This is a genomic window from Alteromonas halophila (assembly GCF_014651815.1).
In the GTDB taxonomy this organism is placed as follows: Bacteria; Pseudomonadota; Gammaproteobacteria; order Enterobacterales; family Alteromonadaceae; genus Alteromonas; species Alteromonas halophila.
Window position 1 is genome coordinate 685,180 of the sequence record NZ_BMXP01000001.1, and the last position, 57,671, is coordinate 742,850.

The 57,671-nt window shown below is 51.5% G+C and carries 54 protein-coding genes and 1 pseudogene (1 of these 55 running past the window's edge); 33 read left to right on the forward strand and 22 right to left on the reverse strand.

Annotated features, from left to right (window positions below; translation table 11 throughout):
* Positions 1-219: 219 nt before the first annotated feature.
* From IE054_RS03155 to IE054_RS03200, 10 genes and pseudogenes are all read left to right on the forward strand, one after another.
* Positions 220-1,212, forward strand: a complete 993-nt coding sequence (locus tag IE054_RS03155) for a hypothetical protein (RefSeq protein WP_189403605.1) — start codon at positions 220-222, stop codon at positions 1,210-1,212.
* 139 nt (positions 1,213-1,351) lie between these two features.
* Positions 1,352-1,501, forward strand: a complete 150-nt coding sequence (locus IE054_RS03160; RefSeq protein WP_189403606.1) for a DUF4160 domain-containing protein — start codon at positions 1,352-1,354, stop codon at positions 1,499-1,501.
* 64 nt (positions 1,502-1,565) lie between these two features.
* A pseudogene (locus tag IE054_RS17930) lies at positions 1,566-1,820 on the forward strand (DUF2442 domain-containing protein).
* 165 nt (positions 1,821-1,985) lie between these two features.
* Positions 1,986-2,219, forward strand: a complete 234-nt coding sequence (locus IE054_RS03170) for an RH3 domain-containing protein (RefSeq protein WP_189403607.1) — start codon at positions 1,986-1,988, stop codon at positions 2,217-2,219.
* Complete coding sequence (locus IE054_RS03175) at positions 2,206-2,469, forward strand: type II toxin-antitoxin system RelE family toxin (protein ID WP_189403608.1); 264 nt, start codon at positions 2,206-2,208, stop codon at positions 2,467-2,469. The genes IE054_RS03170 and IE054_RS03175 overlap by 14 nt, the downstream gene beginning before the upstream one ends.
* Positions 2,470-3,045: 576 nt before the next feature.
* Positions 3,046-3,714: a hypothetical protein gene (locus IE054_RS03180; RefSeq protein ID WP_189403609.1), complete on the forward strand. Its 669-nt coding sequence runs from the start codon at positions 3,046-3,048 to the stop codon at positions 3,712-3,714.
* A gap of 136 nt (positions 3,715-3,850) precedes the next feature.
* Positions 3,851-4,240: a Rid family hydrolase gene (locus tag IE054_RS03185; RefSeq protein WP_189403610.1), complete on the forward strand. Its 390-nt coding sequence runs from the start codon at positions 3,851-3,853 to the stop codon at positions 4,238-4,240.
* Positions 4,241-4,997: 757 nt separating this feature from the next.
* Positions 4,998-6,512 carry a hypothetical protein gene (locus IE054_RS03190; RefSeq protein WP_189403611.1) on the forward strand — a complete coding sequence of 505 codons (1,515 nt, stop codon included), beginning with the start codon at positions 4,998-5,000 and terminating at the stop codon, positions 6,510-6,512.
* A 64-nt stretch (positions 6,513-6,576) separates the two neighbouring features.
* Complete coding sequence (locus IE054_RS03195) at positions 6,577-7,026, forward strand: hypothetical protein (protein ID WP_189403612.1); 450 nt, start codon at positions 6,577-6,579, stop codon at positions 7,024-7,026.
* 19 nt (positions 7,027-7,045) lie between these two features.
* On the forward strand, positions 7,046-7,423 hold the full coding sequence (locus IE054_RS03200) for a DUF1801 domain-containing protein (protein ID WP_189403613.1): 378 nt from the start codon (positions 7,046-7,048) through the stop codon (positions 7,421-7,423).
* Between the two features lie 55 nt (positions 7,424-7,478).
* Here IE054_RS03200 and IE054_RS03205 read toward each other — a convergent pair whose 3' ends face one another.
* Positions 7,479-8,855 (reverse strand): NAD-dependent succinate-semialdehyde dehydrogenase, encoded by a 1,377-nt coding sequence (locus IE054_RS03205; RefSeq protein WP_189403614.1) that lies wholly within the window; start codon positions 8,853-8,855, stop codon positions 7,479-7,481.
* Positions 8,856-9,107: 252 nt separating this feature from the next.
* Here IE054_RS03205 and IE054_RS03210 point away from each other — a divergent pair, with 252 nt between their 5' ends.
* The 9 genes from IE054_RS03210 to IE054_RS03250 all read left to right on the forward strand — a co-directional run bounded on the left by IE054_RS03210 (position 9,108) and on the right by IE054_RS03250 (position 20,468).
* Positions 9,108-9,632 carry a hypothetical protein gene (locus tag IE054_RS03210; RefSeq protein ID WP_189403615.1) on the forward strand — a complete coding sequence of 175 codons (525 nt, stop codon included), beginning with the start codon at positions 9,108-9,110 and terminating at the stop codon, positions 9,630-9,632.
* A gap of 386 nt (positions 9,633-10,018) precedes the next feature.
* Positions 10,019-11,278: an efflux RND transporter periplasmic adaptor subunit gene (locus tag IE054_RS03215; protein ID WP_189403616.1), complete on the forward strand. Its 1,260-nt coding sequence runs from the start codon at positions 10,019-10,021 to the stop codon at positions 11,276-11,278.
* The gene (locus tag IE054_RS03220; RefSeq protein ID WP_189403617.1) at positions 11,278-14,409 is read left to right on the forward strand and encodes an efflux RND transporter permease subunit; all 3,132 of its coding nucleotides are present in this window, start codon (positions 11,278-11,280) and stop codon (positions 14,407-14,409) included. The genes IE054_RS03215 and IE054_RS03220 overlap by 1 nt, the downstream gene beginning before the upstream one ends.
* Positions 14,410-14,509: 100 nt before the next feature.
* Positions 14,510-15,040, forward strand: a complete 531-nt coding sequence (locus IE054_RS03225) for a hypothetical protein (RefSeq protein ID WP_189403618.1) — start codon at positions 14,510-14,512, stop codon at positions 15,038-15,040.
* A gap of 2 nt (positions 15,041-15,042) precedes the next feature.
* Positions 15,043-15,597 carry an isochorismatase family protein gene (locus IE054_RS03230; protein WP_189403619.1) on the forward strand — a complete coding sequence of 185 codons (555 nt, stop codon included), beginning with the start codon at positions 15,043-15,045 and terminating at the stop codon, positions 15,595-15,597.
* 173 nt (positions 15,598-15,770) lie between these two features.
* Positions 15,771-16,751 (forward strand): phenylalanine--tRNA ligase subunit alpha, encoded by a 981-nt coding sequence (gene pheS / locus IE054_RS03235; RefSeq protein ID WP_189403620.1) that lies wholly within the window; start codon positions 15,771-15,773, stop codon positions 16,749-16,751.
* A 12-nt stretch (positions 16,752-16,763) separates the two neighbouring features.
* Entirely contained in the window at positions 16,764-19,151 is a 2,388-nt protein-coding gene (gene pheT / locus IE054_RS03240; protein WP_189403621.1) for a phenylalanine--tRNA ligase subunit beta, read from the forward strand.
* Between the two features lie 3 nt (positions 19,152-19,154).
* Positions 19,155-19,451, forward strand: coding sequence for an integration host factor subunit alpha (ihfA, locus tag IE054_RS03245; RefSeq protein ID WP_189403622.1), 297 nt, complete (start codon positions 19,155-19,157; stop codon positions 19,449-19,451).
* A gap of 444 nt (positions 19,452-19,895) precedes the next feature.
* Positions 19,896-20,468, forward strand: a complete 573-nt coding sequence (locus tag IE054_RS03250; RefSeq protein WP_189403623.1) for a hypothetical protein — start codon at positions 19,896-19,898, stop codon at positions 20,466-20,468.
* 16 nt (positions 20,469-20,484) lie between these two features.
* On the opposite strand, the gene IE054_RS03255 is transcribed toward IE054_RS03250, so the two are convergent.
* The gene (locus IE054_RS03255; protein ID WP_189403624.1) at positions 20,485-22,779 is read right to left on the reverse strand and encodes a penicillin acylase family protein; all 2,295 of its coding nucleotides are present in this window, start codon (positions 22,777-22,779) and stop codon (positions 20,485-20,487) included.
* Between the two features lie 88 nt (positions 22,780-22,867).
* Between IE054_RS03255 and nagZ the strand changes: the two genes are divergently transcribed.
* Complete coding sequence (nagZ, locus tag IE054_RS03260) at positions 22,868-23,875, forward strand: beta-N-acetylhexosaminidase (protein ID WP_189403625.1); 1,008 nt, start codon at positions 22,868-22,870, stop codon at positions 23,873-23,875.
* A gap of 24 nt (positions 23,876-23,899) precedes the next feature.
* Here nagZ and IE054_RS03265 read toward each other — a convergent pair whose 3' ends face one another.
* Complete coding sequence (locus IE054_RS03265; RefSeq protein WP_189403626.1) at positions 23,900-24,292, reverse strand: winged helix-turn-helix domain-containing protein; 393 nt, start codon at positions 24,290-24,292, stop codon at positions 23,900-23,902.
* 366 nt (positions 24,293-24,658) lie between these two features.
* Between IE054_RS03265 and IE054_RS03270 the strand changes: the two genes are divergently transcribed.
* Complete coding sequence (locus IE054_RS03270; protein ID WP_189403627.1) at positions 24,659-25,060, forward strand: DUF3718 domain-containing protein; 402 nt, start codon at positions 24,659-24,661, stop codon at positions 25,058-25,060.
* Between the two features lie 17 nt (positions 25,061-25,077).
* On the opposite strand, the gene IE054_RS03275 is transcribed toward IE054_RS03270, so the two are convergent.
* The 4 genes from IE054_RS03275 to IE054_RS03290 are packed head-to-tail and all read right to left on the reverse strand — an operon-like array spanning position 25,078 to position 31,163.
* Entirely contained in the window at positions 25,078-25,593 is a 516-nt protein-coding gene (locus IE054_RS03275) for a cob(I)yrinic acid a,c-diamide adenosyltransferase (protein WP_189403628.1), read from the reverse strand.
* Positions 25,594-27,024, reverse strand: coding sequence for a CsiV family protein (locus IE054_RS03280; RefSeq protein ID WP_189403629.1), 1,431 nt, complete (start codon positions 27,022-27,024; stop codon positions 25,594-25,596).
* On the reverse strand, positions 27,025-30,516 hold the full coding sequence (gene mfd, locus IE054_RS03285) for a transcription-repair coupling factor (RefSeq protein WP_189403630.1): 3,492 nt from the start codon (positions 30,514-30,516) through the stop codon (positions 27,025-27,027).
* A 41-nt stretch (positions 30,517-30,557) separates the two neighbouring features.
* A complete protein-coding gene (locus IE054_RS03290) occupies positions 30,558-31,163 on the reverse strand; it encodes a PilZ domain-containing protein (RefSeq protein WP_189403631.1) in 606 nt (201 codons plus the stop codon).
* 142 nt (positions 31,164-31,305) lie between these two features.
* On the opposite strand from IE054_RS03290, the gene IE054_RS03295 reads away from it, so the two are divergent.
* Positions 31,306-32,505 carry a lipoprotein-releasing ABC transporter permease subunit gene (locus tag IE054_RS03295; RefSeq protein ID WP_189403632.1) on the forward strand — a complete coding sequence of 400 codons (1,200 nt, stop codon included), beginning with the start codon at positions 31,306-31,308 and terminating at the stop codon, positions 32,503-32,505.
* Positions 32,506-32,621: 116 nt separating this feature from the next.
* Complete coding sequence (locus IE054_RS03300; RefSeq protein WP_189403633.1) at positions 32,622-33,191, forward strand: phosphoribosyltransferase; 570 nt, start codon at positions 32,622-32,624, stop codon at positions 33,189-33,191.
* A gap of 71 nt (positions 33,192-33,262) precedes the next feature.
* Here IE054_RS03300 and IE054_RS03305 read toward each other — a convergent pair whose 3' ends face one another.
* The 5 genes from IE054_RS03305 to IE054_RS03325 all read right to left on the reverse strand — a co-directional run bounded on the left by IE054_RS03305 (position 33,263) and on the right by IE054_RS03325 (position 36,581).
* A complete protein-coding gene (locus tag IE054_RS03305; protein ID WP_189403634.1) occupies positions 33,263-33,985 on the reverse strand; it encodes an aspartate/glutamate racemase family protein in 723 nt (240 codons plus the stop codon).
* A complete protein-coding gene (locus IE054_RS03310; RefSeq protein ID WP_189403635.1) occupies positions 33,975-34,352 on the reverse strand; it encodes a VOC family protein in 378 nt (125 codons plus the stop codon). The genes IE054_RS03305 and IE054_RS03310 overlap by 11 nt, the downstream gene beginning before the upstream one ends.
* A gap of 81 nt (positions 34,353-34,433) precedes the next feature.
* Complete coding sequence (locus tag IE054_RS03315) at positions 34,434-35,078, reverse strand: energy-coupling factor ABC transporter permease (RefSeq protein ID WP_189403636.1); 645 nt, start codon at positions 35,076-35,078, stop codon at positions 34,434-34,436.
* Positions 35,079-35,084: 6 nt separating this feature from the next.
* Entirely contained in the window at positions 35,085-35,900 is an 816-nt protein-coding gene (gene xthA / locus IE054_RS03320; RefSeq protein ID WP_189403637.1) for an exodeoxyribonuclease III, read from the reverse strand.
* Positions 35,901-35,981: 81 nt separating this feature from the next.
* The gene (locus IE054_RS03325; protein ID WP_189403638.1) at positions 35,982-36,581 is read right to left on the reverse strand and encodes a biliverdin-producing heme oxygenase; all 600 of its coding nucleotides are present in this window, start codon (positions 36,579-36,581) and stop codon (positions 35,982-35,984) included.
* A 322-nt stretch (positions 36,582-36,903) separates the two neighbouring features.
* Between IE054_RS03325 and IE054_RS03330 the strand changes: the two genes are divergently transcribed.
* A complete protein-coding gene (locus IE054_RS03330; protein ID WP_189403639.1) occupies positions 36,904-37,320 on the forward strand; it encodes a DUF2750 domain-containing protein in 417 nt (138 codons plus the stop codon).
* A complete protein-coding gene (locus tag IE054_RS03335; protein WP_189403640.1) occupies positions 37,313-37,699 on the forward strand; it encodes a SufE family protein in 387 nt (128 codons plus the stop codon). The genes IE054_RS03330 and IE054_RS03335 overlap by 8 nt, the downstream gene beginning before the upstream one ends.
* Here the strand turns inward: IE054_RS03335 and IE054_RS03340 are convergent.
* On the reverse strand, positions 37,677-38,927 hold the full coding sequence (locus IE054_RS03340) for a glycosyltransferase (protein WP_189403641.1): 1,251 nt from the start codon (positions 38,925-38,927) through the stop codon (positions 37,677-37,679). The two genes, IE054_RS03335 and IE054_RS03340, sit on opposite strands and share 23 nt — an antisense overlap.
* A gap of 70 nt (positions 38,928-38,997) precedes the next feature.
* Here IE054_RS03340 and IE054_RS03345 point away from each other — a divergent pair, with 70 nt between their 5' ends.
* Together IE054_RS03345 and IE054_RS03350 are read left to right on the forward strand one after the other, a co-directional pair.
* Complete coding sequence (locus tag IE054_RS03345; RefSeq protein WP_189403642.1) at positions 38,998-40,011, forward strand: 2-dehydropantoate 2-reductase; 1,014 nt, start codon at positions 38,998-39,000, stop codon at positions 40,009-40,011.
* 326 nt (positions 40,012-40,337) lie between these two features.
* On the forward strand, positions 40,338-41,183 hold the full coding sequence (locus tag IE054_RS03350) for an HDOD domain-containing protein (RefSeq protein ID WP_189403643.1): 846 nt from the start codon (positions 40,338-40,340) through the stop codon (positions 41,181-41,183).
* A gap of 68 nt (positions 41,184-41,251) precedes the next feature.
* Here IE054_RS03350 and IE054_RS03355 read toward each other — a convergent pair whose 3' ends face one another.
* The gene (locus tag IE054_RS03355; RefSeq protein WP_189403644.1) at positions 41,252-42,067 is read right to left on the reverse strand and encodes an acyl-CoA thioesterase; all 816 of its coding nucleotides are present in this window, start codon (positions 42,065-42,067) and stop codon (positions 41,252-41,254) included.
* Positions 42,068-42,232: 165 nt separating this feature from the next.
* On the opposite strand from IE054_RS03355, the gene IE054_RS03360 reads away from it, so the two are divergent.
* Positions 42,233-43,555: a spinster family MFS transporter gene (locus IE054_RS03360; protein WP_189403645.1), complete on the forward strand. Its 1,323-nt coding sequence runs from the start codon at positions 42,233-42,235 to the stop codon at positions 43,553-43,555.
* Between the two features lie 47 nt (positions 43,556-43,602).
* Here the strand turns inward: IE054_RS03360 and IE054_RS03365 are convergent, their stop codons facing one another.
* Positions 43,603-43,782: a hypothetical protein gene (locus tag IE054_RS03365; protein WP_189403646.1), complete on the reverse strand. Its 180-nt coding sequence runs from the start codon at positions 43,780-43,782 to the stop codon at positions 43,603-43,605.
* Here IE054_RS03365 and IE054_RS03370 point away from each other — a divergent pair, their 5' ends adjacent.
* Entirely contained in the window at positions 43,783-44,598 is an 816-nt protein-coding gene (locus IE054_RS03370; protein ID WP_229804981.1) for an alpha/beta fold hydrolase, read from the forward strand. It begins immediately after the preceding gene.
* A gap of 8 nt (positions 44,599-44,606) precedes the next feature.
* Here the strand turns inward: IE054_RS03370 and glgC are convergent, their stop codons facing one another.
* On the reverse strand, positions 44,607-45,878 hold the full coding sequence (glgC, locus tag IE054_RS03375; RefSeq protein ID WP_189403647.1) for a glucose-1-phosphate adenylyltransferase: 1,272 nt from the start codon (positions 45,876-45,878) through the stop codon (positions 44,607-44,609).
* A gap of 407 nt (positions 45,879-46,285) precedes the next feature.
* On the opposite strand from glgC, the gene IE054_RS03380 reads away from it, so the two are divergent.
* Together IE054_RS03380 and IE054_RS03385 are read left to right on the forward strand one after the other, a co-directional pair.
* A complete protein-coding gene (locus IE054_RS03380) occupies positions 46,286-46,819 on the forward strand; it encodes an SRPBCC family protein (protein WP_189403648.1) in 534 nt (177 codons plus the stop codon).
* A gap of 111 nt (positions 46,820-46,930) precedes the next feature.
* Positions 46,931-48,103, forward strand: coding sequence for an MFS transporter (locus tag IE054_RS03385; RefSeq protein WP_229804982.1), 1,173 nt, complete (start codon positions 46,931-46,933; stop codon positions 48,101-48,103).
* A gap of 662 nt (positions 48,104-48,765) precedes the next feature.
* Here the strand turns inward: IE054_RS03385 and IE054_RS03390 are convergent.
* The 6 genes from IE054_RS03390 to IE054_RS03415 all read right to left on the reverse strand — a co-directional run bounded on the left by IE054_RS03390 (position 48,766) and on the right by IE054_RS03415 (position 55,726).
* Positions 48,766-49,674: a hydroxymethylglutaryl-CoA lyase gene (locus IE054_RS03390; RefSeq protein ID WP_189403649.1), complete on the reverse strand. Its 909-nt coding sequence runs from the start codon at positions 49,672-49,674 to the stop codon at positions 48,766-48,768.
* Complete coding sequence (locus tag IE054_RS03395; RefSeq protein WP_189403650.1) at positions 49,667-51,658, reverse strand: acetyl/propionyl/methylcrotonyl-CoA carboxylase subunit alpha; 1,992 nt, start codon at positions 51,656-51,658, stop codon at positions 49,667-49,669. Before IE054_RS03395 ends, IE054_RS03390 begins: the two co-directional genes overlap by 8 nt.
* Complete coding sequence (locus IE054_RS03400; RefSeq protein WP_189403651.1) at positions 51,651-52,451, reverse strand: enoyl-CoA hydratase/isomerase family protein; 801 nt, start codon at positions 52,449-52,451, stop codon at positions 51,651-51,653. Before IE054_RS03400 ends, IE054_RS03395 begins: the two co-directional genes overlap by 8 nt.
* A 21-nt stretch (positions 52,452-52,472) precedes the next feature.
* On the reverse strand, positions 52,473-54,080 hold the full coding sequence (locus IE054_RS03405; RefSeq protein WP_189403652.1) for a carboxyl transferase domain-containing protein: 1,608 nt from the start codon (positions 54,078-54,080) through the stop codon (positions 52,473-52,475).
* A gap of 72 nt (positions 54,081-54,152) precedes the next feature.
* A complete protein-coding gene (locus IE054_RS03410; RefSeq protein ID WP_189403653.1) occupies positions 54,153-55,322 on the reverse strand; it encodes an isovaleryl-CoA dehydrogenase in 1,170 nt (389 codons plus the stop codon).
* Positions 55,319-55,726, reverse strand: coding sequence for a MerR family transcriptional regulator (locus tag IE054_RS03415; protein ID WP_189403654.1), 408 nt, complete (start codon positions 55,724-55,726; stop codon positions 55,319-55,321). Before IE054_RS03415 ends, IE054_RS03410 begins: the two co-directional genes overlap by 4 nt.
* 299 nt (positions 55,727-56,025) lie before the next feature.
* Between IE054_RS03415 and IE054_RS03420 the strand changes: the two genes are divergently transcribed.
* Complete coding sequence (locus IE054_RS03420) at positions 56,026-57,201, forward strand: thiolase family protein (RefSeq protein WP_189403655.1); 1,176 nt, start codon at positions 56,026-56,028, stop codon at positions 57,199-57,201.
* Positions 57,202-57,275: 74 nt separating this feature from the next.
* A protein-coding gene (locus IE054_RS03425; protein ID WP_189403656.1) for an alpha/beta hydrolase crosses the window boundary here: on the forward strand, positions 57,276-57,671 show its 5' end (the start). The gene runs 432 nt beyond the window's last position; only the first 396 of its 828 coding nucleotides appear in the window; it begins with the start codon at positions 57,276-57,278; the stop codon falls past the right edge of the window.

Genomic DNA, 57,671 nt, shown 5'->3' on the forward strand with positions numbered 1-57,671 from the left:
CAAAGAAAGATGACAGTGTATTGCTTTAACTGCAGGATATAGCCAAATAGTTCACTACATCGGTGTACTTACATTTTTCCTGGCGCGCGGAAAACCCTGCCAAAACTGTACGTTAGTAAATGAAGAGGGTAAGGTAAAAGTAATACTACCCCATTTTTGGGGCGTTATTTTGCCCCATTGTGGGATATATAAGGACTGTTATGCCGCTCAAAGGATGTTATGAAGCCGAGTATTAAAAGCAAAATCCCACTAGCGTTTTTAACCATCATATCGATTTGGTGGTGGTATTTTTATGCGTCGTCGAACGCGCTCAACGATTATGGAAACGCTAAACATGAGTGGCTGTTTATGCTCGACGCACTCTTGGCACTTCCAATTTTGTGCTTTCTTTGCGAGTCAGATAAACAACAAGCTTTTTTGAAAGCAGCCATTTTATGTTGTACCTCCGTGTTCATAGGGAGCCTTATAATTCCCGAACAAAACAAAGTTGTTTTCAATTTTCTCGAAAGTGGTCGTTATTTTGTCTTAGGTATCATTCTTGTTTTGGAACTTTCAGCATTAGTTACGGTATGTTTAGCCGTTCGCGCTTCGCTTGCAAACAAAGAAGATCCAGATTTAGCGGTATCTAATCCTATCGAAAAAATATTTGGCCCTTCGTTGTTCAGCTCAATTCTGTCACTAGAAGGTCGCGTCTGGAGCTTTGCACTTTTTGCATCCCAAATAACAAGTAGCGCTTATCGTGGCAATCAGCATTTTTACTACGATACAAAGGATGGCGCTCAAAGTAACCTATTTGGCTTTATGCTCCTTATTATTATCGAAATCCCGCTTGTCCACTTACTCCTTCATTTTTTGTGGTCAAGCACCGCTGCAAATATAACAACGGGACTTACGTTGTTCGGGCTCATATTTTTCTTTGCGGAATACAAAGCTGTTGGTAAGCGTCCCATATCAATTCATGAGAATAACTTAATTATTCGTTACGGACTTTATGCGCCTTTCACAATCCCTCTGGACAACGTATCAGAAATACGCCCAAACAATTTGTTTGTGAAACGCTCACGTAACGTCAAACGATTCAACTACTCTGGTGTTCCGAATGTCGCTATAAACCTCTGTTCACCTATAAGTGGAAAAACAGAAGTATATTTGGGTGTAAACTCACCAGAAACTTTTATCAATAACATTAAACATGCAAAAAACGCGGCATAACAAAACGCTTAACTCGCTCACTGCGTTCGCTGGGACGCATACACGGGGCCGCTTCGCGACTATAGCCCCGTGCCTGCGCCCCAAAGCCTAAAGTTACCTTCCGATTGGCATCCTCGTTCTTCTAGGATAATCTTCAACCATGCCAACAGTATTAAGGTTAGGGCCTTATCGTTTCTTCTATAGTAACGAAAACGATGAACCCGTCCACATACATATTCAGCGCGAGAAGATGCTCGCCAAATTCTGGTTAACTCCAGTTGTACTCGCAGCTCTACTCGGTTTCCACTAAAAGAGTTTAGAAAACTTGAGCAATTGGTGGTCGAAAATAAAGACACGTTTTTTGGGGGCTTGGAATGGCTACTTTAGCAGTTGCGCATCATCCTCGTGCTCATTCAGTAAGTTTCGATACTGATTCACTTATTGTCGGCCTTATCGACGGACGCACTCTATCAATTCCTTTGGTTTGGTTTCCAACGCTGTCATCTGCGACAGCTAGTTAACTCCAAGATTGGGAAATACTTGGAGATGGGGAGGGCATTCACTGGCCTCAACTCGACGAAGCTTTAAGTGTAAATGGACTTTTATTGGGCAACCAAGGAAGAAGATAATAAAGCGCTTAACACGTTCACCGGGAAAGTAACGCGGCGGTGCTTCGCGATTATAGCGCTGTACTTTTTCTCCATATTTGGAAGTTAGGTACTTTTGAGTAAAATTAGCCCAGCTGACACTTTAACGCTATAATGTTTTGATGTTACCTAAGAGGGGACTTATTTATGAGTACTTTATCAAAACGATCAACCGTCTACTTCGAACCAGCGATTCATAATGCTTTGAAACTGCGGGCAGCATCATCAGATACCTCAATATCAGAACTGATTGATGAGGCTGTGAGACTTCTTATGAAAGAAGATCAAGAAGATTTGGCTGCGGTAAGGCAAAGGGTCAAAGAACCCGAAATTTCCTATGAGGACTTGCTGAACAGTTTGGAAGCTGATGGGAAAATATAGCGTCACTTTCAAGAAATCAGTAACAAAAGATTTTAGGCTAATTCCCAAGCCGGACGTTAAAAAGATCCTCGCCAAAATTGACTTATTAGCTGAAAATCCGCGAAGAGATGGAGCAATTAAGCTAAATGGACTTGACTTGTATCGTATCCGGCAAGGCCTTTATAGAATAATATATGAAGTCCGAGAAACCGAACTTGTAGTACAGGTGATAAAAGTCGGGCACCGCTCTAATGTTTATAAACGTACCTAACAACTAAGCAGGAGACTCACTACGTTCGCTGGGACGCAAACGTGGGCTCGCTTCGCGATTATGGTCTCGCGCCTGCGCCCGTTACCTTTAAGTTATGCGGCTCGCTCGTAATGAGCTTAATTAAAAAGGACTTTTATGAAACTCTACCCTTATTCAAAAGTCAGAACTGAAAATTTATCCACTTTATTATTGACGGCAAGAGCCATAGGGTTTATTGGCTACCTGTCTGCTTTTCTCACCATTTTGCTTTGGATTTCCAGCTTTTTTCTCGGCCCCAAAAACCATTCCTGGCGACCCTGACGGCCCCATCATCTCAATGACATGGAACGGAGCAAGGGACATGGCTTGGCTCATGAGCTTCGGTACAATATCGTCCGCGCTTCTCTTCTTTGTGATTGGCGGCCTGTGCGCTGCAGTGGTATCGTTCGAGTACTAATACACCCAAAGCTAGATCGCCGCACAACAAAGCTAGTCAGCGGGACACTAACAAGTAGGCTCCCGTCACTTCGTTCCTTACTCTCTGGCCCATATGTAATTGTCCCGTCCTGGGGTGTTGTTCGTTCAAGGAGGATCTGCATGAATTATCTGAAGCTATTATTGTTAAGTATGTGTATTTCCCTTAGTTATTACGCATTGACTGTAACTGCAATAGGAATCGCTGCCGCTGGTAATATTTTTTGGTGGTACCAACCAACTGAACACTTTCATTTTTACCATGTTGCGCAAAATTTCGTTGGGATTGGCATAGCAGCATTGATTCCTGCTTATCTGGTTCATTGTTACGAATTTCAAAAAAGGTGGATAAGTATTTCGGTAGTTATTTTAGGTTCAATGCTAATTCAGGGTAATATAAATTATATGCCATTAGATCCCGCTGGGCTTCTCCGGTTTTTCAAACAAACTCTTGTTTACGGAGACCTTGGCTCTGTTGGCATTTTTCTGGAAATTGTAGTTTTACCTTTGTTATGGTTACTAGGGAAGATGCGAATAAGTCTATCGCCACTCAGGCTTACAGCCAGGTGCCTGGTCAAGGCGGTCTTTTGCAGGCCTAACGGGTTAAGTCAAAAAAGACCAGAGCAGGTGCTTGGCTGTAAGCCCCGAAGGGCGGGCCCTGAAGCACGCATTCGCTGCGTTAGCTTTCTTACCAAGGGCGATTGCCATTGCTTGCGAAACCTGCCTTGCGACTACGCACTTCAGGACTCGCTGAGTGATGATAGACTTATTCGCATCTTCCCTAGTACTTGAACGAATGACAAAGCGCTAAAGGTGCAACTCGCCGCACGGGTCTCTGGGCAAAAACACGGCTCCACTTCGTGACTATAGCCCTGTAACTTTGCCTTTTAGCTATCAGTTATTCGCATCCTTAAAGGAAGCTTCAACAATGACGATTAGGAAAAAAACCTATCGAAGTGGTCCCTTCAAAGACTTTATTGCACAAGGTACGCAAGTTGGAAACGTACTTTATATGGCGGGACAGGTGGGGATAACTGATAGCGGAAATGTCCCCGCTTCTCTTGAAGAGCAGACAGCTGTTGCTTACTCAAATTTGAAGCATGTTTTATCTCAGTTCGGGGCGGATATGGGAAATATTGTCGATGAAACGTTTTTTGTTACAGACATGAACGAACTGATGGAGAATGTAGAAACAGTTTACAGCCAGAGAGAATCTGCATACGGAGGCAAGCCCGAAGTAAGTCAAACAGTGGTTCAGGTAGCCGCCCTTGTTCAGCCGGAACTTAAAATTGAAATTAAATGCATCGCTCATTTGTAGAAAAGGCAGCCAACAACGCACTTAGCACGCCACCTTAAGTCACGGGGACAGATACGCAGCGACGCGTTGCTGATGTGTCGCTACCTTGTTGCCCGTTAGTTTAAATTTAGCTGCCAAAACTCGTGAAGGAGGAATTATTCAAATTATCCTGATCACTGGAATCCCAGTAATTGCTATTTTTCTAATCGTGTTATCTTTGAGGCCAAACGCTTTATTCAGCTACTTGATAATCGCAGGTTTAGGGATAGCGTCTTCATTCGTTGTAAATTATGTTTTTTGCTCTGTACTAAAAACACAGTGCGAATCCGACCCTTTAAATTCGATGGGACTCTTGTTTCATTCACTCTTAGTAATTGTAATCAGCGCGGTAATTTACGCTTTAATGCCTCGCAGGTTTAAAAATTTAACTAAGTGAGCGTGTCAGCTAGCAAACTATGTAGAGCATCTTGGCGCTCTAAAGAGAAAGTAAAGGCCGCTTTTCGATTGCAGTCCTCTGCCTGTGCCCCAAAAGCAAGACAAAAGATGTCGAAGCGTGACACATAATCAGTCTTTGCTTTGACGCAGGCCTGTTCGCCGAGCGCTGTGCGATATACATCAGCATACCGTTATCACGCCCCGGAAAAAAACTTCATGCAGGCGGAATGTCCGTCTATGATTATGTAACGTGAACGCACATCACCAAAAAAACCATCGCGATTTAGTGAATGGCATGGCGTGATGTATTTCTTCAGGGCTCGCAACGGAGTGCCACTCAATTATGAAACCGCCTGCCATTATTCGTTTAATGTCGCTAATTCTGGTGACGCTGTTTTTATGTATCCCTCACAGCCTGGCAATGGCAAACCCACTGCTTGCGCGAAATCTGCCGGCTGGCGAACTAATCTATACTGACGGGAATAATGCCTACTATGGCGTGTATTTGACTGAACAGTATACATCGCCAGGCGAGCGGGGCGGCAGTGCGAAAGGTGTCACTTTCAGAGTGGTCGCGATCCGTCAGGCCGAACCCGATGGCACACTGGTGCACTTCGAGCCCACAACAATAAAAGACTACAGAGGTAACCCAGTAAGCGGAAAGCGATACGCTGAAAAAGAGATTGCTCTGGTCAACCAGCACATTATCGGCGAGGTTGATAAAAAATTTCCCGACCGCCGAAATAAACATTATCTAAGAATACTGGTGTACGCGAAAGGTCAGTATTATTCGGGAACGCCGGTCAGAACGACATCAGACAACCCCGATCGCGATGCGCCTGAGTCGTGGGTTACTGTGCTGAATTTTGAACGACAAGGCGAGGGGGCGCCAATGCGGCCGGCCTACGAAGCTCGGGGCAACACGGGGCTGCCGCAGTCACGCTTTGCACGCGGTACACAGGATATTAAGCGGCGGCAATTACCCGACACCATTGCAGGTTTAAGACTTCAGCATGCGGCAGAGCGGGTGCAGGCGCCAGCGGCAGCTGAAACAAAGAGCGGGCAGCAGGTCGTTAAAGACCAGGAGTTCTGGGACCGCTTGCAGTTCAGTGGCTCGGTAAGAGATGTGTTTGAAGGCGACTTTTCAAGTGCACCAGGTACACTTTTTAAAATATACTTTTCTGCGCTGCAATGGGCTTACTCAGACAGTTGCCAGCGTTACCTTCCGGATGATGCCCGAAAACGAGGGTATGTATCGCAAAATGTTTATGCTGACGGCTACCGCGACGCACCTGTTGAACGAAGTGCATTGATTGCGCCCAGGTACCTTAAATTTTACGATGCGTACGCGGACGATGTATCCAATGCTATGCGAAAAAGAAAAAGTAGCCTGCAAAGTCAGGCAAATACCTCGCTGTCACGTGGGGGCAGTGTACTTGGCATAATGCAGGAGATAGCAAGCAATGAGCCTATTGCTCAGCTGACGCGCTTTATCGCTGCCTCGGGCGGCTGTGAAACGACAGCCGTTTTTCAGTTAAGAGAGAATTATTACCGGGCCGCGTCTGGTATGCCATCACTGCAGGAGGCGGGCATTGTGCTTAAGAATGCCGCAGAAGAAAGTAACAAACCGCCACCGTCGTTATATGGAGCATGTATGGACGCCAGTAGTGCGGGTAAACGATTTTGTTTGTGTTTTGAAAAAGAAGCGCAAAGCGTGCTTACAGAAAAAGAAAAACAGTTGTTTGCATCGGACTTTGAAGAGTATTACAAAGTGGTAAGAAAAATTAATACCAGACCCAGGCCGCCGGCAACGGACAGAGCATGGGCTCTTGTTCAGATCCGCTCGGCATGTAACTAATTCTCTAACGCTTGCTGAAGCAACTGAACCCTGTTTTCAGGCCAAACGATAAGCATTGTTGGCAATGGGGGGGCAGCCCTCAGCAACCGGGCACATCAGCGGAGCGATTACCATCGAATTTAATAGCCTTTTTCAATGGACGGCAATAATTATAGAGCTGATAGGCTTAGTGTTGGTTTCAGTTGAACTGTACTTTCCTAAGGTATCCGAATTTCTAAAAGCTACGTTTGAAGAAACCAAACCTAAGTTTATGAAAAATAAACTCGCATGGCTTGGCTGCTTTATCGTTATCTGGATAGTTGCAGTGTTCGTTTTATCTGCCTGGAACACGTCGATGCTTCTTATTTCAAATCTGTTTTTTAGCGCGATTACTGCGATAGTGCTAATCATATTCACCATCAGTAAACTACTTGTACGGCTGGGCGTTGTGCTTGGCCGTGGCAATTCTGTTGGGGGCGTTGGGTTGGTACTAGCATTAATTGGCTTTTCGTTAGAACTTATCCAGTTAGCGTAGGAATGAGAGGAGCTGAATAATGCAATATGATGTGAGCACCCCTGCTGACTATATTAAGGCGCTGGATGGTGACTGGCGAAAAGAAAAGTTACTGCTGTTAAGGCAGCTTATCCTGCATCAGGACTCGGCTATCGATGAGTCTATTAACTATAAAATGCTGTGTTATACCCTTCATCAAAAAGGGCTTTTTCACTTAAATGCTCAAAAAGGCTATGTCAGTCTTTACTGTGGCAATACGGAGAAAGTCGATCCGCAGGGCGCGCTGCTTGCCGGCCTGAAAACAGGTAAAGGGTGTATCCGGTTTACTAAACGCACAGATATTGCCGCCACGCAAATTGAAGCATTTATCGCGCGGGCCACAGCAAGGGTAAAAGAAGGAAAAGATGTAGGCTGTTAATGACGCTTACAGGAGTACACCACACCTGACATTGCCGTCAGGTGTGGCCTTCGGCTTATTCCGCCACAAAAATCGTTTTAATATTCACAAACTCACGAATACCAAAACCACCGTGTTCCCGGCCATAGCCACTTTCTTTCACACCACCAAAGGGCAGGTTGGGCTGGGCCAGCGAGTAACCATTAATGTTGACCATGCCGGTATCAAACTCGGTGCGGGCTAATTCAATGGCGCGCTCTTCATTGGATGAGAAAATACCACCACCCAGGCCATAGCGCGAATCATTGGCAATGCGCATCGCATCTTCATCGTCTTTGGCGCGGATGATCGAAGCAACCGGTCCGAACAGCTCATCATCGTAGGCGGGCATACCCGGCGTGACGTTTTCAAGGATGGTGCCCGGGTAATAGTAACCAGGGCCAGATGCCGGTTCGCCACCCAGTGTGCATAGTGCACCTTTGTCGATGGATTCAGTAACCTGATCATGCAGTTTGTCCATAAGATCTTTGCGCGCCATCGGCCCGATGTCGGTGTCATCGGAGCGAGGGTCGCCAAGCGTCAGGCCTTCAAATGCCTCGCGGAAAGCACCGACGAACTTATCATAGATGGCATCGGGCACAATAAAGCGCTTGGCCGATACACAGGTTTCGCCGTTGTTAATAACCCGGCCCTGCACACAGGCTTCAACAGCTGTGTCCAGATCGGCATCTTCCAGCACCACAAAGGCATCATTACTGCCCAGTTCCAGCACGGTTTTCTTAGACTGACTGCCAGCGTTTTCTGCAACTTTTTTACCCACGGCATCCGATCCGGTAAAGGTAACACCGCGAACGTTGTCGTGCTGAATCAGGCTGCTGGCGGTCTTGCCGCTAATCATCAGTGACTGATATACATTTTTTGGGAACCCGGCCTGCTCAAACAGCTCCTGAATAAGCTTCGCCATGCCAAACACATTGTCAGCGTGCTTTAGTACCGTGGTATTGCCGGCCATAATGTTTGGTACGCTGTAGCGGATCACCTGATAGAGCGGGAAGTTCCAGGGCTGAATACCCAGGATCACACCAATTGGCTGATAGGAAACGATAGCGTTTCCTCCGTCATAAGGGCGTTTCTCATCTTCCAGCTGTTCAGGTCCGTTGTCCGCCGTGTACCGACAGATTGCCGCGCAAAGTTCAACTTCCTGATGACCCTGCGCTTTAATTTTGCCCATTTCATCAATCATCAGTTCAACAATATCGTCTGCACGCGATTCAATGGTATCGGCCAGCTTGTGAAGCAGTGCGCTGCGTTCTTTTAATGACGTTTTACGCCAGGATGTGAACGCCTGGTGCGCGTCGTCTACGGCTTGTTGTGCCTGGTTTTCATCTAGCAAACGGTAGGTTTGCAGTGTTTTCTCGGTAGCGGGGTTAATTGTTTCAACAGAATCAGACATACAGTGCCTCCATAATAGAAAAGATATGAGAGACGCTGCAATTACAAAGCCAGAACAAGTGATTCATGATATTTTTAATTAAAACAATTATTTAGTGAATTTTATGTTGCTGAGGTCAGATTCAGAAAAAGCATCAGGAAGTAGTTATTTCAGAGTCAAAGGTGAAAATTTCATTGCCTGTAAAATAAATACGGCAGTTCGCCAGACAACCCACTACACTATATTTGCGTTTAATTTTTTAGGACAAGGACTATGCGTACTACAAAAATAATTCCCTTTTTACTGTGTATTGGCGTGGCTTTTTCACTTACTGCCTGCAGCGAAGCAGATAAGGAAAAAGCGGAGGAGGCCAGCAAAGAGATGGCTGAGAAAACCAAAGGTGCCATGGATGATGCCAAAGAGGCTGGCGAGGATATGGCTGATGATGCTGAAGATGCAATGTCTGATGCGAAGGAAGCTGGCGAAAAGTGGGCCGATGATGCGAAAGAAACCAGCGAAGAATGGGCCGATGACGCCAGTGACAAAGCCGATGAAATGGGCGATGCCATGAAAGAGAAAGGCGAAGCCATTAAAGAAAAAAGTAAGGAAATGTACGAAGAGGGGAAACAGGCGATTGCTGACAAAGCCAAAGAGTACGCTACCTTCGGAGCTTGTTTTGAGAAAGCCGGGTGTAACGAGGATGACAAAACGGCCAGCAGTGTCACTGAATCTCAGTGCGACGCCTCAGGCGGTAAAAGCTGGTATGACAGCGATGCTGACGAGTGTGTTAATTTATAGGTAGTCAGCTAGTCTGGTCGTCTTCGTGGCGTCAATAGTAGCCTGTGTCCGGGTAACCGAAGGTGTTGCCCGGATATACGGCATTGCCTGTCAAACGACGACAATGCTATTTCTTGCCTGCACGTATTTCACGCGCCGTCATCCGGCAAAAATGCATTACGTTATTTTAAGAAAAGCAGATACTGACGCTTGCGCATGTCTGAAGCAGCAGACGTTTTTTGATGTGTCGGCCTGTGGTGCCCAGCAACAAAGACTCTGACGGCCTGACGCCAGAATAGGTAGGCGCCACAGTTCCCCTATCTGCCGGTTCAAGAATCCCGGTTGCGGTAGTCTGATTTTGCTGACGTCCCGTAGCAAGTTAACAAGGTTCGACAGATTCCCCTGGTATGTCTAGATCTCTGAAATTCGCGCCATTTATTATTGGTCTTATTGCTATTGCGTTAACCGTAATAGCGGTTACTCTCATCTACTCCAGTGAGCCCGTTGCCCAGAAAGACGGTGCCACGAAACGTAATGCCATGCCGGTATCGGTGGTGTCTGCCAGTGTTAGTCAGTATGCGCCGGTCGTCAAAGCCATGGGGCAGGTGGTACCGGCCAGACAGGTATCGTTGCGTCCAAGGGTAACAGGCACGGTTGAGGCGGTGTCTGACAAATTCGTGCCAGGCAGTCTGATACAAAAAGGGCAGTGGCTGGTGAAGCTTGACAGTGAAGACTACCAGCTGGCGCTTCAGCGCGCGAAGGCAGAGCTTGCCCGCGCACAGTCCCGTTATGATATCGAGATGGGTGAGCAGGAGGTGGCGCGCGATGATTTTGCAGCGCTTAAGCGTGATGTCGCGCCCATGAACCGTTCATTGATATTACGCAAGCCGCAGTTACAGCAGGTCGAGGCTGACCTGCAAACTGCTAAAGTCGCCGTCCGTGAAGCTGAACTGGCCCTCGAGCGAACCACTATTCGCATGCCGTTTGATGGCCAGGTGATGAGTCAGGATGTCAACCTCGGCTCGCAGCTTTCATCGTCAGATATTATCGCAACAGTAGTCGGTACTGCCCGCTACTGGGTGGAAGTAGCACTGCCGTTAAGCCAGTTACAGTGGCTGGAATCGGCAGAGGGCGATCGCATCAGTGATCATGGGGCAGAGGCCACCATCTTTAATAAAACAGCCTGGCCGCAGGGGGCTGTCCGAAAAGGCATAGTCAGAGAGGTGATTGCTGCGCTTGACCCGCAAACACGAATGGCAACTGTGCTGGTTGAGGTGAATGATCCCCTGGGTATTACCGCTGGTTCGCGCGATTCAGCAACATCTGCTGGTCAGGCACCGTTACTGGCGGGCAGCTACGTGGAGGTTTCACTACCGGCTCGCACACTGACCAACGTTGTGCGGGTCCCGATTAATTATTTGCGCAAGAACAACACCGTCTGGGTGGCCGATGAACAGACGCTTGCAGTCAAAGAGGTCTCGGTAGCATACCGTGATGAGCAGTATGCTTATGTGAACAAAGGCCTGAATAGTGGCGATCAGATTATCACCACTAACCTGGCGACAGTCACTGATGGCACCGCTGTTCAGATAAAAGAAGAAACCGTTAGTACCTCATCATCTGAAAACCGGCCTCACGCGCCGGCAACGGCGAAGGTGGCGCGCTAATGGGAAAGCAACAGTACAGTCAGCAACGTAGTGGTTTCAGTCCTATCGCCTGGATGGCGAGTAATTCGATCGCCGCCAACCTGTTTATGATCCTGCTGCTTGGCGGCGGCATTATCACAGCGTTTACTATGCAAAAGGAAGTCTACCCTGAATTTGAACTGGGTATAGTCGAGGTAAGCGTGGTGTATCCGGGCGCCTCACCAGCCGAAGTGGAAAAAGGCATCCTGCAGCCGGTAGAAGAGGCCGTACGCGGAGTGCAGGGGATCAAGGAAATGACCTCCACAGCGCGGGAAGGCAGTGGCAACGTTACGCTGGAACTGGTCTCAGGGCTGGACCGGATGAAAGCCTTTCAGGACATTGATCAGGCCGTGAACCGGATTCGCACCTTTCCGGTCGATGCCGAAGAACCGGAAGTGACCATGCAGGCCCGACAGCGTGATGTCATGGAGCTTGGTCTGTATGGCGATGTTGACATCTGGACACTGCGTAAGCTGGCCGAGCAGGTCCGCGACCGGCTGGTCAGCGAACCGAGCATATCGCAGGTAGAAATTGGTGGCGTACCCAGTTACGTCACCCATATTGAAATTTCCCAGAATATGCTCAGGCAGTACGGTATTACGCTTTCTGATGTCGCGGCGACGATAGAGCAGGCGTCGCAGGATGTTCCAGCCGGTGAGATAAAAACCAACGAAGGCGAAATTCTGGTGCGGCTCAAAGAGCGTAAACAGTGGGCAGAGGAATATGCCCGAATCCCAGTGGTGACCAGTGAGTCCGGTGGCATTGTTACTTTAGGTGATATCGCTACTATTTATGACGGGTTTGAAGAGGCGGGTTTTCACTCGCTGTTTAACCGCCAGCCCAGTGTGGAAATTGAAATCTTCAGGGTGGGGGAGCAGTCGCCGCTGGAGATCGCTCAGACGGTCGAGCGTATATTCACTGAGCTTGATACTTCACTGCCTGAAGGCGTGAAATACCGAATCGACAGTAACCGCGCGGAAGACTTTAACGACCGGCTGTTCCTGTTACTGGATAATGGCTGGATGGCCATTGTGATTGTCGTCATTATTCTGGGGTTGTTTTTAGAATATAAGCTGGCCTTCTGGATCATGATGGGTATGACCATTTCGTTTGTTGGCGGGCTCCTGTTCCTGCCCATGATCGGTGTCAGCATCAACATGATTTCTATGTTTGCGTTTCTGGTAGTGCTGGGCATTGTGGTCGATGATGCCATTGTGGTGGGTGAAAATATCTACGAATACCGACAGCAGGGTATGGACGGACTCAGTGCCGCCATTAAAGGCGCGCAGGACATTGCAGCGCCGGTAACCTTTACCATCCTGACTACCATTGTGGCGTTCTTGCCGGTGATGTTTATGCCCGGTACCACAGGGCTCTTTTGGTGGCCGCTGCCCGCTGTGGTGATTACAGTGCTGCTGATTTCACTGATAGAGGCACTGTTTATTCTGCCCGCGCACCTGGCTCACAGTAAGCCTGAACAACAGCGTGACGGTCTGATCTCCCGTATAAAATCGAAATTCGTCGACGGCCTGGAGCATTTTATTCAGCGCCGCTACAAGCCTTTTCTGACGCGCTGTCTTAAGCACCGCTATCTGACTCTGGTTTGTGCATTATGCATGCTTACCATCACCGGCGCGTTTGCCACCAGTGATCACCTTGGCATTATTATGATGCCACGCGAAGCTGCCAATGAAATTGAAGCGGGGGTGCGCCTGCCGGTCGGGACCACCGATGCCAAAGCTGCGGCTGTGGCTGAAGCGATTACTAACGCAACTTACGAGATGTTTGAACGGGAAAACCTGTTTGAGGTGGCTGAAGGCATTAAAACCAATGTGCGTGGCGAGAGCTTTATTGATGTAGAAATTGTGATGTTGCCACCGGACGAACGGGACACCAGTGCCATTGAGGTGATTGAACTGTGGCGCGAGCAGATTGGCGATATTGATGGTATCAATCAGATCACCTTTGAGGCTGAACGCGGTCCGGGTGGCTGGCGCGATGACATCAGTGTGGATCTAAGCCATAACGATCTGGAAATGCTGGGGGCGGCCAGCCAGCGTTTTGTCTCAATGATGGAAGACTTCTCCCAGACCCGCGATGTAAATGACAGCTATCGCCCAGGAAAGATGCAGTTTGACTTTACCCTGCTGCCGGCTGGCGAAGCATTAGGACTAACCCCTGATTATGTGGGACGTCAGGTCCGTGATGCGTTTTATGGCGCCGTGGCACTTCGCCAGTTGCGCGGCACCAACGAAGTGGAAGTGCGGGTCAAGCTGCCACGCGCAGAGCGTGAGCAGCAAAGTACTCTGGATAACTTTATCCTGATGACGCCCGACGGGCAGGAAGTGCCGTTACTCGATGTCGTTAGTCTCTCACAGGGCGAGTCGTACAGCTCACTGGACAGGCGGGATGGCCGGCGGGTGATCACCGTCGGTATGGATGTCGAGCCGGCAGGTGCAGTCAACCAGGTACTTGATGCCATCAACAGGCAGGTGCTGCCGGAGCTGGCCAGTGAATTTCCCGGCCTGACCTGGACTTTCCGCGGTTCGCAGGCTGAAATGCGCGAGTCTACCTCATCACTGTGGATTGGTTTTTCGGTTGCCATGTTTGTTATTTACAGCTTGCTAGCCATCGCCTTTCGCAGCTACTCGCAGCCCTTTATTGTGATGCTGGCCATTCCCTTTGGCGCCATAGGGGCTGTGGCCGGGCATATTATCTTTGGTTATGATCTGTCCATCGTTAGCCTGATGGGACTGGTGGCCTTGTCTGGCGTGGTGGTGAATGGGGCGCTTATTATGGTCGACTACGCGAACCGCAAAGCGCAAAGTGTGCCGGTGTATGACGCCATTCTGGATGCCGGTGTCAGGCGCTTCAGACCCATCGCACTGACCACCATGACCACCTTTGGCGGGCTGACGCCAATCATTCTGGAACAGTCGCGCCAGGCCTATCAGCTTATCCCCATGGCCATTTCACTGGGCTTTGGGATTATTTTTGCGACCGCCATTATGTCGATAATTGTACCGTGTTTTTATCTGACACTGCATGATGTGAAAACCGCGTTAGGTGTAACAGACCGTCGCCATCAGGATAGCGCTTTTACTACAGACTAGGTGCGATTCTGAGCTAGTGAGATTAAGGAAAAGTGAGGGGCACTTGACGCACGCGTAGAATTGGTTATAAAAATGAGTTAACCCAGTCACGGATTAACTCATGGAAAAGCAGGTCTGGTATAGAAACCCGGAAATGCTGGTGGCGCTCAGTGCGATAGTCACCAGTGTCGTCGCGGTGGTGGTATCCATTTATTCTGCCTATGTCGACAGAAGCTATGCCAGAGCCTCGGTCTGGCCAAGCATTATGATCGCACAGTCGCATTTGGGCAGTCACCTGAAATATGTGGTTATCAACCAGGGTACCGGGCCTGCGCTGATCAAATATGCGCGGATCGGTACCAGCAGCAACTATTATCCGACCTGGCGTGCTCTTATCACAGACGCAGGGTTTGCAAATGCATCCTATACCCAGGCGCATATCAGCAGTGGGGTAGTGCGGGCGTCCCAGGAAATCGTCGCCTTTGAAACCCGTAACGAAGATCTCATTACCGCGCTGGATAATGTGTTAGTCAACGCTGAAATTTGTTATTGCTCCATCTATGAGGAGTGCTGGATCAGTACTGGCGGCATGGTAACCCGCAGTGTGGAAGCATGTACATTACCCCCAGCGACAGAAAGATTTAAACAGTAATTATGCCGACACGTTATTTACTTACCGAAGCAAATTGCGCGCTCATGGTCGTTGATGTTCAGGGAAAGCTGGCGTCCATGGTCGCTGACGCAGAAGCGGTCACCGAGCGCATTGTTTGTCTGATTAAAGCCGCTCGAATACTCAACATACCGATACTGTGGGTGGAACATTGCCCCGCACGGATTGGGGCAACCATTTTGCCGGTGGCGCAGGCTCTGGAAGATACCCCCTGTTATGAAAAAGCGTCGTTTAATGCGCTTGCTACACCGTCAGTGGCCAGTGCAGTGAGTCAGATTAACCGTCAGCATATGCTGGTGTGTGGCATTGAATCACACGTGTGTGTATACCAGAGCGTGGCGGGCCTGCTGGCGGCTGGGATGCAGGTGAGTGTACTGGAGGATTGTGTGTCATCGCGCAAGGAAACCGACAAAGCAGCAGGTATACGCCGGATGGCATCAATGGGCACCAGTGTCAGAACGCTGGAGATGGCGTTATTTGAGATCCTTGGCGATGCCCGTCACAGCCGGTTCAGGGAAATTCTATCGCTGATAAAGTGACGAAGTCGGACCGGCCGACTGTGAAAAGCGGTGTTCTGTTGTTACTTTCCTCTTACGCATGTGATTTTTGTGACTTTTTCTTACCTATTGTGGCTCCGCAGGCTGGCGTTGCCGAACAACCCTTGTGTACAATGTAGCGCTTTAAAAATGATTAATGCCGTACTGGGGACATTATGGAGCTTGAATCTATCGTCGATGAGGCCAAGGGGCGAATTGACGCGGCAGATGATGCTGCCACCCTCGATGCTGTCCGCGTCGAGTTTATGGGGAAGAAAGGTAAACTGACTGAGCTGCTCAAAGGGCTGGGCAAGCTGTCGGCGGAAGAGCGCCCGCTGGCCGGACAAAAGATCAATCAGGCAAAGCAGCACATTCAGCAGGCCATCGGTGCAAAGGGTGATGCCCTGCGCATGGAAGAGATGAACCGCAAGCTGGCGGAAGAAGCCGTTGATGTGACGCTGCCGGGACGCACCCTGCAGCCAGGTAATGTCCATCCGGTCAGCCGCACCATTTCACGCATCGAGTCGTTCTTTGGTGAACTTGGCTTTGCGGTAAAGACCGGCCCTGAAGTTGAAGACGGCTTTCACAATTTTGATGCGCTGAATATTCCGGCCAATCACCCGGCCCGCGCCGATCACGATACGTTTTATTTTAATCCGGACCTGATGCTGCGCACCCAGACGTCTGGCGTTCAAATCCGTACCATGGAAGCCGAGCAACCACCGCTGCGGATCATTTCGCCAGGGCGGGTATACCGCAACGACTACGATCAGACCCATACTCCGATGTTTCATCAGGTCGAAGGACTGATGGTAGACAAAAATGTCAGTTTCACCGAGCTTAAAGGCATTTTGCACGATTTTCTGCATCACTTCTTTGAAGAATCTCTGGAAGTGCGTTTCCGCCCGTCTTATTTCCCGTTTACGGAGCCTTCCGCTGAAGTGGACGTTATGGGGAAAAACGGCGAATGGCTGGAAGTATTAGGCTGCGGCATGGTTCACCCCAATGTCCTTAAAGCCGTGGATATTGATCCGGAAGAGTACACTGGGTTTGCGTTTGGCATGGGTGTTGAGCGTCTGACCATGCTGCGCTACGGCGTCACCGATCTCCGCGCATTTTTCGAAAATGACCTTCGATTCCTCAAGCAGTTTAGTTAAGGCAACGCAGTTATGAAAATCAGTGAAAATTGGCTAAGAGAGTGGGTCAACCCTGCATTATCAACAAACGAACTGTCTGAGCAATTAAGCATGGCCGGTCTGGAAGTCGACGGGGTTGAACCTGTTGCCGCAGAATTTACCGGCGTTGTTGTAGGCCGCGTCGTCAGTTGTGGCCAGCATCCAAATGCTGACAAGCTTCAGGTGACAAAAGTGAACGTCGGCGGTGATGAGTTGCTGGACATCGTCTGTGGCGCGCCAAACTGTCGTCAGGGTTTGAAAGTGGCGGTGGCCACTGTGGGTGCAGTGTTACCAGGTGACTTTAAAATTAAAAAGGCCAAGCTGCGTGGCGAGCCGTCGATGGGCATGCTGTGCAGCTATTCGGAGCTGGGCATCAGCGAGGATCATGACGGGATCATTGAGCTGCCGCAGGATGCAGCAGTGGGCCTGGATATCCGGGAATACCTGAATCTCAATGACAGCAGCATAGAAATTGATTTAACCCCGAATCGTGCAGACTGCCTGGGCGTCCGCGGGATTGCCCGTGAAGTGGGCGTGCTGAACAATCTGGATGTCTGTGAACCTGAGGTTGAGGCCGTAGCCCCGACCATTGACGATAGCATCTCCATTCGGCTGGACGCCCCCGACGCCTGCCCGCGTTATCTGGGCAGGGTGATCAAAGGGGTCGACGTGAGCGCTGAATCGCCGCTGTGGCTCAAAGAGAAACTGCGTCGCAGTGGCATTCGCAGCATCGATCCTATCGTTGATGTGACGAATTTTGTGCTGCTGGAGCTGGGGCAGCCTATGCATGCCTTTAATTTTAATGCCATCGACGGTGGCATTACGGTACGTATGGCCACACAGGGAGAGTCGCTGACGTTACTGGATGAAAATGTGGCTGAACTTAACAGCGATACGCTGGTCATTGCTGATGACAGCAAGCCGCTGGCGATGGCCGGGATCTTTGGTGGCCTCGACTCCGGTGTGAACACCGAGACCAGAGACATTTTGCTGGAAAGTGCTTTCTTCAGCCGTGATGCGATATTGGGCCGTGCACGCCAGTACGGACTGCATACTGATGCGTCACACCGCTATGAGCGTGGCGTTGATCCCGAACTGCAGCAAAAGGCCATGGAGCGCGCCACCGGTCTTATTCTGTCAATTTGTGGCGGTCAGGCCGGACCCATTGAAGAAGCCGTTGATACCTCCTCATTGCCAGAGCGCGCCAGCATTTTGCTGCGCAGAGAACGTCTGGATCGGGTGCTTGGCGTGCATATTGACGATGAGCAGGTCACAGAAATGCTCAACCGGCTGGGGCTAAACGTGTCGGTGACAGAAGCAGGCTGGCAGGCACAGGCGCCGGGTTACCGGTTTGATATTGCGATTGAAGAAGATCTCATCGAGGAGGTGGCACGCGTGTACGGCTATAACAATATTCCAAATGTGTCGCCCACGGCGACACTGAATATGTTGCCGGCACAGGAAGGTAAACTGGCCACTACACAGTTTACTTCACTGCTTGTATCCCGTGGCTACCACGAGGCCATTACCTATTCATTCGTCGATCCCAAGGTGCAAAATGCACTGTTTCCGGATCATAAAGGCATGGAACTGCCGCACCCTATTTCTTCGGACATGTCCGTCATGCGGGTGAGCCTGTGGCCGGGGCTGCTAGGTGCGGCGGCCTATAATCAGAAGCGTCAGCAGGCCAGTATTCGCCTGTTTGAAACAGGGCTGCGTTTTTTGCCTGAGCCGGATGCGCCTAATGGCGTGAATCAGCAACCGGTGATTGCCGGGGTGCTGGCCGGACGCCGTGTCGCTGAGCACTGGGACAGCAACGACGACGTGGTGGACTTCTTTGATGCCAAGGCCGATGTCGAAGCGCTGCTGGCGCTGACCGGCAAGTCCGGAGAGGTCAGCTTTAGTGCTGCCAGCCATCAGGCGTTACACCCGGGGATCAGTGCTGAAGTGAAAATCGATGAGAAGGTGGTCGGCTATGTTGGCGCTGTCCATCCGCAGTTTGCCAAACTGCTGGGTATCAATGGCCGTGCATTTGTTTTCGAACTGGAACTCAATGCGATTAGTGAGCGCCATTTGCCCAGTGCAGTGCCCGTTTCACGCTTCCCATCTAATCGTCGCGATATTGCGATAATCGTTGAAGATTCGGTGCATGTTGGAGATATACTTTCGCATGCGAAAAAAATTGGCGTAAATCAACTAGTTGGCCTAAACTTGTTCGACGTGTACAAAGGCAAGGGGATTGAACCCGGTTACAAGAGCCTTGCATTGTCACTTCATCTGCAGGATCCCGAGAAAACACTGGCTGAAGCAGAGATCCAGCAAGCGGTAGATACCGTAGTTCGGGAACTGAAAAATAAGTTTGGGGCAGCGTTAAGAGAGTAAACTATGGCATTAACCAAAGCCGAGATGGCTGAACACTTATTCGAGAAGCTAGGCATTAATAAACGCGACGCGAAAGATCTGGTAGAGGTTTTCTTTGAGGAGATCAAAGAAGCACTGGAATCTGGCGAACAAGTGAAACTATCAGGTTTTGGTAATTTTGACCTGCGGGACAAAAATGAGCGTCCTGGACGCAACCCTAAAACGGGCGAAGATATTCCTATCAAAGCCCGTCGTGTAGTGACTTTCCGTCCGGGCCAGAAGCTGAAAAGCCGGGTTGAGAACTCTACACCAACTGACTAACCCTCAGGGACTGCCGTACTGCGACCTGCAACTGGCAGTTTCCTGAGTATTTGTCTGGTGTGTTATAAACATCTGGCCAGAGGGTCTTGCCAAGCGGGTCTGCATGGCTGTGATGGCGGTGTTAATCGTGTCACTCATGCTGCACGCTGAGTGACATTAACCATGTTTGCGTCTTGTTTATAGCCATGCTGTGGCGGTGCTCATTGTCTTACTTTGTCATTCACACACCATTATTGTTATACGCAATACGCGGCAATTGCGACGGTTATTCAGACACCACCTTCAGTATTGCAAATGTATCCTGCCATTGCTGACGCCGGACTGGTTACTGCGTCTTATCATCAGTTATGTTAGGCTTGCCTGCATATTCTGTCCTCTAAGAAGTGGATAGTACCAATACACAGTCATAACACATTTCCCCGGAATTTCTGTTTGAGGCCATTCATGAAAAAGATCCTCATTATATTTCTGGTTGTGGGTATAGCGATAGGCGGGCGCCTGCTTTATTTGTCCCAGCAACCCAGCGAGTCGCAAACCGCGCCCCCTGTTATCACGGTCATGGATATTCTTCATGCCTCGGATTTTCAGGCAGGTATTAAAAAAGCGGTGAAAGAGAGCAATGACAGCGCCCTGAAGTCCTGGATGGACAAAGCCCAGCATGTCGGCTCTGAAGCCGGCCTCAGTGATGAAGATCTTGACTGGCTTAAGTCTGAACAGGCCCGGGATTATGCCGTGTTTAACGCCAAGCGCGCGTTGTTTAACGAAGCCTTTGAGAAGCGCTTTGTCGCGTTAGAAGGCATCGAAGATGTAAAGAATGCCTACCCGGAAGCCAAAAATCTTTTTCCTAAAGCCGATAGCCTTATAGAGAAGCGGGATAAAATAATTTACAGCATTGCGCAAACTCTGGCCGAGGGCAACACGCCCACTGAACAGGATTTAGCCGACGCCCGCGATGTCTGGCAGCAGCGCTATGCCGATAGCGCCAGCGACACCTTAACACCCGCAGGCGATAGCTGAGCCAAATAGTCCCGGTCTAAGGTGATGGGCGCCAGTGCCGGCTTGCTTCAATGTGCTGTGGCAGTAACGGGGTGGCGGTATTGTTCACATAGTCACCGAATCCGCGCCGGAAATACGGCGATAACGGGTGACCGGATTGCCCGCCAGGCAGGGTAAGGATGGCTTTATCGAGCGCACCGGGCCGCACAAACAACCGCTGTGAGGCACCAAATGACGGCGCCTGTACTGCCGGCATATAGCTGTCTCCAAAGCCGGAGTGAACGGGCATGTTCAGCGCATCGCCCAGTACCGGGATCTGCGCGGCAAACGGATGTCTGATGGTCAGTGCGTTAACCCGTCCCCAGTTAACATCGGCAAGGCCGTTACCCCTGTCATATCGCGCCAGCAGTTTATTTCTGGTTTGCTGATAGGCATCAATAAGCAGATCGTCATAGGTGGCATAGCGGTTTGCCAGCCAGTCCTGAGGCTGTTGCCGCAGTAACTGCCACAAGGCAGGCTCAACGCCCCGAAGCAGCGGGCCGGTGTTCACATCCTGTGACTCCAGTTGCGCAAGCACAGGGCCTATCATTAAGTCGGACACCGCGGAGCGAAAACGACGTACCAGTGTGTAGCCGACAGAGTCTGCGCAGGCGCACGCCTGCCAGTCATTCAGATAACGCAGGTCCTCGCGGTACGCATCCGGGCGACTGCTCAGTGTCGACACCAGCAGTTCATGCCATGGGGCCAAAAATAGCGCCCGGTTATCCAGCTGGATATCATAAAAATCCTGCTCATCGAACTGGGTTTTATTGAACAGATTGTCGCGAATCTGCATCGCCCTGGCGCCCAGGGCATAGCCACCATTCCCAAAGCGTGAGACCTGTGAGGTGGAAATGACCCTGGCGTTGGCGGTCCACAACCGCGCCGATGCGGGATTTTTCACTACCGGCAGATCAGATTCTGCTTGTGACCAGGCGAGATCATAGGCCGCTTCATCAATGGCTGTATTGGACGGCGACAGACGTGCAGGCACGGCACCGGCGGGTGTCCAGGCAGCATTGCCGGTGCGATCTACAACCATCATGTTCTGGGTTGGCATACCCATGCTGTGGGCAAGAGCGAGCGCGCTGTCCACATCCTTCATGCCATCCAGACGGGTAACCGCCAGATTAACAGCATAGGGCTGGTGGGCCACCCAGCTTAGCGCATAGCGGTCACCCGCATAGGCCTTTACCGGGCCATAGTCACTGCGCTGGAAAGTAAAGGTCTCTTCGCTGTCTTTAAGCCTGATGGTCTCGCTCACGTTATACGTGGTAGCGCTTTTTGACAGTTTCACCCAGTCAACGGTATCTAAGTTGGCATTGGTAAAGCCCCAGGCAATATGGCCGTTTGTACCTACCACAATACCGGGCAGTCCAGGCAGCGATACGCCTGTTACGCTTAACTCCTCGCCATCGAGGGTATAGTTGAGTTGCGCCCGGTACCAGATGATAGGAACCCGCAGGCCCAGATGCATGTCGTTCGCCAGCATAGCGCCGGGCGTATTTGTGGCCTCGCCTGTGACGGCCCAGTTATTACTGCCGATATCCACAGGCTCTGAACGCTGGTAGGCAAGGGCGTTATCGGTAATATTGTCAGGAAAAGCAGGTGTTGGTGCAGTACCTGTATCAAATTCACTGCCATCCAAAGCGGCCTGGTAGCTCCCATGCTGGCTAAGAAAGCCCAGCATAGCATCACCATAATGCGCTAACACCGCATTGCGAGCCCAGTCAAAGGCGACCTGACCAGACTGCAGATCCATGTACATACTGTAAATAACCAGCAGGCTGTCAGTGGGTGTCCATGGCGCAATATTGACACCTGCCAGAATGTATTCTGGCGGTGGTACCGGCATTTCCTCTATGGCCGTATTCACGCCGTTAGCGTACTGTGACAGCAGGGTTTGTTGCCAGTCAGGCAGGGCGGCGAAGGCATCTGCAGCACGCTGGCTGAACTGGTGAAAGCGTGCGCGCTTATCGACGTCAACGGCAGCGCTACCCACCCATTCACTCAGTTTGCCTGCAGCAGCCCGGCGTTGTAAATCCATCTGAAATAAGCGATCCTGCCCATGTGCCACCCCCAGGGCAAAGGCTGCATCGTTGCGGTTTGCGGCGGTAATGACTGCCTGCCCGAGTTGATCCCGGGATAGGGTCAGTGGCGCAGAAATGTGACGGCTCACCGATTCGCCTTCCAGGTCGGGTAAGCTGGCACGCAGTACAAGATATGCCACAGCTACACCGGTAAAAAGCAAGCCTGCAACGACAGCGAATAACCACTTTATCCATGTCAGCACGTGTAATACTCCCTTTTTTTCTCTATCCTACGCACAGCGTCAGCAGAAGAAAAGTGACGATTTTATAAACACGTCTACAGGAGGATGTATGGGGCCGCTGGTTCTGGATTGTCAGCAGGAAACGCTTTTACCAGAAGAAAAAGAAAAACTGGCGCACCCGGTTACGGGCGGGGTTATCCTGTTTAGCCGTAACTACGTCGATAAAGCACAGCTGGCAGCGCTGGTCGCGGACATTCGGAAGGCGGCAGGTAAACCTCTTCTCATCGCGGTGGATCATGAAGGTGGCCGGGTACAGCGTTTTCGACAGGGGTTTACAGCGTTACCTGCCATGGGCAATATTCTTAGTGAAGCAAAGGATCGCCAGCAGGCCCGGGAGCTGGCACACGCCTGTGGCGTCATTATGGCCTATGAGCTGAAAGCTCTGGATATTGACCTGAGTTTTGCGCCGGTGCTGGATCTCAATGGTGTGTCAGAGGTTATCAGGGATCGCGCTTTTTCAGACAATACCGACGAGGTGATTATGCTGGCAGATGCCCTTATCGACGGGCTGCATCTGTTAGCCATGCCCGCCACTGGCAAGCACTTTCCTGGTCACGGCAGTGTGCAGGCGGATTCGCACATTGATGTGCCCGTAGATGAGCGCGACTGGGACACGATTGAGCAACTCGACCTGAAAACCTTCTCGGCGCTGATCCGTGCAAATAAGCTCGATGCCATGATGCCTGCACATGTTGTCTACCCGCAAATTGATAACCAGCCCGCCGGGTTTTCTTCAATCTGGCTGCAGCAGATTTTACGACAGAAACTGTCGTTTAACGGGCTTATTTTCTCTGATGATCTGTCAATGGAAGGCGCACGTGTCGCCGGTGACTATCCTGCACGTGCCAGAGCGGCGCTTGACGCAGGTTGTGATATGCTGCTTGCCTGCAACAATCCGGCAGGGGCTGAAGCGATCCTGGACTCGCTGAGTCATCAGCATTGTGAACGCCTGCCTGCACTGTTACAGTGCCCTCTGCCTGACGCTGCAGGGCATCATTATAAGCAGGCAATACGCACCCTGAGTGCAGTCTGGCCCGAACTGGCCTGTCAACGGTGATGTTGCGAAGTCTTAACTGAGCCGTCACAGTAATGCGAGCATGGCGGCGATAAGCACTGCCGGACGACGAAACTTCCGGGGTAGTGCTTTTGAGGCGCGCGCCCCGCTTTGTTGCAGACGGTAACCTGTGGCGGGCAAGGTCTCTATATACAGGTGGTGGCTGTCCGGCACCCTCGCCAGAGATTTACGCAACCGGCAAACCGCATGATTGATCGTGTCTTCAGATACAAAGTTGTGCCCCCACAAGCAGGCCCGTATCTCTTCACGGGTCAGGGTATTGTCGGGCGCCTTCAGAAACTGCTGAAATAAGGCACCACACTGCTTGCTTAACAGATGTGGCGCGTGTCTGACGTGTGTGCTGACTTCACGGGTGCGGCTGTTATAAGTCAGACCGGCAAGCGAACGGCTGATGCTCATAATTCCCCCTAAGAGTGCAAGTGATTATTCCGACAACACCTCAGATGTAGCCGGGTGGTTAACCATACACAACGCGTTAATGTGCAGTACTGCTGGTACAGGTTTAAGTGTATTTTCAAATCTCAGATGGGTAAAAATAATAAGCGATAAACGACCATAAAGCACCGATAAGCGTGTCTGAAGTGATAACAGTGTGTAATGCTGGGACAGGCGGTATAGACCACGGGATAAGCGGTAAGGAGCTTTTTTCTGTCATGTAAATGTCAGCGCACTGTCATCGAATTCAATGGCGATGAGACGCACACTTAGGATGTGCAATCTGCACTTCATTTACGTTAGATAGCATGATCGCTTAAGGAGCTTCTCATGACGTCGTTCAAACACCGCATCACAACTATTGTTAAAACCGGTGCTGTGCTCACCACCCTTGCGTTTTCATCACATGCGCTCGCAGTCGACCCCTATGTAGAAAATATGCTGATAGGTTTTTGTAAGGCTTCGATGAGAAATGACGTGCTTGCACTTCACCGCAGTATTCGCAGCCACCGGATGGATTACGTGACAGTGGCTGACAAAGTAGTGTGTAACTCGCAGCCAATAATGAACTTTGCTATGCAATATGGCGCTGTCGATACCTACCGTTCGTTTGAGCGCCGCCTGCCATCAACCCTGCGCAAACGTATTGAAATTCGCGACATGTCCAGTATCTCTGAATCAGACGACGTCTGGGCGGTGACGTTTGACGTCGCGAACGACGTAGCGAAGTAATACTCTGTTGCCGGCGGTCAGGCCCGGGTATCGGCTACGCCGGCAGTAAAGTTGAGGTGGCGGGCAAGGGTATAAAGGTAATCTGACAGCCGGTTCAGGTACATCACCACCATGTCCGGCACGTCATGCTCTCGCCTGAGCGTGGTAATAGTGCGCTCGGCCCGTCGACAGACAGCCCTGCATACATGCGCCTGTGCAGCTGCCTGACAGCCGCCAGGCAAAATGAAATAGCTTTGCGGCGGCAACACGTCCTGCAATGTATCAATATGCTCTTCGAGTGTTGTGATACTGGCCTGACTCAGAGAGGATGACGCTGAAATAGCGAACCCAACCTGAAACAGGTTGCGCTGAATATTGGCCAGCAATTCACATTCGTCTTCGTGACAAAAGTTTGCCAGCAAGCCGAGGTGACTGTTGAGCTCATCAATATCACCATAGGCGGCCAGAAGCGTATTGTCTTTGTCTACGCGCATGGGTTTATCGACATAAACCTGAGTGGTGCCCTGATCGCCCTTGCGTGTGTAAATTTTCACTTAATCCTGCTCCTCTTCGGGTACTTCAGGTGGTCGATAACGCCGGATTTCGACGATCATGCCGAACAACGGGTGGTCAAAATAGTGCACCTGAGTACTGATTACCCGGCGTAATTGATCAAAAGGGACCGAAACCAGGCGATATGCGGGCGCGTCAGAGGTAGTATTGTCCTGGTTTAGCGGAACGGGCTGGCGGTAAAACAGCTCGCTGTCAATGTGCAGATACGGTACACGGTTGATATAACGCAGAAAGACTTTAAGGCCGCCGTCGATTTGCCATATTGGTGATTTGGCGCTCGTTTGTGCTGACTGTGCTGACTGTGCGCCTTGCTGCTGTCGGGGATCAGCGGCCATCATTACCTGGAAATCGATGGCATCAGGTGACGCCAGCCGCTGCTCAAGCACGTCAAACAGATCTTCCTGCTCAGAAAGTGCCGCATCACTGTCCTCAGAAACTGCGTCTGGTAACTGTTTGAGCTGATTACCTTTACTGTCAAAGGTATCGGCGTAATTCTTACCGGCAATAAGCCGCACTGATTTTGCATTGTCCCGACCGAAAACCACTTCCTGACGCCAGGTCGTGTGCAGCAACCGGGTAAGCCCACGGGTCTGGCGGATTTGCTGTGACAGATCAGTCAGAGAGCGGGCATTGCTGGGCAAAAGGTGAGGGAAGAGCACCATGGGCCATTCAACCCCATTTGGTGTGATAGGAACTTCATCCGGCATGGCCACGGCATAGGGATCAACCGCGTTTGTCCAGGCAGCGTTCTGATAGCCAAACCACTGTACAGGCGTGTGACAAAAGGACACGGCCGGGACCTCAATGTTGGTCTCGTCAGGGCCGTGAAATTCCAGCCACAAGCCGGCAATATCTGCTGCCGTCAGCGCGGTTTGCTGGTCGGCCTCGTGTATATCTGTGTGCGTATCAGCCGGGGAGGTGTCGGCAGCGGAATCTGACTCTGTTCCCTGCGACGTGCCGGTTAGTTCGGCAAGACGCTGCTCACCCTGTGCTAACGCCTCGACATCTTCAGATGCACGCGCAGCGTGTGGGGTGGTGTATTCAGTATCTGAGCCCGGCTGGGTTCCGGCGGCCTGTGCTGACTGTGGCAGACTGGCCTGGTATTGCCGGTAGTCTTCCAGAATGGTTTCAAGATCAGGCTGCGGTTGCCACAGTGGCGATGGTGGTGCATCGCAACGCGGCAAAGATTGTCTGATACGCCGAATATCAGGTGCCAGTGAGTCGGATATTAAATCCAGTTGCGCACGGTAGGGCGCCAGACTGTCAGCATACGTAAACTGTTCCTCAAGCTGTGTCAGGGCCTGATTTCGGTCAAACAGAATGACCTCAACATCAAACCACCACTTTTCCTGTGCGGCAACGTTTCCCGCTAGCAACAGCAATAATAAAGTGCCCACTCGCAGTTGTGGCATCTATCGCGTCTCCCTGGCAAATTCAGTTAGCATTTCATCAAGTAAAGCCAGTCGCGCGTCGCTGCTGTCGGTCTGTTTGACCACCCGCAGTTTCTGACTGCCCTCAAACTTATAGGTATCAGGTCGGGTTTGTACCAGCTTGATGATGTATCCCGGATCAACACGGGTATCTTCTTTAAATTCTATGGTGCCGCCCTGTGGTGACATATCGACTTTCAGGATCCCCAACTCTCTCGCTCTGAGCTTTTGCTGCGCAATGCTGATAAGGTTTTTGGCAGCATCGGGTAATAACCCAAACCGGTCAATACATTCGACCTGAAACTCATCGATTTCCTCTGCACTGTCACAGCTTGCCAGACGTTTGTAAAGCGACAAGCGGGTATTAACATCGCCGATGTAGTCTTCTGGTAACAGCGCTGGTATACGGATTTCAATGTCGGTCTGCGCCGATACCGCATCTGTCAGCGACGGCTCTTTGCCTTCTTTAAGTGCATTGACTGCCTGATCCAGCATGTCCATATACAGGCTGAAGCCAATGCTGGCGATCTGGCCCGACTGGTCATCACCAAGCAATTCACCGGCGCCACGAATTTCAAGGTCGTGTGTGGCAAGGGCAAAGCCCGCGCCCAAATCTTCAAGCTGAGAAATAGCGTCCAGGCGTTTGCTGGCATCCCGCGTCATTCGTTTCGGGTGAGGCGTCAGCAGATAGGCATAGGCCTGATGGTGCGAGCGGCCAACCCGGCCTCGTAACTGGTGAAGCTGAGCCAGACCCAGATGATCGGCGCGATCCATAATAATGGTATTGGCCGTGGGAACGTCGATGCCGGTTTCGATAATGGTGGTACACACCAGCACATTGTAACGCTGGTGGTAAAAGTCGCTCATCACCGATTCGAGTTCGCGCTCACGCATCTGGCCATGCCCCACTGCTACCCGTGCTTCCGGTACAATTTCCGTAATTTCCTCGGCGGTACGGGCAATGGTGTCAACTTCGTTGTGCAGGAAGTAGACCTGACCGCCGCGCAGGATTTCACGCATAATGGCTTCCCGGATGACCGCCTTATTGCGCTGCTGGACAAAGGTTTTTATCGACAAACGACGCGCCGGGGCCGTAGCAATAATCGACAGGTCGCGCATACCGGAAAGCGCCATATTCAGGGTGCGCGGGATGGGCGTGGCGGTCAGTGTGAGGATATCCACATCTGCACGCAGCGATTTCAGTTTTTCTTTCTGGCGAACGCCGAAGCGGTGTTCTTCATCGATGATCACCAACCCCAGATCGGCAAACTTTATATCGCCAGAGAGCAGTTTATGGGTGCCCACCACAATGTCGACTTTGCCATCGCTGATCCCTTCCATAACCGACTTTTGTGCTTTACCACTGACAAAACGGCTCATGACCTCAATGCGAAACGGCCAGTTAGCAAAGCGGTCTTTGAAGTTCTCAAAGTGTTGCTGGGCGAGCAGCGTGGTAGGTACCAGTATTGCCACCTGTTTACCCTGACTGGCTGCCAGGTATGCTGCGCGCATTGCGACTTCGGTTTTACCGAAACCTACATCGCCACAGACCAGACGGTCCATGGCCTGGGGCGAACCCATATCCTGGATCACCGCATTAATAGCCTGCATCTGATCCGGGGTTTCCTCAAACGGGAAGCTGTCGGCAAAGCGCTGGTACTCTTCCCATTCAATAGGGTAGGAATAGCCCGGTTTAGCGGCCCGGCGGGCATAAACATCCAGTAGTTCGGCAGCGACATCACGCACTTTTTCTGCGGCTTTCTGCTTGGCTTTTGACCAGGCATCAGAGCCCAGCGAATGCAGCGGCGCACTTTCAATATCGCCGCCGGTATAGCGGGAAATCAGGTGCAGTGAGGCTACAGGTACATACAGCTTGGATTGCCTGGCGTATTCAATACACAGGTATTCGGTGGTAACGCCACCGGCATCAAGGGTTTGCAAGCCGATATAGCGGCCGACACCGTGATCCAGATGCACCACCGGCTGGCCGACTGACAGTTCGGCAAGGTTACGGATAATGGCACTTTCATCGGTGCTGGTACGTTTATCCCGTAAACGCCGCTGACTGACTTTAAGCCCCAGCAGCTCGGTTTCAGTAATGAACAGCAGTTCACCTTCGCCGCTTTGCCAGCGAAAACTGTGCTCCACAAGCCCGACACTGATCCCCAGTGTTTCGTGACTTTGTAAAAAGCTGGCGAAACTCGTGGCCGGTGATGGCTTTATCCCGGCTTTAGCCAGAATAGCCAGCAGACTTTCCCGTCGGCCCTGGGTTTCTGCACAAAACAACACCTTGGCCCCGCGCGACTGGGCGTCACTGATCAGCGTTTGCAGGTGCGCAGCGGGCTGCTTCTTTTGCGGATTAATGGTGATGTCAGTGATAGCTTCACACTGCAGATTTGTCAGGCCCTGGCGTTCTTCCTGTGCATCGCTGTGCAGTGACACTCTCGGCCACTGCTTGATGTGCGCGAACAACTCTTCAATAGGTAAAAACAGTTCCCGCGGGCTTAGCAGCGGTCTGGCCAGGTTGTAGCGGTGCTGCTCATAGCGCTCTTCCACATCGGCCCAGAAAAACTCGCTGGCGTCCTTCACATCACCGTGCAGCAGAAGGGTGGTATCGGCATGCAGATAGTCAAATAACGTGGCAGTGTGCTCGAAAAAAAGTGGCAGGTAGTACTCAACACCGCTTGGCATAGTGCCTTTAGTGACCTGAGAAAACACTGATTCCTGGGCGTTACTGGCGTCAAAGCGGTCCAGAAACTGTTGCCTGAACAGCGACAGCGCGTCTTTGTCAGTAGGAAACTCCCGCGCTGGCAGCAAGCGGATTGCGTCCACCTGATCGGTGGAGCGCTGTGATTCGATATCGAAATAGCGGATCGTATCGACTTCATCGTCGAACAAATCGATTCTGAACGGCCGTTCGCTGCCCATTGGGAACAAATCGATAATGCTGCCGCGTACCGAGAACTCACTGTGGCCGGTAACCTGACTGACATGCAGATAACCTGCCTGTTCCAGATTGCGGCGAAACTGTTCTCTGTCCAGCGTATCGCCCCGATTCAGCATCAGCAGATGACCCGCAAGATAATGGGTGGGCGCAAGGCGTTGCATCAGGGTGTTGACCGGCACAATAAAAATACCGTCGCGTTGCTGACCAAACTGAAACAGGGTTTGTAGCCGCTGCGAAATAATATCCTGATGCGGCGAAAACGTATCGTAGGGCAGTGTTTCCCAGTCTGGAAAGAGCGTGATGTTAAGGTCGTCTGATGTGGCGAAAAAGGCCAGCTCTTTTTCCAGTTTGAGTGCCGACGGTGTGTCAGCCGTTACCAGTACCAATGGTCCTACGGACTGAGCAGCCGCCTGACTTATCGCCAGTGCCTGACTGCTACCCTGTAATTGCGCCCAGTGCTGATGGTCCTGATGCGTTGCCTGCTTTTTTGCCCCGGGCAGCGGCAGAGAAAGAATAGTCGCCGTCATGTTACCTGTCGTCGTGTTGGTCTTCAGAGCAAGCGCTGTGGCTAGGAGGACGGATCCTCTCTACGGGTTTGAGCCCGTTTGCGTAACTCCAGAGTTTGTAAATGCAGACTGGCGCGTACCAGTAACTCCTGATCCTGCTCTCTGATGCGATTGAAAATAAAGGCAATATGGTAGTCATTCCCGGCTTTCTCGCAAGCAATAACTTCTCCATAGCAGAAAATAGCGGCCGCCTCCTGGTCAAGAAACAACTTTATTTGTGCTGTTCTGCCCACTTCCAGGGCCGTCTGGCTGACAATGACCATGCCACCACCGCCAAATTTGTCAGTGGTGTAACGACAGTCTTCGTCATCCTGCTGATGCAAAATAAATGACATCATCAGGTCTATTTTACGGGCCTGGTGGTTGAGATAATCCGCTAAAGATTCGGCGTGGTCGCTTAAATGCCGCAGCGGTCTGAGGGCCTGAGCCTCAATACTGGCCATCTCACCGGCAATTCTGAAAGCATATGGCATGTGGGTGTCCAGGTCTTCGACAGCCGGCAAAGGCTCGGCGTCGCTTTGCAGTGACACATTCACATTCAGAGGGTGTCGCATCATGAAAAACTCGTCAAACTGAGCTTTTTTTTGCTCCAGTGTCATATTTTCCATGTTTTTCTCCTGCCACCTATTTCTTGTACGGCCAGTAGCTTACACGTAGACTACGCGTTTTACTATGCTGCATCAGTTGCGGTTGGTCGCCACGTATTGCCTGGCTGATACCGCCTGCCTTACTTGTTTAATTGGTTATTACATGTTTCAACCCACCTCTGCTTTTATTGCGCTTCGTTACGCCACGGCGGGAAAACATAATAGTTTTGTCGCCTTCATCAACCGGTTTTCGGTTGCGGGGATTGCGCTGGGACTGGCCGCACTCATCGTAATTGTGTCAGTGATGAACGGGTTTGAGTCGCAACTAAAGCAGCGGGTTCTGGGTGTGGTGCCACACATTGTTGCCAGCACGCCACCTGATCAGATACGGCAACAAGCCATTCCCGGATTACGCGCCGCGATGGCCTACCGCGAGGCAGAAGGCGTGGTGCAGTCCCGGCGGGGCTTGCGGGGAATTCAGCTACAAGGCATAGAGACGGCGCAAATGCGTGAGCATGCTATGGTTACGCAGACAGTAGAAGCCGGGCAGTTTTCGCACATCGAGCCCGGCAGCTTTGTAGTAGCCATTGGCCGGGCACTGGCGGTGCAACTGGAGATACGGGTGGGTGACCGGCTCCGGGTACTTATCGCCGATGCCAGTGTTTATACGCCCTTTGGTCGGATGCCAAGTCAGCGCCTGGTTACAGTGGGCGCCATCTTTGATATGCGCTCGCAAATGGACGATAAAGTGATTTATCTGCATGAGGATGATTTGCGCCGTTTGTTGCGAAAGCCGGAATCCGAACAGCCTGCGACGCGATTGTTTTTAAACGATGCGTTTAACTACCAGCAGGCCATGGCCGTGCTGGAAGATAACAAGATTGAGGCGATAAGCTGGCGCAGCCGCCAGGGTCCATTGTTCGATGCCGTTAAAATGGAAAAGAACATGATGTTTTTAATGCTGGTGCTGATAATTGCTGTTGCCGCCTTCAACATTGTATCTGCACTGGTGATGGTGGTATCGGAAAAACAGGGCGACATTGCTATTTTGCAGACACAGGGAATGCATCTGTCCGGGATACGCTGGGTGTTTATTTGCAACGGGGTATTTAATGGTGTGAAAGGCGCGTTGATTGGACTGGTGCTGGGTCTGGTTCTGACCACCCAGTTAAACCCCTTACTGAGCGTGTTAAACGTACCGCTGGCGTTGTCAGCAGATGGCCGGGGGGTGCCGGTAGTGCTGCAGATTGACCAGGTGGTGCTGGTGACAACATTGTCGCTGGTGCTGTGTCTGCTTGCCAGCCTGTATCCGGCGATGCGGGCGACCCGAATCGCGCCGGCTGTCGCCTTGCAAAACGATTAAATGGCAGGGCAGGGTGCTGACAGCGCAGTCCTGAATTGAGGACGAGATTTAGCCGTGCAAATACAGCGGAAATTCACTATACTCCCCGTCCTTATTTTTCAGGCCAGTGGGACGATATGAAAAAGAACTTTATAACCTCGCCATCACTTCTTCAGGATGCCTTTCGTCTGGCGTCCAAGGTTTACGAAGACGGCTTTCGTCCGGATTTCATCGTCGGGATCTGGCGCGGCGGTGCACCTATCGGTATTGCTGTGCAGGAGTTTTTCGAGTTTAAGGATGTGTCGACGGATCATATCGCGGTACGTACATCTTCGTACTACGGCATCAATCAGCAATCCAAAGAGATCCGTGTACACGGTCTGCATTATCTGGTTGAGAATGCTAACGCCGACGACAAACTGCTGATTGTTGATGATGTGTTTGACAGTGGCAGAAGTGTAGAGGCACTGATTGCGCAGGTTGAAAAACTAATGCGCCTGAACCTTCCTACCGATATTCGTATTGCCTGCCCCTGGTACAAGCCTGCGAACAATAAAACCGACATCGTGCCCGATTACTACATCAATGAGAGTGATGAGTGGCTGGTTTTCCCCCATGAAATTACCGGCTTAAGCGAAGAAGAAATTCGTGAAGGGAAACAGGAATTAAACGGTGTGATGGACCTGCTGTTCGACAGCGCTAAGTAACATCTGCCCGGCAGTTTATACATGCCGGGTAAACTGCAGACGAGGCCATGACGCCTCGTCCGTTGTAAGCGTCAGCCTTCGCCTAAAGCGAAACCAACCCCCGCTGCGGCATGCAGTGCCGTTGTATCATAGAGCGGGATATCGGTGTGGCTGGCATCCAGCAGCAATGCAATTTCTGTACAGCCAAGCACCATCGCTTGTGCACCTTCGGTCTGCAGGCGGGTAATTATTTCCAGATACCGCTGACGTGAGGCTTCACGCAGTATGCCCTGACACAGTTCCTCAAAAATGATGCGATGTACATCATCCTGCTCCTGAGGGTTGGGTACAATGACATCAATCCCCTGTTGCACAAGGCGCGTTTTATAAAACGTTTCCTGCATCGTAAATCGCGTACCTAACAAGCCGATACATGTACGCGCATCTGCATGCAATGCCGCTGACAGGCTGTCAGCGATATGCAGCAGTGGAACAGAGACCGCAGCTGCCAGCTCATCTGCCACTTTGTGCATGGTATTAGTACACAGCAAAATAGCCTGCGCGCCAGCGTTTTCAAGCGTCTGGGCCTGCGTACTCAGTAATTTTGCAGCGCCTGCCCAGTCGTTATTGCGCTGCATATTTGCTACCTGTTCAAAGTTGACACTGCTTAGCAACAGCCTGGCAGACGTTAGCCCGCCGCAGCGCGCCTGAATGCCGCGATTGATAAGCGCATAGTAACTGGCGGTGGACTCCCAGCTCATGCCACCAACAAGGCCCAGTGTACGTAATTCGACTGATGCCGCGTTAACTGACATGACCGGCTCCCGTGGCAGGCTCAGACCACACAGCAAATTCATTGCCGGAAGGGCAGGTGAAATGAAAGCGGCGGCCACCAGGAAAATCAAAGATAGGTTTGATTATCTGTCCGCCAGCCGCCCTCACCGCGTCGCGTGTCTCTTCAAGCTGATTGCTGTAAAGCACGACCAGTGCACTGCCTGCATCGGCACGCATGCAGGTATCGGCAAGGTAGAAGCCGCCGTCGATGCCGGCCTCTTCAAGTGCAGTATAGCTGTCACCATAATCGACAAACTGCCAGTTAAACACCGATGAAAAAAAGGTTTTGGTCTGTGCCAAATCCTGCGAGGGCATTTCGATATAATTAATCTTGTGTGACTCGGGCATCACTGCGCTTCCTTAAAGCAGTCGGGAACAGTTACGGTAAGCGGGCAAGCGGCACTTTTTGCTGAGCCATGCCAACCGCATTTACGATTTATCAATGTAGAACTTATCGTGGAAGGTGTATACCCATTGAGGCTTATATATCGTGAGGACTGTCATGGTCATACCATTTAACAGTGCTTCGGGAAACAGTAGCAGCGGAATAAGCAGCATGTAATTATCACTGATGGTTCGCCAGGGGTAGATGCCGTCTGCAAAGTAGTAGCCTCCGAGCAGGGCGACTTTTAAGGCAATACTGATGGCGCCGGGGAAAAAGGCGCAGACAAAAATATAGACAAACAGGTTGCGCGGGATGCGGTGAAACGACACCATATAAATCAGATAGGTCACGCCGATAGGAACGCTGATACCCAGCAACGCATTGACCCCAAACATGCTCCAGCTTTCAAACCCTGCAGCTGTGATCCCGACGAGTGAAAGTGATGCGGTTAAGAACGCATAACGCACCCCCAAAATCAGGGTAACGGCACTCAGCCACAAAAAGTGAATATCCAGCCCGTCAAAAATCCCGGCCCGGAACAGCCACAGCACAAACAGTGTTACGCCGGTGCCAAACACCAGATGCTGACGCTGTTTGCTGGCGACAAAATCTCGCAGGCCGAGAGTGCGCAGGCTCCAGGTAAGGAGGCACAGATAAAGGAGTAGTCCGCTTAGCTGAAGCCCGCTCATGGTGATTTACAGCGTCAGGTTAAAGCGCGACCAGATGGGCGCATGATCAGAGGGCTTTTCAATGCCACGCAGTTCGTAGTCGATACCTGCGTCCTCCAGCGTCTCACTGACAGTACGGGTGGCCAGAATATGGTCGATTCGCAGGCCTCGGTTATCGTCAAACCCCCGTGAACGGTAGTCAAACCAGGAATAGGTATCATCGTTGTCAGGATGAAGCTGACGATAACTGTCGGTCAGCCCCCAGTCGTACAGGCGCTGATACCACTCGCGTTCCTCCGGCAGGAAACTGCATTTACCGGTGCGAAGCCAGCGCTTTCGATTTGGCTCGCCAATACCGATATCGCGGTCCGCCGGTGAAATATTCATATCCCCCATGATGATCAGGTTATCGTCAGGCGAATGGTGGGTGTCCAGATACGACATCAGATCAGCGTAAAATTTCCGCTTGGCAGGAAACTTCGTCTCATGATCTTTGTTCTCTCCTTGCGGAAAATAGCCGTTCAGCAGGGTCAGATCATTACCACTGGCGTCAGTAAGGGTAAGCATGATCATGCGACGCTGGGCATCCTCATCATCGGTAGGGTAGCCATAGCTCACCTGTTTGGGAGTATGCTTGCTCAAAAAGGCAACCCCATAGTGGGCTTTCTGACCGTGATAATAAACCTGGTAGCCCATGGCCTCTACAGCATCTACAGGGAACTGCTCATTATGGACCTTGGTCTCCTGCAGGCCGATAACATCCGGCGCATGTTTTTCTATCATCGCTTCAAGCTGGTGCAGGCGGGCGCGAATGCCATTAATATTAAAAGAAATAACTTTCATTGAAGTACATCGTTTGCGTATTTGGGCGTAATCCTAGCAGATGTGCGGGCTAAAGGAAGATGCGAATGCGCTGGTTGTTGTTCAGTCAGCGACCAAACCGGGCGCAACGCTGATACGCCGCGCTGTTTCCCGAAGCCCCGCAAACAAAGCCGAGGCGCAATTGGCTGTCTGCGTCAGTTGTGTATCCGATAAAGGGTAACAGGTGCTAATCGCCTGAATAAACAGTGGCCAGTTACGGCTAACGTACTTCATTTGAGTGTAGTATGCGGCTGGTAAGTCTGGACAGGATGTCGATAGCCACCGCTCAATCATCTTACCGCCCAGTGATGAGCCCATCCACACATATGCTGCTGCCAGGGTCCGGGGCGTTGATGGTGTGTCGGGCAATGACAGGTGAAACGCCTTTGCCTCATGAGCCGGCGCCTGGGTAAGCTGCGCCAGATCAGAATGCAATGCCGATTCTACCGCGTCGGTGTGTAACATGGTGTAATGCGCGGGGGCCAGTGTTGTCAGCCAGGGCTTAACATGGCTGTGAAAAGCCGCCAGCACCTGCAGAATATGTACATAATCCTGCTTTTCAAACCGCCGTGTCTTAAGCATTCGGTTAAACGGATAATGCGCTTCCAGCGCTTCATGGGCGTCGCGTGTCTGGGCTTTAAGATAGGAAAATAATTCGCTCATATGGTGGTAAATACAACCCTGGTTTGTGGTGTGACTTACGCCTGTAAAGATGGCTGGTAGCCGGTTTCCATGACAATGGTGATCAGATAAAACTTGCAGTCTGGCAGTGAGACCTGAGCCACCCTATGAAGGTGTCTGGCGCATGTAGCCCGAACCTTGCCACCAATTATGCAAGACAGCAACCGCTAAGCCCTTTTAATAGCGGATTTTTAATGTTGTCGCCAGACCTGCGAAAAGCCAAACACGATTTGAGGACAATGCTGTTATTCACAATACCGGCTGCGTTATAATCGCACTGAGATCATCATAGCAGGAGAAAACGTTGTTTCCCGACACCCTCACCGAGTCATTGCCACCTCATGTCATTGAGCAGGCGCAGAGCCTGGATGCTGAAGAAAGATACGGATTGTTTTTAACCTATGTGCGCAAGGCGAAAAAAGTCTGGTTGCTTAAGGGAGCGGAAGGGTTTGTTATGATGGCCAGCACCGACAGTGAACGGCTCCCGGTCTTTGCACACCGCGATCTGGCGAAGGCCTGGTGCGACGTCATGGCGCAAAGTAATGCGGTTGCTACAGACACGCAATACGAAATGGTAAATCTGGAGTCCTTTGTTTCTACCTGGCTACCGGGACTGGCAAAAAATCACATGTCGCTGGTGATCGGTCCTGCTGGCGCGGCCTCAGAGGATCAGGTGGTCAGTGCAGAGGAGCTGCTTGCCGACCTGACAGAGCATGACTGAGTGCAACACCAGTCCGCTTGCGGCGTCGCTCAAGCGGGCACAAGGCTGGGATGAAGCGACCCGTGTCATTATGCTGGCCGGTAAGTCGCTGCCCGTGCTTGCGCCGCAACTGCGCACAGCGCATACCCGTATCGATGGCTGTGAGAGCCCGGTATGGCTGATGTGCCAGGAAAACGGGCAGTTCAGCGCTTACTCAGACAGTAAGATCCTGCGCGGGGTGCTGGCGATTTTGCTCGAGCAGGCGAATATGCTCAGTGCACCTGAACGACAAGACTTTGATTTTGAATGTTTTCTTAAGAAATGCGGTCTCACCCGTTACTTAAGTCAGTCCCGAAACAATGGCATCCGCCATGTGATCAGGTTTCTGTCTGCGCACTAGCGACCTGATTCTTGGCTTCAATCCACTGGGTCATATAGCGGTTACTGGTGAGGGTGTGGTGCCATAGCATGCCCTGCAAAAACAGCCTGCTGCGATGCGCCTGTGGCTGTGCAATGAGCCGCTTCAGCCGTGAGAACAGCTGGCTGTCGGCATCATCTTTGCGGTAGGCCGCCAGACAGTCTGCGCTTTTATCAACGGCGTTATACCAGTCATGTTGCTGGTTATACAGGCGCGCCGCCTGCTCGGTAAATTCTGCATGAGTTTCGGCAATGGCGCCGGGCCAGCGGGTACTGTCACCCAGACCTTCTGCGCCAATTGCTGAGGTAACACTGGGCGTGTGGGTCGCCATAGCCAGCAACAGCTTACCTTTTACGCCGGCGCCGAAACGCAGGGGCGCCAGCAATACCCTCGCGCTGGCAAGCACTGAGGCAGCATCGTCTACCCAGCCTTCAACAATAAACCCCTGCTCAGGCGCGTGCAGTTGTGTCGCCTTTTTTGGGGGATACGCGCCACAAATTCGTAACTTTGCATCAGGTACCTGGCGGCGAAGCGCAGGCCAGATATGCTGTTTCAGCTGTACCACTGCATCCCAGTTGGGGGCATGGCGAAAATTACCTATACAGACAAAGTCGCGTCGCTGTGCCCAGTCAGCAGCGGCACTGCACCCGGCGGGGAGTGGCAGGGGATGCGTGCAGATCTGTTCAGGGGGTACTGCGTAGGTTTGAGTCAGGCGTTTTTCTTCGGCGTCTGACACCACAAGGGTCAGATCGCTGCGAAGAATGGCGGCCAGTTCACGGTGTAGTAGTGGCGTATTATGATCAGCCTGACAGGCAGGTTTACCGGCTTTAACCGCTTCATAACGGGCCTGACGGACACTGTGCAGGTCTTCGGTATTTAACACCCGAACTGCATTCGGGCAGGTTTCCCGCACTCGCCAGGAGAATTGCTCTTCACTCATGTACCGATCAAATACCACGATGTCAGGCTGGCAGTGCGCAAGCTGTTGGTTGAACGAAGAACAGTTAAGTGCAATTTCCTCAGTATGAATGTCACGCGCCGCAAGATCGGCTTTGTGTACCGAGTCGCTGGCGGCCGTCATAAAGGTTACCTGACAGCCATTTTGCTTCAACAGCGTCAGCAGGGCCAGCATATTCTGACCGGCGGCCGAAGAGTCAGGCTCAGGCCATACATAGCCAATTACCACGACAGAGATTGTTTGCGTCGTCATTATGTGTCTAAGATACAAAAATCATTTAACGCCGAAGTGTACCATAACAGGCCAGAGGGAGAATTTAATCGTGCATCATCTGATATTCGGAAGTGGCCTGATTGGAAGCTATATCGGCAGTGTGCTCCGGTTAAATGGCAGTCAGGTAACGCTGGCAGCGCGTGGGCGCTGGCAGCAACGGTTATCACAGTCACTGACACTGACTGACTATCAGAACAAACGTGAGCATATTTCTGCGCCCAGTTTGTTGCAGGAAGGGGAGCGTATCACGCCGGATTACCTGTGGTTGACGGTTAAGTGCACTGCTGTCGAAGAGGCAAGTGAGGACATTGCACCGCTAGTCGGTGACAATACAGTGATTATCTGTTGCCAGAACGGTATTGGCAGTCATGCCCCGGTTGAGGCGCGTTTTCCTGATAACCAGGTTCTGCGCGCTATGGTTCCGTTTAATGTAGTCTGGATGGAGCCCAGTCGGCTGCATCGCGGCTCGGAAGGGACCCTGGTCATAGAGCGCCAGCAAGACATCAGTGATGCCCTTATCAATATGCTCGATCACCCTATGCTGCCGGTTACCTCTAATCAGGACATCGAAGGCGTTCAATGGGCTAAGCTGCAGCTTAATTTAGGAAATGGCGTAAATGCGCTGGCCGGCACACCGGTTAAGCAGATGCTTAGACAGCGTGCATATCGGCGGATCATCGCTGATTTAATGGATGAGTTGCTGGCAGTATGTCGTGCGGCAGCCCGGCCGATACCAAAGGTGGCACGTCTGCCGGGCCCCTGGCTGCCCGCTGTATTACGCCTGCCGGACTGGCTGTTTACCCGCGTCGCGTCGCAGATGCTGGCTATTGATCCTGAGGTGAAAACCTCGATGTGGTGGGACCTGCAGGAAAACAACTCAACCGAAAAAGCCTTTCTATATGGTGCGGTGGTGGATGAGGGGCAGCGTGTGGGCGTACGCTGTCCGAAAAACCGTGCCATGCTGGCATTGCTTGAAGAGGCCGAGAAGGCGTGCGCGGAGAAGGGTGATTACCAGAGCCAGGATGCCACAACACTTGAGAAAAAACTTCACCAGTGTAAATAAGGCCATAGCGGCGAAAAACACATAGCTTGTTACAGATAAATCCGGTCGTTATGCATAATTTATAATCGATTAGTCCGGCAGTGGCTGGGATTTCCGTGCATCAGGTGAGAAAATATTGCTGCTTTGCTGAGTATGGCCTATACGTTATTAGAGGCTGGAATATCAGGTTGACAATACTCAGGTAGAAAGGTGGTCGGCGGTGTTTCTCTGGAACAAGGTCGTATAATGTAAAGCTCTGGTGCACCGGATTGTCGTTTTGCGGCCCAGAGACAACAGCCACCTAAGAGGTAGGGAGCGGTAATATTTCACAGGAGCTATCCGCAAATATGAATATTGATGAGACCGCAGCGCAGGCCAAAGCGCTTTTTGTGTTACCGGATTCGGTACTCAGAATGAAAGCCTGCATGGATGATGCGGCCGCAAGTATCGATGATATTGCCGAAGTCATTGCTTTTGATCCTTCGCTTGCCAGCCAAATTCTGAAAGTTGCCAATTCTGCGCTGTATCGGTTTCCCGGCAAAGTGGATACCATCAGTAAGGCGTTACAGATTATCGGCACCCGATCGGCCTATGATCTGGCTCTGGCGTATGGTGTCAGTCATGCATTTGGCGATGTTGAAGGTAAGATCATTGACCTGGATAAATTCTGGGAGCAAAGCGTCTCCTGCGGGTTACTTGCAAAATACTTTGCCGATGAAAATAAACTCAAAGAGCCTGAACGGCTGTTTGTGGCTGGCCTGTTGCATAACATTGGTGAGTTGGTGGTGGTCTCGCTGATGCCGGAAAAAGCTACGCGTTGTCAGGCGTTTAATGAGCGTGTCAGTCCAGCTGATTTACAACTGGCCACGCTTGGATTTACCTATACAGCATTGTCGGCAGTGCTTATTCGGCAGTGGGGGATACCTGCAACCATTTACGCGCCGATTGAAAAAATTCATGAGGATGCCGCACCGGCAGAAGAAATTGAATCGCAAATTCTGCAATTAAGCTATGTGCTGGCGCTGGATAATGTTAATCCGGAAATCTATCCCAGTTACAATAATTTAAAGGTCCATCAGCACGAAGTGTTGTCACTGAAACACGAAGATCTGGAAGACGCACTGGATATCACCAACCTGCAATGTATCTCGGTGATTTCTCTGTTTAACCCCAGCGCGTTTATGCTCTATTAGTCGGCCTCGGACAGTCTGTGACGGGCATGACAGTTGTTGTCATCAGGCCCGTACAGCGGTCGCGGCCATCAGTCGAATATGGCCACGGTCTGGCGACTTATTGCAATGATCTCGTTATCTTTATCCCATATCGTTGCTTCGGTATGACCGTAGCCGTCGCCGGCCTGACGGGTATGTGCCTGATATGCAAACCAGTCGTCCGCGGCTACCGGCTTGTGCGGGTGAATAAACTCCAGATTCCAGCTGACAGTGCTGGCAGGCGCAGGCAGCTTCATCATCTGTAACAACGTAGGCGGCCAGGCATCGATCATCGTAATGATGTGCGCATCTGTAATCTCTGCAGGTGGCTTCTTAAAGCGCATGAAGCCATGATAATGACTGGTCTTTTTTCGAGTGAACGGCAACCCGCCACTGTCTAATGCTAGGTCAAAGTGGCGAAGAAACTTGGGCGTCACTTTGGGAATTTGCGGAATGAAATTCCCTTTTTTGGGGGCCTGCATCTGATGCTGTTCGTTGTTGTCAACGGCTATGCCGGATGTGCGGGCAATGCCAAAACAGGCCTGGCAGACAACGCAGACATTGTCGTTCTGAATAGCTTCGGCGGTATACTGCGACACGTTACGCCCTTCTCGTAGCCGCGTTACCCGAATAGTAAAAGGGGTGTCCAACGCCAGTGGTCCGACAAAGTTAGTTGTAAAAGAGCGTAATACGCGTTCTTTGCTAACGTGTTGACGGATTGACGCGTATAGCATGCCTGCTGAAATACCGCCAAACGCAGTACGCCCCTGTGCCCAGTCTTTGGTAATCACAGCCTGAGTATATTGCCAGCTGTTATCGCTTAACGGCTCAAGCTCAGGGATAGTCAGAAGTTCGTCGACAGTCATAATGTGGTCCGATGAGTTGCTCTGATCATATGCTAACGCACCCAGACAGAAACGCCAATCGCAATACCCACATTCATGCTTATATTAACAAATAAATAACATTGACTTGTGGTGCATCGATAACACTGCCTAGACTGAAACAAGACAAGTCAGGTGGATCATTTTATGAAGGCAACGGCCACGCTCGATGAGCAGCAGCAGGCAACACGTCAGCGCTATTACCGTAATTACGTGTTATTTATTCTCACTCTGGTCTATGCCTTTAATTTTATCGACCGGCAAATCATCGGGATCCTGTCCCCGTTCATCAAAGCCGATCTGGGTCTGGATGACGCGCAACTGGGTTGGCTAAAGGGCATTTATTTTGCGCTGTTGTACACGCTGGTGGGGATCCCCATCGCCTGGCTGGCAGACCGCTATAACCGCATCAATATTATTGGTATTTCGCTGACCATGTGGAGTGCCTTCACTGCGGCTTCCGGGCTGGCGGCCAATTACCTGCAACTTGCACTGGCGCGCATCGGTGTGGGCATCGGTGAGGCCGGTGGCAGTCCACCGGCGCACAGCATTATTTCCGATTTGTTTCCCAAAGAGTCACGGGCCGGTGCGCTTGCTATCTACTCGCTAGGCATTCCGTTTGGGATCATGCTTGCCTTTTTCGCATCAGCGTTTTTCCTTAAGGGTGGGGCAGCAGACTGGCGACTGGTGATGATCAGTGTGGGGCTGCCAGGCATTGTTCTGGCACTTATTCTAAAACTTACCGTGAAAGAACCGGCGCGCGGTAAGCACTCGCGTCCGGATACTGCAAATCAGCCTTCTGTGTGGCAGTCAGTAAAAGTGCTGTTACGTATACCTACCTGGTGGGGCATGGCCATGGGAATTTCATTTGGTTCGTTCGGCAACTATGCCATTTCGACCTGGATCATTGATTATTATGTTCGGGCTTTTGAAGGCCTGGATATAACCCAGCTACTTATTGCCTTTGGCATTATTAACGGTACGGCCTATGCGGCAGGCGTCTGGTTGGGAGGCGTTATTGCGGATAAGTGGGGGGCAGTCACACGCAGAGCCTATGCACTGCTACCCGCTTATGCACTGGTTATCGGCGTGCCGGCGTTCTATTTCTCATTGCAGGTGAACGATCTGTGGTTATCCGTCGGTCTGCTTACCCTGTTGCTGTTCACCAGCGGAATGTACCTGGGACCCTGTTTTGCGATGGCGCAAACGCTGGCACCAATAAACGTGCGGGCGATGTCTACTGCACTGTTCTTCTTTGTGTTAAACATCATTGCGCTTGGCGGAGGCCCAACCATCACTGGCATTATCAGCCAGGCGCTGATTCCGGCGCACGGAGAGACAGAAGCGTTGCGACTGGCGTTGTCCTACCTGCTGGTACCCTATATTGGTGCGATTCTGGTATTTTTCTGGACCAGCAGAAAAATTAATCATGACTGGGATCAGGCGGCAAAACGTGAAGCAGAGGCATAAGCTGCAATAATCGTTGTTGCGCCCAACGTTCTGTCTGACACAACAGCCTATTCAACCTGGCGTTGATGGTGCGCAAAATGCGGGATTAACCATTTCATCGCTACGCGATATACTATCAGGGAATAACCGGCTGGCGGCGACGCTGCGTAGGTGCCACTGAGCGCAACATAGCGCTGCACCCGGTACGCAGACGGAACCTCTTTCCCCATATTGATTAAGGAGTACATGTGGCATTGTCAGGTACGACTCCCTGCTTTCATTTTGCGCACGCCAATGGCTTTCCGGCCAGCAGCTACAATACACTGTTTTCCTACCTGCCAGCGGATTGGACGCGGCTGAATGTTGAGCAGTTCGGTCATGCGCCGCGCTGGCCCGTTAATAAAAACTGGCAAAATCAGGTTGCAGAACTTATTGAGCATGTGAAGCGTGAACGTCCTCAGGGAGGGGTGTATGCGGTTGGGCATTCATTTGGCGCGGTTATCTCTTATATGGCTGTATGTGAGGCCCCCGAGTTGTTTAATGGTCTGATCATGTTTGATCCGCCGTTGGTTACCGGCCCGTTGAGACACATGATCAGGCTGGCCAAAAAAACGCCACTTATTGATAGGCTGACCCCGGCAGGCTTATCAAAGAACCGTTGTACCCAATGGCCGGAAGAGACCAGCCTGACAGACTATTTCTCAAAAAAAGGCCTTTTTCGGCATATGGACAGACGGTGTGTTAATGATTACGTTAATGCGGTGGCTGTAAAAGAGAAGCACGGCTGGACATTAGGATTTGACGCTAAAGTCGAGACCGCTATATTCCGCCATGTCCCGCACAATCTGCATCGTTATGCGGGGCGCCTTACACGCCCTGCGGTGCTGGTTACCGGCGAGCAGACAACGGTTTGCACGCCCACCATGCGCAACCGCTTCATTCGGGATAATCATCTCAATCATCAAACGCTGCCAGGCGGGCATATGTTTCCGCTGGAGCACCCGCGTAAAACCGCCAGTTTCATTGAGGAGCAGCTACTGCACTGGCAGCGACACCAGGACTGAGCGGGCGGTTAGGTGTGTAAACCGCCAACCGGCAGGCCCAGCATTTCACGGGTAACCAGCACTACGCCATTTTCCGATACTCTGAAGCCACGCGCCCGATCCTCGTCATGATCGTAACCAATTGTTGTGCCTTCGGGCACTTTACACCCTCGATCTATTATGACCTTACGGAGTTTACAGTGACGCATAATTTCTACATCGGGCAGGATCACGGCGTCTTCAATAAGGCCAAAGGAGTGTACGCGCACATTAGAGAAGCAAATAGAGTTACGCAAGGTTGAGCCAGAGATAATACAGCCACCAGAAACCACAGAGTTAATGGCTTCACCGCGACGATCATGATCTTCCCAGACAAATTTTGCAGGGGGAAGTTGCTCCTGATAAGTCCAGATAGGCCAGCTCCGATCGTACAGATTTAACTGTGGTACCGGCGCCACCATTTCCATGTTTGCCTCCCAGAAAGAGTCAATGGTGCCTACATCACGCCAGTAGGCGTCATCCTCGCCGCTTTTTTCAAAGGGGAAGGCATACACAGACTGGTCTTTAATAATCGACGGGATAATATCTTTGCCGAAGTCGCGTTGTGAGCCGGAGCGTTCTGCATCGCGTCTAAGCTGCTCAAACAGAAACTCGGTATCAAACACATAATTGCCCATTGAAGCCAGGCAGCGTGTACTGTCATTGGGCAGTGGCGTCGGCTTTTCTGGCTTTTCTGCAAAGTCAAGAATACGCAGGTTTTCATCTACCGACATTACACCAAATGCCCCGGCCGCTTCTTCCAGTGGTACCGACATGCACGAGACCGTCATTTTGGCGCCAGTCTCAACGTGATGCGCAAGCATGTCACCGTAATCCATGCGATAGATATGATCGCCGGATAAAATCATGACGTATTTTGGCAGTTCATCGCGGATTATATCGATGTTCTGAAATACCGCATCGGCTGTTCCTTCGTACCAGTTGTCAGAGAATCGCTGTGAAGCTGGCAATATCTCTACTGACTCACCCAGTTCCTTCTTAAAATGCCCCCAGCCACGGACCAGATGGCGGATAAGCGAGTGCGACTTATATTGCGTAATAACACCTATCCGTCGGATCCCGGAGTTAACACAATTCGACAGGGGAAAGTCTATGATCCGGAATTTCCCGCCAAAATACAGTGCAGGCTTGGCGCGCCAGTTGGTTAATTCATGAAGCCGGGAGCCTTTACCACCTGCCAGGATAAGGGCATAGGTATCGCGGGTAAGGTTACTGATATATCTGGAGCTGTTGTCTGCCATGTCGGGATCTCCCTGGTAGCTTTACCCAAATCCATTCGGCGACAGCGCGGAACCTGAATGAAGCGTCAACATTACAGTGATCCCGTCGAGCTTGTTTAGGCAAGTTGGCATTTATTTTTTGCGGGCGAGACTATTTATAAGTACTGATTGCAGCGATTATGGACGGCCCGCCCTGCATGTTTCAATTCATGCTAACTTAATAATACACAACAAAAAATACTTTGCCATGATGAATTCTTTCAAGGGATTCGCCATTGCTTGTTAAACCTGCCTTGCGACTACGCACTTCAGGACTTGCTGAGTGATGAAAGACTTATTCGCATCTTCCCTTGACAAACCAGGCGCACAGATTGTTAATGCTATGTAATAATAAAAAAATGATTCTCGCATTTACAAGGGAGTGAAATATGGCTGTGCTGAGAAAATTAATACTCATCATTGCTGCGCTGTTAATCATCGCGGTGCTGTTTGGCTTTATGCTGCCCAGTCACTATTCAGTGCAACGCAGTATTGTAATTGACGCACCTGCGGAAGAAATCTACCCCAATGTTGTCGATCTGCGCCGGTGGCAGCAATGGGGGGTATGGTTTAAGCGTGATCCGGAAATGAAGATTGACTATTCGGGACCCGATCGCGCGATTGGCATGCAATCGAGCTGGATCAGTGAGACGGAAGGCAGTGGTGAAATGACCATTACTGATCTTGAGCATAACCACAAAGTGGTATATCGCCTTTATTTTCCGGACTTCGACATGGCATCAACAGGAATGGTGGAACTGGAACCTGTAGCGGATGGTACGCGTGTTACATGGAGCGACGAGGGAGAAGTTGGCAATAATCCACTGGATCGTTACTTTGTGCTGATGATTGATGGCCTGATTGGCCCTGACTTCGAAATGGGCCTGGAAAACCTGAAAACGGTGGTTGAGAACGAAAGCTAAGCTAATCGTGGTCATATCACGCCATTCAGATTTTTTGTCCCTGCCTGATCCTGCGCTTTTATTCTGGCGTAAACCGGTCGGTCTCATGGCAACGTTGATGCGGGAGTGAACGTGTACTTAAGCCATAAAGCAAAGCTGGTCACCGGTCTGGCCTTCAATAAACTGGCAGATTTACTCATTTCAGCCAAAACCACCCTGCCAGCGGTAATGCTGATTCTGGGCGTGCCAGCATGGATGGTTGGCTGGCTGGTGCCAATCCGAGAATCCGGTGCCTTGTTACCACAGGCTGCCATTGGTTTTTTCCTGCGCCGTCACAGTGCCCGGCATCCGGTATGGCGTATTGGCATGGCGGTGCAGCTTGGCTCTGTTGCCGTGATGGTCTGTGCCGCTTTGCTGTTGTCTGGTAGTCTTGCCGGTTACGTTATTCTGGCAGCTCTGGTTGTGCTGAGTATAGGCCGCTCCGCTTGTTCACTGTCGGTAAAAGACATTGAAGCGGATATTGCGAAAAAGGGTGAGCGTGGCCGTCTGATTGGTATTGCGTCTACCGTGTCAGGCATTGTCACACTGCTGGTGGCCGTACCGCTGGTGTATTATCAGGAAAGGCTGGGAACAAATGTGGTTACCGGCCTGATGGTGCTGGCGGGGTTTGCGTTTTTAATGACGTTGCTGTTTATTTTTCCGATTAAATCGTACGTCGATGTCAGCCAGCAACATGACAAGCGCAGTAACGCACGCTTCTGGCAGCTAGACAGTGTTGTCTATCGCTTTATTCTGGTCAGAGGACTTTTTGTTCACTCCGCCCTGGTTGCCCCTTTTTTTATGCTGCAAAGTGAGTATGGCGCGCAAAAATTGTTGCCCCTATACCTTGGCGCGCAGGCAGGCGCGACTATGCTGTCTTCCTTTGTCTGGGGTAAATTGTCCGATAGCAGCGCACGTCTGACCCTTCAGCTGGCCGGGACACTGGCCATTGCCGCCTGCGTGGGACTGCTGGTGATTGATCAACCCAGTCTATGGTTATCAACGCTGTTATTTTTTGTGTTGTCTGTTGCACATTCCGGGGTTCGTACCGGTCGTAAAACCTATAGCCTCGATGTGAAAGAAGGGCAGGGGCGAACCGAGCTGGTGGGCGTGTCGAATACTGCCATCGGTATCATCCTGCTTGCCTTTGGCGCGCTTTATGCTGCTCTGGAGCCGGTACTTGATTTTTCACTGGTTTACATAATGGCTGGCGTACTTGTTGTGGCAATATTGCTGACATTTACGTTACCGGCAGAAAAACAGTGATCACAGCATGACCACGTTAATGGCCCCGTTTCCTGCATAGCAATACAGCAATAAAAAAGACCCATCGGGGTCTTTTAGGGAAGGGATGACCTTCACAGTTTGTTGATTTGTGACTATGCACAACTATAAACGCAGGGTTAACGCCGACCACGTAGTGCGGCCTGTGTGCATTTAACACACTGAGTGCTGTCAGAGAAACGTGCGAATAAAACTACGTTTGGTGGGCGTAATCGTTTTCACTGTATTATCGCTGCAAGAGCGCCTGCGTTACAGGTACTACGTACTTGATTGCGTGTGTAACGATGCTTATCTGAGCGTGTTAGTCAGACAACAACTCTGACTTCTTTTTGATCTTGCAATCAAAAATACGTTGTGTGTTCTTTCTGCCAATATAGAAAGCCACTGTATATGGATGCTTGCGTTTGAAAAATTTCTTTACTGCTTTAAACATAGAAGCCTCCTTTTCTACTTCCGCCTATTCAGATTAGTGAAATCTTGGATAAATGTCCAGTATCGTTTCATATAAATGTCATATAACTGTAATAATTACGTGATAGCTGGAATTTGGATCGCCTGAAGCCCTCGGTGACTCATTTCGGGAGTCGCAGAAAAAATCAAAAAAAGCGGCGCAGTGCAGCACTACGCCACCTGTCACATCTTCTTTAGCGCTTGGCGAGCATTGCCTGCGCCGCCTTTGAAACGGGCGCGCGGCCGAGCACATCAGAGATTGCCTGGGTCGCATCGAGTAGTTTGTCCATGTCGATGCCAGTACGAATACCCAGACCGTTGAGCATGTACAGCACATCTTCGGTCGCCACGTTACCACTTGCGCCTTTCGCGTAGGGGCAACCACCAAGCCCGGCTATGGCGGCATCAATGGTCGGGACACCATGTTCAAGCGCAATCAGCAAATTTGCCAGCGCCTGGCCATAGGTGTCATGAAAATGTACCGCCATGGCATCAAGGGGGAGTACCCGGCTCACTGCCTCCAGCATTTTGTTGGTCTGGTAAGCGGTGCCGGTTCCGATGGTGTCACCCAGAGAAATCTCATAACAGCCCATATCCCGTAACTGCTGACTGACATCAGCCACAGCCTGGGGGGCAATATCCCCTTCGTAAGGACAGCCCATAACACAGGAAACATAGCCTCTGACCCGCAGGCCGTTATCAGTCGCTGCCTGCATAACCGGCGCAAAGCGCGCCAGACTCTCGCGAATACTGCAGTTGATATTTTTCTGTGAAAAGGACTCCGAGGCGGCACCAAACACGGCCACCTCATCGGCCCCGGCAGCCATGGCATTTTCAAGCCCCTTCATGTTGGGGGTCAACGCCGAATAAATCACACCTTCCTGGCGCTGCATGCCCGCAAAAACATCGGCGGAGTCCGCCATTTGCGGCACCCATTTAGGCGAAACAAAGCTGCCGGTTTCAATACGTCTGACACCGGCTGCTGCCAGGCCTTCGACCAGCGCTATTTTGTTTGCCGTGGTGACGGTTTGTTTCTCATTCTGCAAGCCATCACGCGGGCCCACATCCAGAATGCTGACCGATTGTGGATAACGACTACTCATCGCTGTCAAACGCCAGCAAGGTAGCGCCTCCGTCAACCAGGTCGCCAGGTTTGAAGAAAAACTCCGCCACACTACCATCTACCGGCGCTTTTATGGCGTGTTCCATTTTCATGGCTTCCATAACCAGCAGGCTGGTGCCTTTTTCAACTGACGTGCCAGGCTCGACCAGTAACTCAACAATGGTGCCGTTCATTGGCGCAGCAAAATCTGCATCGCTGGCCTCTTTGTCGTGTTCACCCATATCCGGCATGATACGACGGAAGTGCAGGGCATTGTCCGGCCCAAACAGCACATACTCATCCTGATTGCTGGTTAGCTGGTAGGTTTTGCGATGCCCGTTAATTGTCACCGTCAGCGCATTATCGATTAGCGTACCGGAAACCTGCCACTGGGTTTCACCGGCATAAATCAGCCATTCCTGGCCTTCGTCACGTTGCACAGTGACCGGTACGGTGTCGTCGGCATACTCTAATTCCAGTGTCCAGCTGTAGCGCATATTAGCGCGCCAGGCATCGGGCAGTGACCACGGGGATGTGGCATCACCGGGTGCCTTGGGCAGTCTGAGTTGCTGGTTTAGTAGTACAGCAAGCGCCATCACCGGCAGCATATCCTCTGGCAGTGTGTCGGCCCGGCTGAACAGCATATCTTCGTGTTTTTCAATAAAAGTCGTGGTCAGCTCGGCATTCGAAAAGGGCTTGCTGGCCGCAACGTTATACAGAAACTCAATATTGGTGGTGACACCGTCAATATGGTACTGACGCAGTGAGCGTAACAGGCGGTTTAAGGCCAGATCACGGTTTTCTCCCCACACCACCAGCTTGGCAATCATGGGGTCGTAGTATACTGAGACCTCATCACCCTGAACTACGCCAGTATCGACACGCACATACCGGTCTTCCTGAGGGGGGACCAGCAGCCGCAGACCGCCCGTAGATGGCAGGAAGTTGTTGTCCGGATCTTCAGCATAAATGCGCGCCTCAAAGGCATGACCGTGAATGCTCAGATCTTCCTGACGCTTGGGCAGCGGGTTGCCGTCAGCAATGTCTAACTGCCACTGCACCAGGTCTTCGCCGGTGATCATTTCGGTGACTGGGTGCTCGACCTGAAGGCGCGTATTCATTTCCATAAAGTAGAAAGATCCGTCTTCATCCAGCAGAAACTCAACCGTACCTGCCCCCACATAATCGATAGCCTGCGCCGCTTTGATCGCGGCTTCACCCATGGCGCTACGCAGGTCTTCGGTCATTCCCGGTGCGGGCGCCTCTTCGATAACCTTCTGGTGACGGCGCTGTACTGAACAGTCGCGCTCAAACAAATACACACCGTCCCCGTTTGTATCGCAGAATACCTGAATTTCAACGTGCCGCGGACGCGTGAGGTATTTTTCAACCAGCATTTTGTCATCACTGAAGCTGGCCATGGATTCCCGCTTAGCGGCAGCCAGTGCTTCAGAGAATTCCTCGGGTTTCCAGACCTGGCGCATGCCTTTACCACCGCCACCGGCGGCGGCTTTCAGCAACACCGGGTAGCCCATATCATCGGCTGATTTTTTCAGCGTGGCTTCATCCTGATCGTCGTCATGATAGCCTGGCACCAGAGGAACGCCAGCCTTTTCCATAATGCGCTTGGCCGCCGATTTTGAGCCCATGGCATCAATGGACGAGGCGGGGGGACCGACAAAGGCAATGTCCTGCTCAGCACAGGCGCGCGCAAATTTGGCGTTTTCTGATAAAAAACCGTAGCCGGGATGGATAGCGTCAACGCTCAGGCTGACAGCGACATCCAGTATGGTATCAATGTCCAGGTAGCTGTCTTTGGCGGGCGCAGCACCAATGTGTACCGACTCGTCGGCCATTTTGACATGCAGTGCGTTTTTATCTGCATCTGAGTAAACCGCAACGGTTGCAATGCCAAGCTTACGTGCCGTTTTAATGATTCGGCAGGCAATTTCACCCCGGTTTGCAATAAGTAACTTCTTAATCATTGTTCGCCTCCCGCCAGCGTGCCGGACGTTTCTCCAGAAAGGCATGTAATCCTTCCTGACCTTCATCCGATACGCGGATATCTGCAATTTGCTTGCTGGTCTCATTCATTAACGCATTGTCGATGTCGCGATGACTGACGCTGTGGACCAGTGCTTTAGCGGCCGCGACCGCATTCGGACCATTTTTGAGGATGTTGTCAATCAGATCATTGATTGTGCTATCCAGTTCGTCTTCGGTTACCGCTTCACTCAACAGGCCCAGCCTGCGGGCCCGGCGGGCAGAGAAAACTTCGGCGGTCTGAAAGTAGCGACGGCAAATCCGCGCACCCATCGCCTCAATAACATAAGGGCTGATAGTGGCGGGGATAAGGCCAATTCTGACTTCGCTTAAACAAAACTTCGAAAGCTTGCTGCCTATTGCCATATCGCAGCAGGCGATAAGGCCCACTGCGCCGCCAAATGCAGCGCCCTGCACCCGGGCAATAGTGGGCTTAGGCAGGGTATACAGAGTTTGCAGCATGGTCGCCAGGCCCATTGCATCCTGCGCATTTTGCTCACGACTGTAAGACGCCATGCGCTTCATCCAGGATAAATCGGCACCGGCGCTGAAACTTTTTCCTTCGGCCTGCAGAACCAGCGCCCGGACGCTGTCCTGACGGGCGGCCTGCTCGAAATGCGAGGTCAGCGATGCAATCATTTCATCATCAAAGGCGTTGTGTTTATCCGGCCGATTCAGGGTGACAAAAGCGATGCCGCGATCGTCAACATGATAGGTAATTGGTGGATTCTCCATAACTCTACTCCTGAAACCTGATTACATTCTGAAGATACCGAACTCGGTATCTTCTATCGGGCGGTTAAGGGCGGCTGACAGCGACAGGCCAAGCACCCGGCGTGTGTCAGCAGGATCAATAACGCCATCATCCCATAAGCGTGCTGAGGCGTAGTAGGGGTGGCCCTGTTCTTCATATTTCTCAACGATGGGCTGCTTGAATTTTGTTTCTTCGTCCTCGCTCCAGGTCTCGCCGGCACGATCTTTCTGATCGCGTTTTACCTGGGCCAGCACGCCTGCAGCCTGTTCACCACCCATCACCGAAATTCGTGCGTTAGGCCACATAAACAGGAACCGCGGATCATAGGCGCGGCCACACATCCCGTAGTTACCCGCCCCAAAACTGCCGCCAATCAGTACGGTCAGTTTGGGTACCTGTGCACACGCCACGGCCGTCACCATCTTGGCACCATGCTTGGCAATGCCGCCGGTTTCGTATTGCTTACCGACCATAAAGCCGGTGATGTTTTGCAAAAACACCAGGGGAATTTTGCGTTTGGCACACAGTTCAACAAAGTGCGCGCCTTTAAGTGCACTTTCGCCAAACAGAATGCCGTTATTGGCAACAATACCCACCGGGTAGCCGTACAAACGGGCAAAACCGGTGACCAGTGTGGTGCCGTAACGGGGTTTGAACTCATCAAAATCTGAGCCGTCGACGATGCGGGCAATGATTTCCCGGACATCAAAGGTCTGGCGGGTATCTTTTGGGATAATGCCGTAGATGTCCTTGGGGTCGTAAAGTGGCTCGACACTGGGCTTGATATCCATGTCCGGTGCCTTTTTACGATTAAGGCGTGAAATGGCATCGCGCGCCAGCTTCAGGGCATGGTGATCATTGTTGGCCAGTTGATCGGCGACCCCGGATACCCGGGTATGTACATCGCCACCCCCCAGCTCCTCCGCACTGACCACTTCGCCGGTGGCCGCTTTGACCAAAGGTGGTCCACCCAAAAAGATGGTGCCCTGTTCTTTTACAATAATGCTTTCATCCGCCATCGCCGGTACATAGGCACCGCCTGCGGTACAGGAGCCCATTACTACCGCAATCTGCGGGATATTTTTGGCTGACATATTGGCCTGATTAAAGAAAATACGGCCAAAATGATCTTTGTCCGGGAATACTTCATCCTGGCGGGGCAGGTTAGCGCCACCGGAGTCGACCAGATAGATACATGGCAGGTTATTTTCTTCGGCGATAGTCTGGGCGCGCAGGTGTTTTTTCACGGTCAGCGGGTAATAGGTACCCCCTTTGACGGTGGCATCATTGGCCACAATCATGCATTCAATGCCTTCTACACGACCTATACCGGCCACGACACCGGCCGCCGGTACATAATCATCGTACACTTCCCACGCCGCCAGCTGGCCAATTTCTAAGAATGGAGAGCCTTCATCCAGTAGCGCATTGATGCGATCACGGGGCAGTAACTTGCCCCGCGACGTATGGCGTTCAGCCGCTTTTTCGCCACCGCCTGCACATATTTTCCGAATCTTATCGGTAAGATCATTCACCTGCGTCTGCATATGCTCGGCATTAACGCCAAAGGCCTCAGACTTAATGTTCACTGATGTATGAATTGCGGGCATACACCCTCCTGTGTTCCTGAAATCTGCAGTAACATCAGGGTCACTGCAGATTTGTTAACTGACGTGTAGTGGTTATTTTGAATCGTTGAACAGCTCACGACCGATCAACATGCGGCGAATTTCAGAGGTACCCGCACCAATTTCGTACAGTTTTGCATCGCGCAACAGGCGGCCCGTAGGGTATTCATTAATGTAGCCGTTACCGCCCAGCAACTGAATGGCATCCAGTGCCATTTTGGTTGCCAGTTCAGCTGAATAGAGAATAGCACCGGCGGCGTCTTTGCGCGTGGTCTCACCACGGTCGCAGGATTTCGCTACGGCGTAAACATACGCACGGGCGGCGTTCATTTGGGTGTACATATCGGCTACTTTGCCCTGTACCAGCTGGAATTCGCCAATGGCTTTACCAAACTGTTTACGATCGTGTACGTAGGGCACCACTGCATCCATACAGGCCTGCATGATGCCAAGCGGGCCACCTGAGAGCACCAGACGTTCGTAATCCAGACCGCTCATCAGAATTTTTACGCCTTCGCCTTCGCTGCCCATCATGTTTTCAGCAGGCACTTCGCAATCTTCGAAGACCAGCTCACAGGTATTGGATGAGCGCATGCCCAGTTTGTCGAGCTTCTGCGCCTGACTGAAGCCTGGCGTACCACGTTCAACAATAAAGGCTGAAATACCTTTAGAGCCGCCGCTAGGATCGGTTTTCGCGTAAATCACAAACGTATGCGCATCGGGGCCGTTAGTGATCCACATTTTATTGCCATTCAGGATATACTTATCACCGCGCTTTTCTGCTTTAAGCTTCATACTGACAACGTCAGAGCCGGCATTTGGCTCGCTCATTGCCAGCGCACCAATGTGCTCGCCACTGACCAGCTTAGGCAGGTACTTTTCACGCTGAGCGTCGCTGCCATTACGGTAAATCTGGTTTACGCACAGATTAGAGTGCGCACCGTAGCTCAGTCCAATACCACCACTGGCACGGCTAATCTCTTCCATCGCTACCGTATGGGCCAGGTAGCCCATGTCAGAGCCGCCAAACTGCTCGGACACAGTGACACCAAGTAAGCCCATTTCGCCCATCTGCGGCCATAGTTGATTGGGAAAGCTGTTATCTTCATCGGCTTTTTCTGCCAGCGGCGCAATTTCATTCTGAGCAAACTGATAAACGTGGTCACGAAGCATATCTACGTCTTCGCCCAGACCAAAATTCAGTGTAGGGTAGGGAGCATTCATACAATTTTTCCTCTTTTGATGTCGGCCAGCTCTTCCTGGCAGCGCGCTTCAACGTCATCTAGCTCGCGCATAAGCATGCGGATATCCTCAAGCTGCTGATTCAGTACCGCACGTTTTTGTTCGGTCAGTTCGAGCATGGCTTCAAGTTGTACGGCTGAGTTCGAATTTGTGTCATACATTTCGAACAGAGATTTCACTTCTGCCAGTGAGAAGCCCAACCTCTTACCACGTAAAATTAACTTTAATCGTACCCGGTCTTTGTTACAGTAAACCCGGTTCTGCCCGGTGCGCTTTGGGCTGAGTAGCCCCTGTTCTTCGTAAAAACGAATAGTACGCGGGGTCACATCAAACTCACGCGCGAGTTCGCCGATGGTATAAGTTGGTTCATCGTTGTGATCAGTCATTACACATACCTTGTGGCGTACAGCTAAGTGGTTCCCAAGCAGACCATGTCGTTACTGCCGTGTGGCAGCAAAAATTGACACCTTTACCTTGGGGTTTACGTTAACGTCAATTACAATTAACGTTAAGGTAAAGTAACATTTTGCTAACGTCAATTTTTCGCATCTCATCCTGGTCGTACAACCAAAGTCGTGTGTTTAAAAATGTATACGCGCAGTAGGCTTTAGGGAAGAGCGAGAGACTTATTCGCAGCTTCCTCAGGTGGTGGGGGAATAAACATTCAATTGAAGGGCAACAGAGTATGAGCAATGAATCGGTAGTAATTGTAGCGGCGAAACGTACGCCAATGGGGGGCTTTAACGGGCGTCTGGCACCCGTGTCTTCAACAGAGCTGGGCTCAGTCGCCATTAAGGCGGCCTGTGAAAATATGGACGTGTCCAAGGTTGATGAAGTCATCATGGGCTGTGTACTGCCAGCGGGGCTGGGTCAGTCACCGGCCCGGCAGGCCTCACTGGGCGCAGAGTTACCGCTGAGCGCGGGCGTGACGACCATCAACAAAGTCTGTGGGTCCGGCTTAAAGGCTGTGATGCTGGCGCACGATCTGATAAAGGCCGGCAGTGCCGGCGTGGTGGTCGCCGGTGGCATGGAAAGCATGAGTAATGCACCTTATATGTTGCCTAAAGCCCGCACCGGCTATCGCATGGGGCACGGCCAGGTGCTTGATCACATGATGCTGGATGGCCTGGAGAACGCTTACGATGGTAAAGCCATGGGTTGTTTTGCGCAGGATAAGGCCGATGATGAAGGTATTACGCGCGGTCAGATGGACGAATTCGCGCTGAGCTCACTGTCGCGCGCCAATGACGCAATAAGCAACGGCGACTTTGCTGACGAGATTGTCTCTGTCACTATTTCCGGTCGTAAAGGTGACGTGGTGGTTGATACGGATGAAGGTCCAGGCGCTGCGCGTCCTGACAAAATCCCCTCACTGCGTCCTGCTTTCAAAAAGGACGGCACGGTTACGGCGGCCAACTCAAGCTCTATTTCCGATGGTGCTGCGGCACTGCTGGTGATGTCTGAATCAAAAGCGCAGGATTTGGGGCTGACGCCGCTGGCGAAAGTGGTGGCGCATGCCACAAATTCGATTAAACCTGAAGACTTTACCGTTGCTCCGGTTGGTGCAATGGAAAAAGTACTGGAAAAAGCCGGCTGGAGCAAAGACGACGTCGACCTGTACGAAATCAACGAAGCGTTCGCCATGGTGACCATGCTGGCGATGCGTAAACTGGGCCTGGACGAAAGCAAGGTCAATATTAGTGGTGGTGCCTGTGCACTGGGTCATCCCATCGGGGCTTCGGGCGCGCGTATTCTGGTTACCCTGCTGCACGCGCTGAAACAGACCGGCGGCAAAAAAGGCATTGCGTCGCTGTGTATCGGTGGTGGTGAAGGCGTCGCGCTGGCCGTGGAAATGCTGTAATCCTTTTATTCATCACGTAATTCAGCTACAAAGGCACCCTGGTGGTGCCTTTTTTGTGAGTGAAATTGATGCGTGTGCGACAGCTTCTGTTTTGTCTGGTCTGGGTTTGTGTGGCGAGTACCACTGAGGCAGAGCCCAGATATAAGGTCAGCTACGGTGAGCTTTCACAGTTAGCTGCGCGGACACCTGATGCAGTGCTTGCCTACGGCGAGGACCCGCTGCAGCGTATATTTACATGGCAGGCCTCTGGTGAAACTAAAGCCAGCGTGGTATTTATTCATGGCGGCTGCTGGCTGAATGCGTATAACATCGACCATAGCCGGGGCTTTCTTACTGATCTGGCTGCGCGCGGATACACCGTGTATGGCGTAGAATACCGGCGCACCGGCGATGAAGGTGGTGGCTGGCCGGGCACCTTCACGGATGTGCGTGAGGCGTTGCAGATGCTGGAGAAACGCCTTAATGATTCG

What these genes read in the sequence shown, in the direction of transcription:
- IE054_RS03155 (WP_189403605.1), top strand. Translation starts at nt 220, where the DNA reads ATGAAGCCGAGTATTAAAAGCAAAATCCCACTAGCGTTTTTAACCATC.
- IE054_RS03160 (WP_189403606.1), top strand. Translation starts at nt 1,352, where the DNA reads ATGCCAACAGTATTAAGGTTAGGGCCTTATCGTTTCTTCTATAGTAAC.
- IE054_RS03170 (WP_189403607.1), top strand. Translation starts at nt 1,986, where the DNA reads ATGAGTACTTTATCAAAACGATCAACCGTCTACTTCGAACCAGCGATT.
- IE054_RS03175 (WP_189403608.1), top strand. Translation starts at nt 2,206, where the DNA reads ATGGGAAAATATAGCGTCACTTTCAAGAAATCAGTAACAAAAGATTTT.
- IE054_RS03180 (WP_189403609.1), top strand. Translation starts at nt 3,046, where the DNA reads ATGAATTATCTGAAGCTATTATTGTTAAGTATGTGTATTTCCCTTAGT.
- IE054_RS03185 (WP_189403610.1), top strand. Translation starts at nt 3,851, where the DNA reads ATGACGATTAGGAAAAAAACCTATCGAAGTGGTCCCTTCAAAGACTTT.
- IE054_RS03190 (WP_189403611.1), top strand. Translation starts at nt 4,998, where the DNA reads ATGAAACCGCCTGCCATTATTCGTTTAATGTCGCTAATTCTGGTGACG.
- IE054_RS03195 (WP_189403612.1), top strand. Translation starts at nt 6,577, where the DNA reads ATGGGGGGGCAGCCCTCAGCAACCGGGCACATCAGCGGAGCGATTACC.
- IE054_RS03200 (WP_189403613.1), top strand. Translation starts at nt 7,046, where the DNA reads ATGCAATATGATGTGAGCACCCCTGCTGACTATATTAAGGCGCTGGAT.
- IE054_RS03205 (WP_189403614.1), bottom strand. Translation starts at nt 8,855, where the DNA reads ATGTCTGATTCTGTTGAAACAATTAACCCCGCTACCGAGAAAACACTG.
- IE054_RS03210 (WP_189403615.1), top strand. Translation starts at nt 9,108, where the DNA reads ATGCGTACTACAAAAATAATTCCCTTTTTACTGTGTATTGGCGTGGCT.
- IE054_RS03215 (WP_189403616.1), top strand. Translation starts at nt 10,019, where the DNA reads ATGTCTAGATCTCTGAAATTCGCGCCATTTATTATTGGTCTTATTGCT.
- IE054_RS03220 (WP_189403617.1), top strand. Translation starts at nt 11,278, where the DNA reads ATGGGAAAGCAACAGTACAGTCAGCAACGTAGTGGTTTCAGTCCTATC.
- IE054_RS03225 (WP_189403618.1), top strand. Translation starts at nt 14,510, where the DNA reads ATGGAAAAGCAGGTCTGGTATAGAAACCCGGAAATGCTGGTGGCGCTC.
- IE054_RS03230 (WP_189403619.1), top strand. Translation starts at nt 15,043, where the DNA reads ATGCCGACACGTTATTTACTTACCGAAGCAAATTGCGCGCTCATGGTC.
- pheS (WP_189403620.1), top strand. Translation starts at nt 15,771, where the DNA reads ATGGAGCTTGAATCTATCGTCGATGAGGCCAAGGGGCGAATTGACGCG.
- pheT (WP_189403621.1), top strand. Translation starts at nt 16,764, where the DNA reads ATGAAAATCAGTGAAAATTGGCTAAGAGAGTGGGTCAACCCTGCATTA.
- ihfA (WP_189403622.1), top strand. Translation starts at nt 19,155, where the DNA reads ATGGCATTAACCAAAGCCGAGATGGCTGAACACTTATTCGAGAAGCTA.
- IE054_RS03250 (WP_189403623.1), top strand. Translation starts at nt 19,896, where the DNA reads ATGAAAAAGATCCTCATTATATTTCTGGTTGTGGGTATAGCGATAGGC.
- nagZ (WP_189403625.1), top strand. Translation starts at nt 22,868, where the DNA reads ATGGGGCCGCTGGTTCTGGATTGTCAGCAGGAAACGCTTTTACCAGAA.
- IE054_RS03265 (WP_189403626.1), bottom strand. Translation starts at nt 24,292, where the DNA reads ATGAGCATCAGCCGTTCGCTTGCCGGTCTGACTTATAACAGCCGCACC.
- IE054_RS03270 (WP_189403627.1), top strand. Translation starts at nt 24,659, where the DNA reads ATGACGTCGTTCAAACACCGCATCACAACTATTGTTAAAACCGGTGCT.
- IE054_RS03280 (WP_189403629.1), bottom strand. Translation starts at nt 27,024, where the DNA reads ATGCCACAACTGCGAGTGGGCACTTTATTATTGCTGTTGCTAGCGGGA.
- mfd (WP_189403630.1), bottom strand. Translation starts at nt 30,516, where the DNA reads ATGACGGCGACTATTCTTTCTCTGCCGCTGCCCGGGGCAAAAAAGCAG.
- IE054_RS03290 (WP_189403631.1), bottom strand. Translation starts at nt 31,163, where the DNA reads ATGGAAAATATGACACTGGAGCAAAAAAAAGCTCAGTTTGACGAGTTT.
- IE054_RS03295 (WP_189403632.1), top strand. Translation starts at nt 31,306, where the DNA reads ATGTTTCAACCCACCTCTGCTTTTATTGCGCTTCGTTACGCCACGGCG.
- IE054_RS03300 (WP_189403633.1), top strand. Translation starts at nt 32,622, where the DNA reads ATGAAAAAGAACTTTATAACCTCGCCATCACTTCTTCAGGATGCCTTT.
- IE054_RS03305 (WP_189403634.1), bottom strand. Translation starts at nt 33,985, where the DNA reads ATGTCAGTTAACGCGGCATCAGTCGAATTACGTACACTGGGCCTTGTT.
- IE054_RS03310 (WP_189403635.1), bottom strand. Translation starts at nt 34,352, where the DNA reads ATGCCCGAGTCACACAAGATTAATTATATCGAAATGCCCTCGCAGGAT.
- IE054_RS03315 (WP_189403636.1), bottom strand. Translation starts at nt 35,078, where the DNA reads ATGAGCGGGCTTCAGCTAAGCGGACTACTCCTTTATCTGTGCCTCCTT.
- xthA (WP_189403637.1), bottom strand. Translation starts at nt 35,900, where the DNA reads ATGAAAGTTATTTCTTTTAATATTAATGGCATTCGCGCCCGCCTGCAC.
- IE054_RS03325 (WP_189403638.1), bottom strand. Translation starts at nt 36,581, where the DNA reads ATGAGCGAATTATTTTCCTATCTTAAAGCCCAGACACGCGACGCCCAT.
- IE054_RS03335 (WP_189403640.1), top strand. Translation starts at nt 37,313, where the DNA reads ATGACTGAGTGCAACACCAGTCCGCTTGCGGCGTCGCTCAAGCGGGCA.
- IE054_RS03340 (WP_189403641.1), bottom strand. Translation starts at nt 38,927, where the DNA reads ATGACGACGCAAACAATCTCTGTCGTGGTAATTGGCTATGTATGGCCT.
- IE054_RS03350 (WP_189403643.1), top strand. Translation starts at nt 40,338, where the DNA reads ATGAATATTGATGAGACCGCAGCGCAGGCCAAAGCGCTTTTTGTGTTA.
- IE054_RS03355 (WP_189403644.1), bottom strand. Translation starts at nt 42,067, where the DNA reads ATGACTGTCGACGAACTTCTGACTATCCCTGAGCTTGAGCCGTTAAGC.
- IE054_RS03360 (WP_189403645.1), top strand. Translation starts at nt 42,233, where the DNA reads ATGAAGGCAACGGCCACGCTCGATGAGCAGCAGCAGGCAACACGTCAG.
- IE054_RS03365 (WP_189403646.1), bottom strand. Translation starts at nt 43,782, where the DNA reads ATGTACTCCTTAATCAATATGGGGAAAGAGGTTCCGTCTGCGTACCGG.
- glgC (WP_189403647.1), bottom strand. Translation starts at nt 45,878, where the DNA reads ATGGCAGACAACAGCTCCAGATATATCAGTAACCTTACCCGCGATACC.
- IE054_RS03380 (WP_189403648.1), top strand. Translation starts at nt 46,286, where the DNA reads ATGGCTGTGCTGAGAAAATTAATACTCATCATTGCTGCGCTGTTAATC.
- IE054_RS03390 (WP_189403649.1), bottom strand. Translation starts at nt 49,674, where the DNA reads ATGAGTAGTCGTTATCCACAATCGGTCAGCATTCTGGATGTGGGCCCG.
- IE054_RS03395 (WP_189403650.1), bottom strand. Translation starts at nt 51,658, where the DNA reads ATGATTAAGAAGTTACTTATTGCAAACCGGGGTGAAATTGCCTGCCGA.
- IE054_RS03400 (WP_189403651.1), bottom strand. Translation starts at nt 52,451, where the DNA reads ATGGAGAATCCACCAATTACCTATCATGTTGACGATCGCGGCATCGCT.
- IE054_RS03405 (WP_189403652.1), bottom strand. Translation starts at nt 54,080, where the DNA reads ATGCCCGCAATTCATACATCAGTGAACATTAAGTCTGAGGCCTTTGGC.
- IE054_RS03410 (WP_189403653.1), bottom strand. Translation starts at nt 55,322, where the DNA reads ATGAATGCTCCCTACCCTACACTGAATTTTGGTCTGGGCGAAGACGTA.
- IE054_RS03415 (WP_189403654.1), bottom strand. Translation starts at nt 55,726, where the DNA reads ATGACTGATCACAACGATGAACCAACTTATACCATCGGCGAACTCGCG.
- IE054_RS03420 (WP_189403655.1), top strand. Translation starts at nt 56,026, where the DNA reads ATGAGCAATGAATCGGTAGTAATTGTAGCGGCGAAACGTACGCCAATG.